This window comes from Ochrobactrum sp. 19YEA23 (assembly GCF_029909865.1).
Taxonomy (GTDB): Bacteria; Pseudomonadota; Alphaproteobacteria; order Rhizobiales; family Rhizobiaceae; genus Brucella; species Brucella gambitense.
In genome coordinates, this window is sequence record NZ_JASAMQ010000006.1 from 230,106 (window position 1) to 287,776 (window position 57,671).

Consider the following 57,671-nt stretch of genomic DNA (forward strand, 5'->3'; position numbering starts at 1 on the left):
GCCAAAATCGCCGGGCCGCCTTGCTCGCAAATCTGGCCCTGATGCATGAAGACAATCTTGTCCGCAACGCGCTTAGCAAAATCCATCTCGTGAGTGACGAGCAGCATTGTCATGCCATTTCTTGCAAGATCCTCGATGACCTTCAGCACTTCGCCGGTCAGTTCCGGGTCAAGCGCCGAGGTCACCTCATCGAACAGCATGACCTTCGGCTTCATCGCAAGTGATCGGGCAATGGCCACGCGCTGCTGTTGTCCGCCGGACAATTGTTCTGGATAGGAGTCGATCTTTTCCGCCAGACCAACCTGCCGCAGAACCGTCTCGGCTAATTCGCGCGCGGCTGGTCTTGTCAATTTCTTGACCCATCGCAGCGCCAGAGTGATGTTCTGCTCGACCGTCAGATGCGGAAACAGGTTGTAGCTCTGGAAGACAATGCCAACATCCTGCCGGAGAGCGCGCAGATTGATATCGGGATCACTGACACGATGATCGCAAACCCAGATGTCTCCGCTATTGACTGTTTCGAGCCGGTCGACACAACGAAGCGCGGTGCTTTTGCCCGAACCGCTTCGTCCAATCAGAGCAACAACCTGCCCTTTCTCAATTTCGAGATTGATACCTCTGAGCACCGGCAGCGAGCCGTAACTTTTATGAACGTCAACAAACTTAACGACGGCTGACACTGTACATCCTCTCGAATTTCCGGCTGACCGCTGAGAGCGGGAAGCAAATGCAAAAGTAGAAGAATGCAATCACGAGATAAGTCGTGAAAGGCTGGAACGTCGAAGCGTTGATCTCCTTGCCGATATAGGTCATCTCGGCCATGCCGATGATCGATGCGAGCGACGTGTTCTTGACGATCTGAACCATGAAGCCGACCGTTGGCGGCGTCGCGATGCGAACAGCCTGAGGCATGATGACGAGGAACAGCCCCTGCAATCCAGTCAGTGCCAGGCAGTCGGATGCTTCCCACTGCGTGCGTGGCACGGATTGCAGACTGCCCCGCCAGATGGCGCCAAGGAAGGCGCTGGCGAAAATCGTCATCGCAAGGCTGGCCGCAAAAAGCGACGAAACTTCAATGCCAAAGACCGGCAAACCAAAGTAAACGATGAACATCAGGATCAGAACCGGCGTACCCTGCACCAGAACGATATAACCATCGACCAGAGCAACTAGAGCCTTGTTCTTCGCTATTCCAGCCAGCGCCACGGCAAAGCCAAGCAGGCCGCCGAATATGAAGGCAATGATGGAGAGCAGAACTGTCCAAACCAATCCCTGCAGCAGAACTTCGATATGAATCCAGGAGAAATTCGTAAACATCCTGACCTCCTAAAGATTGATGCCAAGACGGCGTTTGCGTGGAAACAACGCCAACCCCAGAAGCTTGAACAGCCCCCGCATCAATAGGGAAAGGACGAGATAGATCACCAGAATGACGAGATAGACTTCGAAAGAACGAAAGGTCATCGACTGGATTCTGGACGCAGCCCCGGTCAACTCTTCAGCCGATATCTGCGATGCAACACTTGTTGCCAGCATCAACAGCACATACTGACTGACGAGAGCGGGATAGACCTTCTCAAGTGCAGGGGGTAGCATGATCCCCGCAAGCATCTGCAACCGTGACAAACCCAGCGTGTCTGCGGCTTCCAGCTGACCGGGATGAATGGCCTGCAAGCCCGCACGAATGATCTCGCTGGAATAAGCGCCGACATTGATGGTCAGGCCGATCAGCGCCGATGTTTGGGCGGAGAATTTGACGCCCATGGAAGACAGTCCAAAATAGACCAGAAACAGCTGCACGAGCAGAGGTGTATTGCGGATTGCCTCCACATAGATCGCCACGAGAATACGCAGCAACTTGTATTTGCTGATGCTGGCAACCGCACAGATCGTACCCAGCACGAAGCCAAGCACCGTGACGATCAGGGACATCTGAATCGTCGCCAATGTACCCTTGAGCAGTAGCGGCCAGTACTGGCTGAGGAAGCTGAAACTGAATTCGTAACTCATAGAGACTTCACCAGTTCGGGCGAAGAACCCTGCAAAGCACAAGCGAGTTTCCGATCCGCGCCCAACCGTTGGCAGGCGGGCTCTCCAGCTGAAACACAGCCGTGTGCAATCACGCAATCGAAGATTGCAGCGTACAATCCAGACACAAGTATTTCCTCCCAAGCTCGATGCGCTCCACCCTCGCAAGGGTCTCCTCGAAGCGACATCTGCTCAATTTCAATCAAATTAATTCTAACTTATGACATATGTCAAGATGAGGGCTGGATTTCTTTGCGATGTGGATGAAATTGTCCAACTCACCCGATATTCATCCCGGTTTTCAATCGAAGATCATTGTTTGCACGCTCGAGCATTTCCAGCAAAAGTGCGTTGCGGTTATGCGTAGGATAATGCGTAAAAACAAAAAGTTAGAGCGGTTCCACGATTCCGATTTAACCGGAACCGCTCTCAACGCAGACGACGCAAAACGAACCAGCCGGGCAATGACCGGCTGGCTTGATCTGATGACAATGCATTGAAATAGTTTAATAAAACCGCGTCTAGGATCGACCAGAGCGGTTATGGGCGACAAAGAACCGTCGCCCGTTTGCCGGTGATACCGTTCAGGCGAGCGCCGCGCTCAAATCATGGGAGAGATCGTTGATCTCCCGCAGGTCCAGCTCGGATTCCACATGTTCAAGGTGGTGTGCCATCAGATCGGCAGCCTTTGTAACGTCGCCATGCAGAATCGCTTCCACAATCTCCGCATGCTCATCGGGCCCACAGTTGAAACGGTTGGTATTGCGGTAGACAGCCGTAATGAGAGACGTGCGCGAAATGAGATCGCGCATGGTCGTAAACAGAAAATCTGACTCTGTCAGTTCGGCCAGCAACAGATGAAAACCACCCGACAGTTTGATGATATCGGTCGTGACATTGTTTTTGTTGGCGACACGTTCTTTCGCAACATGTTCGCGCAGGATCTTGATCTTGTCCTTCGACGCCGAGCGTCCGAGGCGCTCGACCACGCATCGCTCAACAGTACGACGCACAAAGAAAACGTCCCGCGCTTCTTCCACGGTCGGTTTGCAAACAAAAGCGCCGCGATTGGGAATGATCGTGACAAGCCCCTCCCGTTCAAGCGCGGCAAGCGCCTGACGGATACGCGCACGGCTGACGTGAAAAATCGCCGCCATCTGCTCTTCTTTAAGTTGCACCCCCGGACGCAGACGGCGCTCGGCAATGGATAGCCATACTTTCTCAACAATCTGCTGCGTCGAGACACCTGTCTGATCAGTCATGGTCTTGCTCCCGTTCCGATTCAGGAAGCGTGATGCGACCGAAAAAGTCAACTATTGCAACCGCAAAGCGCCTACAAAATTGTCAACAATACATCGTGATGCTTCTATTTCAGGCACATATTCCGCAGATGGCGTCGGTATTGCCTGTCTTCACGCGCGGATAGTCATAGGTGTTCACCTTCGAAGTCGCGTAGCCTGCTCCGACCAAAGCTTCGGCAAGCTTCACCGCCGCCGCGACACCGTCGATCACTGGAACGCCGGTTGCATCGCGCAGCCTGTCGCATAAGGATGTCATGCCCGCGCAGCCAAGAATAATCGCCTCTGCCCGATCTTCACGCTTGGCGAGTTCGATCTCATTGATCAAAAGCCGTTCAGCTTCCGCAGGATCTTCCTCCAGACCCAGCACCGGCAAATTGATCGCACGCACTTTCCTGCAATGACGATCCGCGCCGTAGTCACTGACCAGATCTTCGATAATCGGAACCGACCGCGGCAAGGTCGTGATGATTGAAAAGCGACGGCTAATCGTCATGGCCACCTGTACTGCGGCCTGACAAATACCCAACACCGGACCCTTTGCGATCTCGCGCGCCGCATGCAGGCCGGGATCGTCAAAGCAGGCGATCACATAGGCGTCTACACCTTGCGCTTCACCTTTTCGGATTTCCGCAAGCATGCCCGGCACCGCCAGTGCTTCGTCGGCGCCACCTTCAATGCTGACAGGCGTGTCGGCAGGATTTGAGGCTGAGACCTTGGTATTACTGTGTTTGACGAGCAGAGCACTATCAAGAGCTTGCGCTGTCATAGACGCTGTTGAGTTGGGATTGATCAGATGAATGTGCATGATAAAAATTCTCGAAGAACCGTCGTTCTGGCCTAGTTTTCCGGCTTCACGAAATCGGCGATGGGCGGTGCCTTCAAAACGAACTGGCGATCTGAAGTGATGTAATTGTCGGCATGAAGCCGGGCAATCGGTTGATAGAATTCCGGATCGACGTAGTGGCCGTTGGCATCCAGGCAATTGCGACGGACATGCATATGCACGACTTCGCCCAGTATGAGCGCGCGACGCGGATAATCGATCACCCGTTCGACACGGCACTCGAAGGTGCATGGCGCTTGCTTAGCGAAAGAGACATCGATTTTTTGGCAAGGTGTCCCTGCCAGCCCGGCCATTTCAAGCTCATCGATCTCGCTGTCGAAGCCCAATCCGCAAATCAGCATCTGTCCCGACAATGCCATGTCGACCATGCTGATTGCGAACTCGCCGGTGCGACGGATATTCGCCAGCGTGTCCTTTTCCTCACCGGAAAGACGCGGTTGAATGCCAAGAACGACAATGGCCGGGTCGTGCGAAAACACGTTGAAGAAACTCATCGGCGCTGCATTGCTGTGGCCCGCCGGTGAGCGGGTTGTCACAAGTGCAATCGGTCGTGGGCCGATGAAATTCGTCAGAAGCCTGTAACGGCTTTGAGGGTCCAGCTCTTCAAAATCGAATTCCATCACATCCCCGAGACCTGATTTATTATCTACAATAATATTTCATATTGTCGACAATTTAACAACCCGCTTTAACTTCGCCTGAAGCACTTTTCCGCAGATCTTGTCACCTTTTTCAAACGTCAAACCGATGACCAAAGCGGCGATTGCGGATCGGGCATCAGGCAGCAGCTGCTGCCTCTTCGACGAGATGACAGGCCACGCGTGTGCCATTCGACAAAGTCTGCATCTTCGGCGCTTCCTGCGCACAGCGCGCCACCGCAAACGGACAGCGCGGATGGAACGTACAGCCTGATGGCGGCTTTAACGGACTTGGAACTTCACCACTTGCCGGGGCGCGGTTGCGGTTGGGTGCTGCAATATTGGGGATCGTCTGTAGCAAGAGCTGCGTATAGGGATGCCGGGGCTGCGCGAAGAGTTCCTCCGTATCGCCCTCCTCAACAATCCGTCCCAGATACATGACCGCGATGCGGTCGGACATGTGGCGAACGACGCTCATATCATGGCTGATGAACAGATAGGTCAGACCCAGTTCATCCTGCAACCGGCGCATAAGATTGAGCACCTGTGCCTGCACCGAAACGTCCAGCGCCGAAGTCGGCTCGTCGCAAACGAGAAATTCAGGCTCGCTCGCCAAGGCGCGCGCAATTGAAATGCGCTGCCGTTGCCCACCGGAAAACTCATGCGGAAACTTTTCGCCGTCGGAGGGTGAAAGCCCGACAGTACGCAGAAGTTCTTCCACGCGCTCGGTGACTTCCGTCGCTGTCTTTCGCAGTTTCAATTCCCGCAATGGTTCAGCGATAATGTTCTTGACGCGCCAACGGGGATTGAGCGACGCATAAGGGTCCTGAAATATCATCTGCGCCGACAAAGACGCACCACTTTTGCCGGGCGCAAACCGCATTTGGCCGCTCGTCGCGCCGTGCAATCCAGTGACCAGTCGGGCCACAGTAGACTTTCCGCATCCGCTTTCGCCAACGATACTCAAGCAACCACCTGCTGGCACCGTAAAACTGATATCGTTTACGGCCTGGAGGTACTGGCGCGGCTTGCGCTCAATCACTCTGTTGAGCCATGGAGCAGAGACATCAAACGTTTTGACCAGACGCTCAACGGTCAAAGCCGCAGTTTCTTTCGATGGGGTTGTCATACAGGGCCTCCTGCATTCAGCCAGCAAGCGCTTGCGCCAAGATTGGGATTTTGACTGACAAGGTTGAGTTCAGGGCGCTCTTCAAGACAGCGGGGCACCGCCACTTTGCAACGCGGATTGAAAGCGCAACCCTTGGGAATAGCGTCAAGACGCGGCATTGAGCCATCAATCTGGTTCAGCTTTTCCACGCGCGCACCTAGCGATGGAATCGACGCCATCAAGCCCTGTGTATAGGGGTGACGCGGCTGATGCAGTACTTGCTCGACCGGCCCGATCTCGATCAGTCGCCCTGCATACATCACGGCGATGCGATCCGCGGCTTCTGCAATCACGCCCATATCGTGGGTAACGAGCATAACGGCTGTCTGCTTTTCCTTGCACAGTTTGCGCAGGAGCGAAATGATCTGGGCCTGGATCGATACATCCAAGGCAGTCGTCGGTTCGTCCGCGATCACCAATTTTGGTGATGCAGCAAGTGCAAGTGCAATCACCACGCGCTGCCGCATACCACCCGAAAACTGATGCGGATACTGGTTGACGCGATCCTCCGGCGAAGGAATACCGACATCGCGCAGCAACTGGATAGCCCGTTCACGCGCCTGAGCTTTACCAAGACCAAGATGCCGCCGGATCGTTTCAACAAGCTGCGCGCCCACCGTGAACAGCGGGTTGAGCGAGGTGAGAGGATCCTGAAAAATTGCGCCGATTTCACGCCCGCGAATTTTCTCCATAGCGCGATCGTCCAACGCGTCTATCCGGCGCTTGCCAAGCCACACTTCACCATCGGCGATATGTCCGGGCGCTTCCAGCAAGCCCTGAATGGCCAAGCCCGTCATGGACTTGCCAGCACCGGATTCACCCACAACGCCAAGGATTTCACCGGGGCGGATCGACAGGCTCACATCCGACAGAGCGGTAACCGTGCCATGACGCCCCGGAAAATCCACGCGCAGATTGCGCACTTCAATGACTGGTTCTTGCATGTCATGCATTGAAATCACCTTCTATCGGATAGCTGGAAGGAAAGATTTCCGCGACAGGAGGATGATTCCAGCTGCGCTCGGGATATTTCGCTATAAGCCCATCGAACTGGGCCTGCGCCTGAAGACGGGCTTGTTTCATGTCGAGCCCTGCAAGCTTTCGATTGATCATGGAAGCTCGGCCATCGACAAAGACCGCACGCGTGATCTTGCCCGAACCGCCGATGACGATCGTCGTGATCGGGTCAACCGTCGCGGCCATGATGGTGTCGTCAAGATCGAAGATCGCGATATCTGCCCTTGCACCTGGCGACAGATGACCGATATCAGCACGTCCAAGCGCCTTTGCGCCGCCAATCGTCGCGGCGTCAAAAAGATCGGCCGACCGCAAACGGTCCGGTGCACCATCGGCGATACGACCGGCAATAAGGCCCGTCAGCAAATTCATCAGCATGTCAGGCGGCGTGGTATCGGTGCCCATGGCAATATTGATACCCCGTTTGCGGCAAGCAGAGAACGATTTGAGGATCGAGCCACTGCGTGCCGATACGAGCGGGCAATGCACAATGGAAACGCCATTGGCCGCATAGAGGCCCAGATCTTCATCCGTGGCATTCGTCGCGTGAGGCGCAATCATCCGGTCGCTGAGCAGACCATGTTTCGCAAGCCAGACCGGAGCCGTCGAGCCGTGCAGCATCCGCACAGTATCAACTTCCATCGTGCCTTGAGCCATATGAAGACGAAACTTGCAGCCAAGATCGCGCGCCGCCGCGTCAGTGCGTTGCAACAATCCAAGCGTCGAGGTTTCGACCCGATCCGGGGCCAGCATACCACGCACCAGATCGCCGTGACGGCCATTCTGACGCTCGATATAGGCAATGGCGTCTTTCAGTCCCTGAAAGCCACGTTCTTCGTCGAAAACGGGAACGATCTTTCCCGGCTCCTCCAGAACCATACCGCCGGAACGGTAGGCAGGGCTCAGGTAAACGCGTAGTCCCAGTTCGCCGGCTGCCTCGACGGCAGCATCGAACTCGGCAACTGTTTCGCCCCATTCGCGATAGAACAGGGAAGCGATGGGGGCTGCCGTGGTGATCCCGTTCAACAGAAGCTGGCCGAACGCAAAGCGCTTTTGAAAAGCCAGCTCATCCTGACTGTACATCTCATAAGGGCCAGCCTCGACATAAGACCGTGGCCAGACGCGGCCCTTGGCCCAACCGGGATGGTTGTCGATACCAAGAATGGTGGTGTCGAGGTCAGACAAGGCATCAAGGTCGATAAGACCCGGCGAGATCAGCGCATTGCCGAAATCGATACGGCGCGCCAGTTCACCCGTGAAACCATGTCCAACAAAGACAATCTCACCATTGTCGAAAACGACTTCACCATTGCGCAAAAGCGTATGGCTGCCATCCTTGTGCCCAACCACCCAGCTGGCGGTAATCAGGGTCCGTCCATCAGGTCGCTGACCAAGCGTTAATGTATCGATAGCATTGTTCATCACGGCATCTCCACCACAGCAACGCCATTACGCGCAGTGACGCGACCGTTCTTGACCACCAGAGGGCGCGGCGCGATATCCACCACGGCGTGGGCCAGTGTTTCACCCGTCAAAAGGGTAAAGTCGGCATTGCAGCCCACATCCAGACCATAATTTTCAAGACGCATCACGTCTGCGCCGCCCTGCGACACGATATAGAGGAGATGTTCCAGATCATGATCTGAACGGACGCCATTTTTCATGCCAATGATCTTGGCGCGATCCAGCATATCGGGCTGCCCCCATGGGCCCCAGGTGTCGCGAATGCCGTCACAACCACCACCGATGCGCACTCCCGCTTCCTTCAGGCGTTTGATTGACGGCACCGTAGCCGATGGCGCGCCGGTCGTCAGAATTGCGACATCCAGAGCCGCGATCTGTTCGATCAACTGGCCAACGCGCAAGTAATCATTCATGCCGAGCGCGAAAGCATGGCTGATCGCCACCTTCCCTTCCATACCGTTGGCGCGGATACGCTCAAAGATGAGTTCCATCGTGAAAGCACCAAGATCGCCGGTCTCATGCAGATGAATATCAATCGGTACGCCGTGCTTGAGAGCGAGCGCGAACAGAATATCGAGCTGCCCTTTTGGGTCGCGATCAATACCGCATGGATCAATACCACCCAGAACTTCACAACCCTGACGCAAGGCCTCATCAAGCAATGCTTCCGTACCCGGCATGACCATCAGACCCGACTGCGGGAATGCAACGATCTCGATATCAATGATGCCTTTCAGCTTCTCGCGTGTTGCCCAGACGCCTTCGACCAATGACAATCCATGGGTGGGGTCGATATCGACATGGCTGCGGATATGCGTTGCGCCGTGAGCGGCTAGACCGATGGCGTGACGCATCGACTGGCGATGTGGATCAAGGCCGATTTCCAGCCGGTGCTCGCGTTCATAGTCGATACGCTCGCGCAGGACCGCGGCGCGATTATTGACATGCCAAGGCATGCCCCAGGTCGTCTTGTCGAGATGCGTATGCGCATCGATCAGGCCGGGCGCAATAATTGCATTGCCACCATCTTCGATGGCCATGCCCGGCTCTGCCTCGAACTGTCCGAAACCGACAATCTTCCCATCCTTGATCAAAACATCGCATGTATCGCCAGCCATAGGGCGCACATTGCGGAGCAAAAGATTGTTCATCGATATTACCTCAGTTTCGGATTGAGAGCATCGCGCAGCCAGTCGCCAAGCATATTGACGGCTACGACCAGCAGGCAGAGCTGAATGACGGGAAAAAGCACGATCCACCAGGAACCGGAGAACAGGAACTGGTTGCCGATACGGATCAAAGTCCCGAGAGATGGCTGGCTCGGCGGCATGCCGATGCCAAGGAAGGAGAGCGTGGCTTCGGTAAGGATGGCCATGCCGAAGTTAAGCGTTGCCGCCACCATGATGGGGGTCAGCGTGTTTGGCAGAATATGTCTCGCCATGATGCGGCGCGCGGGCACCCCGATCAGACGGGCGGCGGAAACATAGTCCTTGCCGGTTTCAACGATGGCCTGAGCGCGGACAGTACGGGCATATTGCACCCATGCGGAGAGCGCGATGGCCAGAATGAGAACCGCCGAGGCTCCTACCTCGCGCAGGCTGACCGGCAACATCTGTCGCACGACGGTTGAAACCAGAATGGCGACCAGAATGGTTGGGATCGACAGCGTGATATCGCCGATGCGCATCAGGAGATTATCGATGAAGCCGCCGAAATAGCCTGAGACCAAACCGGCACTCATGCCGATGACCAAGGAAAGCACAACGGAAGCGATGCCAATGACGATGGAAATGCGCGTGCCATAAAGAATGGCCGACAGCATATCGCGCCCTTGGGTGTCGGTGCCCAGCAGGAAGGGCCATTCGCCGCCCTCTTCCCAGATAGGCGGCAGCTCTGCTTTCCACATATCGAGTGCTGCGCCATCATAAGGGTTTTGCGGCGCAATGAGGGGCGCAAACAATGCCGTCAGGATCAGGATTGCGAGCAGTGCTGCGCTGATCATCGCGGTCTTGCTGTGTGTGAACGACCACCACAAGTCGCTTTTACGAACCCGCTGTACAAACGACGGGCGGGAGATGGTGGTGGTTTGCGTGGTTGGGGTGCTCATCGGCTTTGACTCCACAATCGGTTCCATGGGCAACTCAACGCGCTGTGCGCAGGCGTGGATCGATCACCGCATAGGCGATATCCACGAAAGTGTTGAGCACAACGAAGATGAAGGAAATGATGCAGAGATAGGCTGCCATGACCGGGATATCCAGGAAGGTAACGGCCTGAATGAACAACATGCCCATGCCCGGCCATTGAAACACGGTTTCGGTAATCAGCGCAAAGGCGATCAGCGAACCGACATTCATCGCCGTCATGGTCACAACCGGCATCAGACAGTTGCGAAGCGCATGACGAAAATAGATGCGCCAGCGCGGAATACCGCGGGCGCGGGCGAATTTCACATAGTCCGAACGTAGCACTTCGAGCATTTCAGCGCGAACCAGACGCATGACAAGCGTGACCTGGTAAAGCGAGAGTGCAACAGCCGGCAGCAAAATTGCGATCCGGCCGGAATGCGTCAACAATCCTGTGGACCACCAGCCAAGCTGTACAACATCACCCCGTCCAAATGCCGGGAACCAGCCAAGCGTGACTGAAAAAACCAGAATGAGCAGGATACCGACGACAAAGCTTGGCAGAGAGACACCGACAATGGAGAGAAATTGCAATCCCTCCGTATACCATTTGCCTCGTTTGATTGCCGTCAGTACACCAAGTGGAAGGCCGAGCAGCAACGAGATCAACGTGGCGACCAGAACCAGTTCCAGTGTTGCTGGAAACCGCTCAGCGATAAGGCCCAGAACATCCTGTCCATTGCGATAGGATATGCCAAAATTGCCTTGAGCGGCGTTCACCACGAACCGCGTATATTGTGTCATCAGGCCATCGTTAAGCCCCAGACGCTCACGCAGATTATTGCGGTCGGCCTGCGTCATCTGTTCGTTGGCCATCATCTCGACGGGGTCGCCCGCCAGACGAAAGATCAAAAAGGCCAGCAGGGCAACAGCCAGCATGACCATGATGGCATTGGCCAGACGCTTGATGATAAAAACCAGCATGTGAATTCCTTGGGAACAGGATGCTCCGGAGCGGTGTGCCCCGGAGCATCATGATGAGACTATTCGGCAAAATGGGTCAGCCAGTGACGCGGCTTGTTGTCTGGCAACTGTACGATATGATCAATCTTATTCGACATGACCCACGCCATTGGCTGTTGATGCAGCGGCAGCATGACAATCTCGTCCTTGACCATTTGCAGAGCCTTTGTCTGCAACGCCAGCCGCTTGCTGCGATCCATCTCCGTGGAGGCCTCAATAACCAGCTTGTCGATTTCCGGATAGCTCCAGCCACCCCAGTTAAAGACACCGGCATTATCGGTTTTGGTTTCAATCATCTGTAGCAGGATTGAATAGCTGTCGAGCATGGGTTCTGTCGCCCAGCCAATGATATAAACGTCGGCCTTGCCGCCCGTGCGTTTGGGTGCCTGTGCAGCCGTTGGTGCGATATCAAGCTGCGGCTTGAAACCGCCTCGGCTCAACATATTCACGAGCCCCTGGCACAGTTCTTCCTCGTTCACATAGGCATCAGTTGTGCAGACCAGTGTGAACGGAAAATCCGTAGCCCCAGCCTCGGCCAGAAGCTTCTTCGACAGGGCCGGATCATAGGCAAGTGTGGTATCCAGTTCCGGCGTGTAGCCCGGAATTTCCGGCGCAACCACAGCACCAGCCGAGCGCGACTTGCCGCGCATGATGCGCTTCTGTATCAGGTCGCGGTCAAGCGAATGTGCGAAAGCTTGACGCACACGCAAATCGTTGAATTTGTTTTCCGATCCGTTGTCGAGCTTCGGCTTGCGATTGAAACCCATCATGACCGTACGCAAATCGGTACGTTCCATGACCTTCAGGTCAGGCTGCGCCTGAAGACGCGGCAAATCCTGTGATGGCGCACTTTCCGTAAAATTGACTTCTCCGGAGAGGAGCGCCGCAACACGTGTCGCAGCCGAAGTGATCGGATTGAACTCGATGCGGTCAATGTTGGATTTCGACGTCTTGTCCCACCAATCCGGGTTCTTGACCAGAATGGTCTTGGAATCCGGCACGCGGCTTTCCAGCTTGAACGGACCCGTACCATTGGTGTGATAGGTTGCATAACCTTCAATCTTGGCACCAACGTCGGTGGGCTTTTCCGAATTATTGGTCTTCAGCCAACCAGCATCGAAGATGTGAATATTGGTTAGGTCGTTGAGGAGCAGCGGATAAGGGCCGCTCAACTCGATATCGATTGTGTAGTCGTCCACTTTCTTGGAGGACTTGTAGGCTGGCAAATTACCACGCAGCGGCGAAACCGGATCGCTGACGCGCTTCAGCGAAGCGAGCACATCGTCTGCATTGAAATCTGCGCCATCATGAAACTTGACGCCCTTGCGCAGATGAAAACGCCAAACCGTCTCGGAAACATTTTCCCAGGATTCAGCAAGGGCAGGCTCGATCTTCAGCTCGGCGTCGTAACGCACAAGACCTTCGTAGATGTGATTGAGGAAGGACAGCGTATAGCTGTCACCATAGGAATAAGGATCAAGCGAATAGATATCGCGCGCAGCGCCCCATTTGAGCGTTTCGGCGTGGCCGGCCAATGTCAGCCCAGCCAGCATTGTGGCCGCAAGGCCAAGTTTTCTTAACATAGATTTTGCTCCGCTTCTGGAAATTTGCGCCTCCTTTTCTGGAGGTCTGTTTTCATGCTTCGCTGCATCCATTTCGGTGCTGCGTTTCAGTGCCTGCTCACGCCATTCAGGCGGATAATACTGATCTCTCCCTTTTGAGGTGACCTGCCTCCCAGATCACGAAGGGCAGTATTGCCAGTCGACATAAAGTTGTCAACGTAATTGTAGACAATTTTTTGAGTTTCAATAACCTATTTGTCGACAACTCTGCTCTACAATTGATCAGGCGCTGCCACATTTCTGAGCAACAATCAAAGTGCGGCTTTTGAATGAGCGTTGTCGCATCTCCAGATTGTGCACCACATAAAAAAAGCGCCTCACCAAGGTGAAGCGCTTTTCGGTTTTCGCGTTGCTGGCCTTACTCGGCCATTTTTGTATGCCAGTGGCGCGGCTTGTTATCAGCCCTGAAGTCTACGCTCTTGACCTTATCCAGCATTCCCCATGCAATGGGCTGTTGGTGAAGCGGGATCAGAATTGCCTTGTCCTTGGCAACTTTCAGCGCCTGTTCTTCCAGCGCCAAACGCTTCGCCGTATCTGGCTCCTGTGCCGCCTTTTTCATCAACTCATCGAGTTCAGGATAAGACCAGCCACCATAATTCGACACGCCGGTAGAACCGCTGCGTGTAGAAAGCACCTGCGAAAGCAGCGAGTAGGCATCGAGCGTGGGTTCATTAGCCCAGCTCAGATTGAACATATCGGCCTTGCCATTGGTGCGCTTAGGCTGCTGAACGGCACGCGGTCCCATATCGATGGAAGGTTCGAAACCGCCGCGCTTCATCATATTGGCGATGCCCGAGCAGATATCTTCCTCGTTGATGCTCTCATCATTCATGCAAAGATAGTTGAAAGTCAGGCCTTTCTGGCCAGCTTCTTCAAGCAGCTTTTGGGCGAGCTTGGGATCGGCTGGCTGATAAGTGTCGAGTGCTTTCGAATAGCCTGCAATTTCCGGCGCAATCAGCGAACCGGAAGGCCGCGCCAAACCACGCATGATCTTCTTGTTGATGAGATCACGATCGATACTTGCTTCAACGGCCTGACGCACACGGACATCCAGGAATGGGTTTGGACGCCCATCCTCAAGCTTTTCCTTGCCGTTAAAGCCGATGAATACCGTACGCAGCTCGGTGCGTTTGTCGACCTTGATGCCCGGCGTCGATTCCAGACGAGGAATATCCTGAATGGGTGCTGAATCGACCAGATCAATTTCATTGGAAAGAAGTGCCGCAACGCGCGTCGCAGCCGAGGAAATCGGAATGTATTCGATGCGATCCAGATTGTGCTTTTTCTGGTCCCACCATTGATCATTGACGATCAGAACCGTCTTTGAATCGGGAACGCGGCTGTCGAGCTTGAACGGGCCCGTCCCATTGGTGTTATGCGTTGCATAATTCTCGGTCTTGGACGCGATATCGGTCGGCTTTTCGGCGTTATTGTCCTTCAGCCACTTGGCGTTGAACATGAAAATATTGGTCATGTCGTTGAGGAACAACGCCGATGGTGCCGAAACCTCGATATCGACCGTGGAATCGTCCACTTTCTTGACACCGACATAGAGCGGAATATTGCCGCGCAGAGGTGATGTTGGGTCGGAAACACGGTTCATCGAGGCCACAACGTCATCAGCCGTAAAATCTGCGCCATTGTGGAACTTCACGCCCTTGCGGAGGGTAAAACGCCAGAACTTGTTATCGACCAGCTTCCATTCGGTAGCCAGCGCGGGCTCGATCTCGAAATTAGGTCCGTAACGGATCAGACCTTCGTAAATGTGGTTCAGGAAAGCCAGATTGGATGTGGATGGAACAGAATCAGGATCGAGCGAGTAGATATCCGCGCGACTGCCCCAGCGCAGCGTAGCCGCATCGGCAGAACCGGCCAGCGTCGGCGCCGCAATGGCAGCCGCTGTCAGGGCCGATATGAAAAACCTATTTAAACGCGACATGCTTTTCCCCTCATCCATAACGATAAGATTGTTGGTCTGAATTTCGCGGCAGTATCTTAATCCATTCTTTTATTGTCAACGATATTGTCGCCAATTATGTTTAGAAACATCGACACAATAGAATGAGCCCTTCCGACGTTCAAAGACGTCGTTGCTCATATAAAAAGGGGATGACATGGCTGGATTGTTGCTGCTTCACGGAACGGTCGTAACTGTCGACCAAACACGGCGGATCATCGAGGATGGCGCTGTGGCAATCGAGAATGACAGAATTGTCGATATTGGCACCTCACTGGAATTGTCCCCTCACCATGTTGACAAGAAGAAAATCGACTGTCGTGGCAAGATGCTCATTCCGGGCCTCATCGACGCGCACGGCCACGCTGGTCACGCGCTGATCCGCAGCATTGCCGCCGACACCAATTCGCTCTGGATGCGGATCGTCACGCCGACCTATTATCATTATGTGACGCGCGACTACTGGTATGCCGACGGTCTTGTGTCCGGTCTGGAAAGGCTGCGCGCAGGCGTGACAACTTCTGCCAGCATCATCACGTCCATGCCGCGTAGTGACGATCCGGTCTTTGCGGCCAACCACGCCCGCGCCTATGCGGAAATCGGACTGCGCGAGATCATCTGCGTCGGCCCCGCAGGCTTACCATGGCCGCAGTCAGTGACACGATGGGAAAGCGGCAAGCCTGTGCGTCATGCTGTTTCATTCGAAGAAATGATTGAGGGCGCGGAAGCCACTATTGAGAGTCTCAACGGAACAGCTGACGGCCGGATCAAGGTTTTTCTGACGCCTTTCACAATCGTCCCTTCGGTCGAGCCTTCTAACGCTTCCACACCGGATTTCGCGGTCAATCTGACGGAGAACGACCGGATGCAGGCACGCAGCATTCGCGAAACCGCACGCAAATGGGGCGTGCGCATCCATTCCGATGCCTTTGCCGGACAAATTCGAATGGCGTATCAGGATAAGGAAAATGCATTGCTCGGTCCCGATGTGCATTTACAGCACTGCTGGGGCATATCCCACGAGGAGATAGAGATCCTCGCCGAAACCGGCACACACGTCACCCATGCACCGCCTGGACGCTCCACGCCGATTATGCAAATGCTCGCACGCGGCGTGTCCGTTGCGATCACATCGGATGGCGCTGCACCGAGCCGCCATTTCGATATGCTGCAAGTCGCCCGTATAGCACAATCGACACAGCATATATTGCACAACCATGACCGGTATCTTCTGCCACCCGGCAAAGTTTTCGAGATGATCACCATCGATGCGGCTCGCGCCATTGGTATGGACCACGAGATCGGTTCGCTTGAAACGGGTAAGAAAGCCGATATTGCGATTATCGACATGCGCAAGCCGCATCTGACGCCCAATTGGATGCCCGTCCACCGGCTGGTTCATCAGGTTCTTGGCAGCGATGTGGATACCGTCATCGTCGATGGCAAGATTATCATGCAGGACGGCGTGGTCCTAACTGCCGATATGCACGAGGCGCTTGCTTTCGGCGAAACCGAAGCGCGCGCATTGGTAGCCAGAGCAGGATTGGAGGCCCATATGCACAGTCCCGGCTGGGGTCAGTTGCAGCGCACTTTCGAGCAGCCGGTAATTCCACCGTCCCCGCCTGAATGCTGAAAACCGGCGGCTATTGCCAGATGGCCGATAAATGAGCTCTGGCAAAGCCAGCTTAATAGCATTCAGCTGTCCACAATATTGCTCAATGGTGACCCGAAAGCGCCGTTGAAGCCGCGATAGCGCTGGTGACTGCGATTGAGATGCGCCTGCATCGCTTCACGAGCCAATTCAGCATTTCCGGCGCTGATCGCCTCACAAATAGCGCGATGCTCGATAACCGTGTTCTGGATATAGTCGGGCGTGATAAGCGAAGGGTTGAGGTCCCGCGAAAATGCTGGCTGCGGCAGTATTTTCAGGCTCATGACACTGAAGAACTCGATAAACGCCAGATTATTCGTGGCCTCCGATATGGACCGGTGGAAAATGAAGTCCAGCTCATCCAACGCAGCTTCATTTTCGATAGACACCTCAAACTGCTTCAGCGCATCCCACATGTTTGCTTCTTGCGCCCAGGAGCGCCGCTGCGCAGCCAACCCGGCGGCATGAACCTCAAAAGCCATGCGCAATTCGAGCAGATCCATGAATGGAAGCGAGAGCCGGGCCAGGGGTTCCAGCATGGATTCGTCCGTTATTGGTGCTGTTTCCTTTCCGGGCTCGCGAATGAAAATTCCAACACCGTGCTTGGCTTCCAGCAATCCATCCGAGCGCAATGCTGCCACCGCTTCTCGGATGACCGTGCGGCTGACGCCCAACTTGTCGCCAAGCTCGGCCAGGGTCGGCAATTTATCTCCAACCTGAAGCGTACCGTCACCGATCAATGCCTTGAGGCTCTCAATCGTTCGCGAAGTCAATGTTTTCAATATGAGCCAATCCCAGTCAAAAATAATATCTTTCTAGCGTGATACGCGGTTCGGAAAAGCAATACAAGATATTATCATCGTAGATAGAGATATTATCTCTATGGATATTACCTTCCGCCTAACGACGATGACAGTCACAAACAGGCTGTCGCACCGCTTACTCCAGCCAAAAAAATCCAAACATAACAAATTCCGCTCTTATAGAAGACTAGCTAAAAAGCGTCAAATTCGCGGCCAAGTCCTTGTTTTACTGCCTTGTTTTCCGCCTCCCGCTCCCTCGACACTTAGAATGTCGTCCGAGATTCATTCTTGACAAGTGATATTATTTCGGCAAACCTGACACCATAACACAGCGCACAGTGATAATATCACTATACAAAAGCCGCGCAGTTTCAAACTTGGCGATTGCGAAATGCGTAACTAAAACAGGGGAATTCGAGATGGGAATCGTTTCTTCCAGACTGGCGGAGTTGGGCCTTGCCCTGCCCAGTGTGACGGCACCGAGCGGAACCTATGTTCCGTTCCGGCTGAGTGGAACCACGCTCTACATTTCCGGACAGGTGCCCCGTGTCGACGGCGTCGACTGCTATCTGGGGCTTGTCGGCGACACTATGGATATCGCAGAAGCGTATCAGGCCGCTCGTATCTGCGCGCTCAATCTTCTGGCGCGTGCTTCGATGGCCCTTGATGGCGATCTTGACCGCATTTCTGCCTGCCTGCAGGTGCGAGGCTTTGTGAATGCCGTGCCAAACTTCAAGAACCATCCCGCGGTGATCGATGGCGCATCCGGTCTTCTGGTCGAGGTTCTCGGCGAGAAGGGTCGACATGCCCGCACCGCATTGGGAGCAGGTTCCCTACCCCGCGGTTTCGCCGTCGAAGTCGACGCCATTTTCGAAGTTCAGTCCTGAGCGGCGATTTCCTTTCTGCCTACACATATGAAGCGAGAGATAGATGTCTGAACAAGCCATCACGATGAGCGCGGTCAATAAATGGTATGGCCAGCTTCACGTACTCAAGAATGTGAATCTGGACGTGAACAGGGGCGAACATATCGTTCTGTGCGGCCCCTCCGGCTCGGGTAAATCAACGCTTATTCGGTGTATCAATCACCTTGAAGAAATTCAGGACGGCACCATCGATGTGAATGGAACGCGCCTCGGCAATAAAGGGGCCAATGTCGATCATATCCGACGCGACGTTGGCATGGTGTTTCAGCAGTTCAATCTTTTCCCCCATATGACTGTGCTTGAAAATTGCATGCTTGCGCCACGCCGCGTGCATAAGGCTTCGACAGCCGAGGCCAAAGAAAAGGCTATGCATTTTCTCAAACGGGTACATATCGCGGAACAAGCCAATAAATATCCAGCCCAGCTTTCCGGAGGCCAGCAGCAGCGTGTGGCCATTGCACGCGCGCTTTGCATGGGGCCCAAGATCATGTTGTTCGATGAGCCCACATCGGCGCTTGATCCTGAAATGGTGAAAGAAGTTCTCGATACCATGATCTCCCTTGCTGACGACGGCATCACCATGATCTGCGTGACCCATGAAATGGGATTTGCGCGCGCCGTTGCCCACCGCGTTATTTTCATGGATCGCGGAGAGATTATCGAAAGCGCTCCTCCCGCAGAATTCTTCGGAAATCCCAAGCACGAACGCGCCAAGGCATTTCTGGGCCAGATCCTCAATCACTAACAAAACAAAGGGGAACCGAGCGAAATTACGGGAGCTTGCCAATGCAATATAGTTTCGACATGGGGCCGGTTCTGGCGGCCTGGCCACTGCTGCTGAGCGGCGCGTTACAAACCCTGAAGATATCCTCCATCTCGATGGCACTTGGGCTAATTCTCGGCATTGTCTTCATGCTGATGCGCATGAGTTCAATACGAACCGTATCCCGGACTGCATTTGCCTATATCGAACTGATCCGCAACACACCGTTTCTGGTACAGGTATTTTTCATCTTCTTCGGGATGCCATCTCTTGGCGTCACCTTGACAGCCACACAGGCGGCAATCCTCGCCATGACGCTCAATTGTGCAGCTTATGCAGCCGAAATCGTGCGCGGCGGGGTGGAGTCCATCAAGAAGGGTCAGGTGGAAGCAGGACGCGCGCTTGGTCTTCATACGCTCGACGTCTATCGCTTCATCATCTTTCGGCCGGCCATTCGTGCGGTCTACCCGGCGCTTTGCAGCCAGTTCATCCTGATGATGCTCAATTCCAGCCTCGTGGCTTCAGTTTCCGCAGAAGAACTCACCTATGTCGGTCAAATGATCGATTCCGAGACATTCCGCAGCTTCGAAGTCTATTTCGCACTCGGCGTTATCTATCTCGCGCTTTCGCAGTTCTTCTCCATAGTTCTCCAACTCATTGGCAGAACTTACTTTTCCTATCCGACGAAGTGAGGCAGACCGATGATACGCAGTTTCGGCTTTGCAGAATTCCTGTTCATTCTCGAAGGGGCTCGCTGGACAGTCATCCTGTCACTCCTCGCCTTCGTCTTCGGTGGCGCATGCGGCCTCATCGTGGCCCTTGGACGCACGAGCAACAAGAAATGGCTTCGCTATTTCATGGCGACATATATCCAGATCTTTCAGGGCACACCGCTGCTGATCCAGCTTTTCTTCGTCTATTTCGGCCTGCCACTGCTCGGCATTCGTGTTGATGTCTGGGTCGCGCTGATCATCGGTCTTTCGCTCCATACCAGTGCGTTTCTCGGCGAAATCTGGCGGGGCAGCATCGAGGCTGTATCGGCGGGGCAGGATGAAGCGGCCCGCGCGCTTGGCATTGGCTATCTCCGTCGCATGTCGGATGTCGTGCTTCCCCAGGCATTCCGCATCGGCCTGCCCGCAACCATTGGCTTTATGGTTAATCTGATCAAGGGCACAGCACTGGCGGCTTTGCTTGGACTGACCGAGTTAACGCGCTCAGGGCAGCTGATGGCGAACATTACCTTCGAGCCGCTCAAAGTCTACGGCGCTGTCGGCCTTGTCTACTTCGTGATCTGCATTCCGCTCACCTATTACAGCGCCCGTATCGAAAAGCGCCTGAATGCGTCTCGTTGAATAACAATAAAACAATCAGAGGTAAGAACATGTTCAATTCAAGTTTCGCTCGTTCCAAAGCTTCATTCGGTTTCACGATGGGCCTACTCGCAACGGTATGCATGGCCACTGCAGCTGGGGCCGCAACGCCGGAAGAAATCAAGGCCAAGGGCACCGTAACCATCGGCGTGCAGATGGATCAGTTTCCATGGGGATTCATCGATGAAAATGGCAAGAATGGCGGCTATGACGTTGATGTAGCTGACCTGATTGCCAAGGAACTGGGCGTTCAAATCAAGTTCGAGCGCATCACCGGTCAGAACCGTATTCCTCTACTCACCAATGGTATGGTCGATTTTCTTGTTCCGTCCATGACCATCACGCCAGAGCGTGCCAAGGTCATTCAGTTCGCCATTCCCTATTCATCCAACGACATCACTGTCTGGGGCAAGAACGACGTTGATATCAAGGGCAATAACGATCTGGGCAAATACATCATCGGCGTCAATCGCGGCAGCGTTTTCGAGCCGGTCCTGAAGAAAGTCGCTCCAGCCAACACGCAGATCAAGCGCTTCGATGACGATGCAACCACAGTACAAGCGCTCCTGTCCGGTCAGGTCGATGCCATTCTGGGTAGCGTGACCTATGGGCTCGTGATCGACAAGACCGGTAACAGCGGCAATTACGGTCGCAAATACAAAGTTGCAGACAATTTCCAGGCGATGGCGGTTCGCAAAGGCGACCAGGAAATGCTCGACTATCTGAATGATTTTGTCACCCGCCATACGGCGGACGGCTCGCTCGACGGCCTTTACAAGAAATGGATCGGTGTGGATCGCGCAAAGCTGCCGACTACCGTCGAAGGGGTGGATTTCACCGGCAAGAACTAAGGCAGACTAACTGGTGAACGTCTGAACGTTTCAAGTTAGCCGCAACAATACGAAGCAACAGTTTTGAGCCGACAGGCACCGCCTGCCGGAACGAGAAAACACGTGCCTGAACCGCGGCCTTCCAGCCCGGCCCCGCACTTAACGCATAGAATCTGATCTTGGGAGTTAGGCAAGACATGACGATAGATGGCAAACTGATCAGGGTTGGCGTCGACATTGGCGGAACCTTCACCGATGTGGCGATGGAAGTTGGTTCAACACTTCACTCAACCAAGGTTCTGACCGATTACGCGTTTCCTGAAAATGCGATTGTCAAAGCCATTCGCGAAGTTGCGGAGAAGGCCGGTATAGCGCTGAACCAGATCGACACAGTGATCCACGGTACTACTCTGGCGACAAATGCCCTGATCGAACGTCGTGGTGCAAAAACCGCGCTCGTCACGACCAAAGGCTTTCGCGACGTCATCGAAATGCGCACCGAAAGCCGCTTCGAACAATATGATCTCGATATTGTCCTCCCGGCGCCGCTGGTCGACCGCAGCGACCGCTTCGTCCTCGATGAACGCATGGGCGCAACAGGTGAAGTGCTCAAGCCTCTGGATGAGAGCGAGATGGAAGCGCTTTGTGATCGCATCATCGCGCAAGGCTATGAGAGTGTCGCGGTCGGCTTCATCCACTCCTACCTCAATGGCGAACATGAGCGCCGTTTCCGCGACAGGCTGCTGGCCAGGAAGCCTGACCTTTCCGTCTCGATTTCATCGGAAGTCTCGCCGCAAATGCGCGAGTTTCAGCGCTTCAATACCGTCTGCGCCAATGCCTATGTCAAACCGTTGATGGCATCCTATCTCAATCGACTGGTTGGTCGTCTTCACGATGAAGGGCTTGTTGCACCGGTCTTTATGATCCACTCGGGCGGCGGCATTATCAGCGTCGACAGCGCAATTGAGTTTCCCGTTCGCCTGCTTGAATCCGGACCGGCTGGCGGCGCGATTTTCGCGGCCCATATTGCAGCCAACCACAAGCTCGATCAGGTCGTGTCCTACGACATGGGCGGCACCACTGCAAAAATCTGCCTGATTGAACAGCAGACACCCAAAACGTCGAAGACCTTCGAAGTGGCGCGCACCTATCGCTTCAAGAAGGGCAGCGGCATGCCAATCTCCATCCCGGTCATCGAAATGGTCGAGATCGGCGCTGGCGGCGGCTCGATTGCAACCGTCGATTCCATGCGTCAGATACGCGTTGGTCCGCACAGTGCTGGCTCGGAACCGGGACCGGCTTGCTATGATCGTGGCGGTGTCAATCCAACCGTGACTGATGCAGATGTCATTCTTGGTCGCCTTGATCCGGACAGCTTTGCTGGCGGCTCGATGAAACTGTCGCGCTCGGCATCCGAAAGCGCCATGGATGCAGATATTGGCAGCAAGCTGGGTTCAGATATCGCAACTTCGGCTTATGGCCTCAGCGAAGTCGTCGATGAGAATATGAGCAACGCAGCGCGTATGCATGCGGTGGAAAATGGCAAGGAACTTTCCGAGTTCACCATGATCGCCTTTGGCGGCGCGGCCCCTGTTCACGCCGCGCGGCTTTGCGAAAAGCTTGGTGTCAACGACCTGCTGATCCCGCCTGGTGCCGGTGTAGGCTCTGCAATCGGCTTTCTGCGTGCACCTTTTGGTTTTGAATCGGTTCGCAGCGCTTATAGCCGCATCAGCCGCTTCGACGCCAACGCCGTCAATGCTGTGATAGCCGAACTGGTACAGGAAGCGACGTCTTTCGTGCGGTCGGGCGCGCCCAATGCTAACCCCTCGCTCGAATGCACGGCTTACATGCGCTATGTCGGGCAGGGATGGGAAGTTCCGGTCACCATCGAAGTTCGCGATTATACCCAAGCGGATGCCTCGCTTTTCAGCGCGCTTTTCGATGAATGCTACGAGCGTTTCTTCGGCCGCGTTATCGATGGACTGGACGTCGAAATCGTCAGCTGGTCGCTCCGCGCCAGCGCCGATGCAGCCGCACCCACCCCCGCCAAGCCCGTGACGAAACAGTCGACAGCAACCATATCAGGCCAGCGCAAAGTGTTCGACGTTCTCGAAGAACGTTTCCTCGACGCCAGTGTCGTCGACCGCAGCGACATGAAGCCGGGCGACTGGATCTCTGGTCCGGCCGTCATCACAGAACGCGAGACGTCGACCATCGTGACCTCAAGCCGCGAAGCGATCATGCAGACCGATGGTTGCCTGTTGCTGCGCGCCAAGGCTGCCTGAAGGAGTTTACCCATGTCAGTGAAACCTATTTCCGATGTTCACATGCAGATCATGTGGAACCGCCTGATCTCGGTCGTTGAAGAACAGGCCGTAACGCTCATTCGCACAGCCTTCAGTACCAGTGTGCGTGAATCCGGCGATCTATCGGCTGGTGTGTTCAATCGCGCCGGACAGATGATCGCACAGGCGGTGACCGGTACGCCCGGCCATGTGAATGCGATGGCGGAGGCCGTTGGCCATTTCATCAATGATATCGGACGCGAGAACATCTTCGAGGGTGATGTCTACATCACCAACGACCCGTGGAAGGGCACCGGCCACCTGCACGATTTCACCGTCGTCTCACCAAGCTTTCGCGACGGCGCACTGACCGGTTTCTTTGCCTGCACCGCCCATGTGGTGGATGTTGGCGGCCGTGGTTTTGGTCCCGATGCCAACGAAGTTTATGAGGAAGGCATCTTTGTGCCGATCATGAAGTTCGCGGAACGCGGGGTGGTCAACAAGGATCTCGTGAACATTCTGCGCAACAATGTTCGCGAAAGCCATCAGGTAGTAGGCGACGTCTATTCTCTCGCAGCCTGTAACGAAATCGGTCATCGTCGCCTGATGGACATGATGGATGAGTTCCGGCTCGACGATCTGGAAGGGCTGGCCGAATTCATCTTCAAACGCAGCTATGATGCCACGCTTGAAAAACTCGCAGCACTTCCGCACGGCACCTATTCCAACGTGATGCGAGTGGACGGTTACGGCGATCCTATCGATATCGCGGTACGGATCGATGTCCATGCCGATCATATACTTGCGGACTTCAACGGCACATCTGCGCCAAGCCCTAAAGGCATCAATTGTCCGCTGATCTATTCGGCTGCCTATGCGTGCTATGGCCTGAAATGCTCGATTGCACCGGAAATCCCGAACAATCATGCATCGCTTCTTCCCTTCAAGGTAATAGCGCCAAAGGATTGTATCTTGAACGCGCAGCACCCTGCTCCGGTTTCCGTGCGCCATGTGCTCGGCCATCTGGTGCCCGATGCCGTATTGGGGGCCGTCCATAAAATGCTGCCCGGTCGGGTTCCGGCGGAAGGCTCAGGCGCGCTCTGGAACCTGCACGTTAGCGCGCGACCGCTTTCCGGCGAAAAGGCCCCGAAAGATGGCGGCCAGAGAGCCGAGGTTCTTCTGTTCAACAGCGGTGGAGCCGGTGCCCGCTCCCATCTTGATGGACTAAGCGCCACCGCCTTTCCAAGCGGTGTTCATTCGATGTCGATCGAGGCGACCGAACATGTCGGCCCTGTTATTTTCTGGCGCAAGGAGCTGCGCGACGGTTCCGGCGGTGCGGGGAAATTCCGTGGCGGGCTTGGTCAGGTTGTCGAAATTGCACCGACGGACGGACATGAAATTTACTTCAATGCCATGTTTGATCGTATCAAACACCCGCCGCGCGGGCGTGAAGGCGGCGAGAATGGCGCACCGGGTGCGGTCCTGCTCGATGATGGCTCGGTGCTCAATGCCAAGGGCCGACAGCATGTCCCCGCTGGACGCAGGCTCATCCTGCAATTGCCAGGCGGCGGCGGTTATGGCGCTGCGGATGAACGATGCCCGGATGCCAAGCAGCGCGACAAAGAATTCGACTATGTCGTGAATGGCTGACACCAAACCCTGCCAGAAGCCGCCTTTAGGGCGGCTTCTCTTTTTTTCGATCAGCAGATGAGAGCATAGCAATGCAATATGAAAACAGAAGATCGGCGGGCATTCAGTCATCGCCGAGCATGGCTGTTTCGATGGCCGCCAAAAAACTGCGCGCGGAGGGCCGCGACATTATCGACCTGTCTCTGGGGGAGCCTGATTTTGAGCCGCCGCGCCATGTTATCGATGCAGCCTGCGCAGCAGTCAACGCTGGCGGCGTGCGGTACGGAGCGGCAGCCGGCACTGAAGCCCTTCGCACCGCGATTATCGCCAAGTTCAGGCGTGACAATGATCTTGATTTTTCACCGGAAGAGCTGACTGTCGCTAATGGCGCAAAGCAAATTCTGTTCGATGCTTTCCTCGCGACGCTCGAACCGGGCGACGAAGTGATCATCCCCACACCTTGCTGGGTTTCTTACGGCGATATCGTTTCCTTGCATGGCGGCACGCCGATCTATGTTGAATGCGGGCCGCAACACGATTTCAAGCTGACGGTTCAACAACTGGAAGAGGCCGTAACGCCACGCACCCGATGGCTGATGCTGAACTCACCATCCAATCCCACGGGCGCGATTTACAGCGCTGCGGAATATCGTGCACTCGCAACGGCGTTGGAACAACACCCGCGCGTTCTCATCCTTTCCGATGAGATCTATGAGCACATCTTGCTGCACGATCATCCTTTCGTTTCCTTCGGAAGCATATGCCCGCAATTGCGTGATCGGACCCTCATCGTCAACGGCGTCTCGAAAGCCTATGCAATGACGGGCTGGCGGGTTGGTTACGCGGCTGGCCCAAAGGCGCTCATTGCCGGGATCAACAAAATGCAATCGCAAAGCGTCACGTCTGTTTGCAGCATTGCACAGGCGGCCGCGAAAGCCGCGCTCGACGGAGACCAGAGTTGTGTGCAGGAAGCGGCAGAGACTTTTCGTCGCCGCGCCAATCTTGTCGCGACCTATCTTTCAGAAATACCCAACATCGATTTTCGCCAGCCGGACGGCGCGTTTTATGCCTTCAACGGTGTCAGCAAGCTGATTGGCAAAACAACGCCAGCAGGCGTGGCGTTGAAAAGCGACACTGATGTTGCAGGATATCTGCTCAATGATTTTGGTGTGTCCAGCGTGCCGGGTATCGCCTTTGGCGCGCCCGGCTTCATTCGCTTGTCGATTGCCGCCTCGGAAGCAGAACTGACCAAGGCTTGTGAACGCCTGAAAGAAATGGCCGCGTCTCTTTAAACGCAGCCTATGTTGCATTTCGTAAAGAAACCGCGGGTTAACAACCCGCGGTTTTTCCCACTGGTCGCTCAAGCTGCTTGCTTGCGGCTATATTTACCGATGAGCGCTTCGAGAAGGCCTTCTTCCTCTCCGGTCAGATCGCAAAGCGGAGAACGAACTTTTCCGGCCTTGAAACCCTGAAGACGCACGCCTGCCTTGATGGCAGCCACGGCATAACCCTTCTGGCGGTTGCGAATGGCCATAAACGGATAGAAGAACTCGTTGAGAATGCGCTCGCACGCGGCACGTTCACCAGCCCTCAGCGCACGGTAGAATTCCACCGCCAAGCCCGGAACGAAGTTGAAAACCGCAGAAGAATAGGTCGTAAACCCTGCGCCCAGATAGGCTTCGGCGAAGAGTTCCGCCGTCGGCATTCCGCCGAGATAGGTCAGACGATCACCCATCTTGGCTGTAATCTGGCGGACAAGCCCGATATCGCCCACGCCATCCTTGAAACCGACGAGATTAGGGCACTCATCACACAAGCGCGCCAGCGTGTCGGCCTGAAGGACAGCATTATCACGATTATAGACCATCACGCCGATGCCAATCGACTGGCAAATGCGCTTGACGTGTTCGTAAAGACCTTGCTGGGGAGCATCAATCAGATAATGCGGCAGAAGCAATATGCCGTCCGCGCCAGCCTTTTCAGCCGACTTTGCAATCTCAATCGCCATGTCGGTGCCATAGCCGCAGCCTGAAACAATCGCGGTGCCGCTATTGCCAACAGCCTCCTTTGCCGCTGTCACAATGGTCGGAATCTCACTCGGGCGCAAAGAAAAGAACTCGCCAGTGCCGCCAGCGGCGAACAAGACCGGTGCGTCGAAGCCCGAAAGCCATTCGACATGGGCTTTATAGCTTTCAGGTGCAAATTGCTCCTCGGCATCGAAGTGCGTTACCGGGAAGGAGAGAAGTCCTGCTCCAAGCTTTTCCTTGATCTGATGCGGTTCCATATGTTGACCCCTTTTTTGATGTCTGCATATGACCTAGCGCGATCAGATAATACATGTCAACAACTTATATTATAAGTTTGAGCGAACTTGTCTGAGAATACTGCGATACCGCATCTGGCTTCCCTTCAAATGCCGTCGCATCGCCGACCGCGCAGCTTCTTCATCACCATTTGAAATGGCATCAACGATCTGGGAATGCTCTTCATGGATACGCGCAATGTAGTCGGCCGAATTCGTATCCGATTGGGAATGCAAAGCCGCACGCGGAATGACGCCGCTACCGATCATCGTCAGAAACTCTCGAAAACGAGGGTTGTTGGCCGCATCAGCAATCGCCAGATGCAATGCAAAATCAGCTTCGGCTGTCGGTAGACCTGCCTCGAGACAGCTCAGCACCTGCCGATGACAGTTGATGATTGCCTCTTCCTGCTGGGGAGAACGGCGCAGCGCAGCAAGCCCTGCGGCTTCCACTTCCACCCCCGTGCGCAGCTCAAGCAGCTCTATAACCGAGGAAACCCGGTCATAATCGAGGTTATGGAACGGCATAGTTTCAGCCGACTGCCCCTCCAGCACAAAAACGCCAGCCCCCTGACGCGCTTCTACGAGGCCATCGGCACGAAGGGCTGCAACAGCCTCGCGAATAACCGTGCGGCTAACACCATAAGATTCCGTCAGCTTCGCTTCGCTGGGTAGTTTCATTCCGGGCTTAAACGCGCCTGACTGAATAAGCTTTTTCAGTTCACCACTGACTTTGACAACAAGATTGCCTGTGGGGCGAATGGTTGCTTCATCGTTCTTTGTCACCATCGCCACCATCCTGCGCACCCGTTTCCTGCAACTCTTTGGTATCAGGCCAACGGGGCGCTCACAAGTCATGCAATGACAGTCATCGGAGGTCTTACCCGGATTTATCCTATTTGTATGATGAGTTTGACACATCTAACGAATGCGCCGATCTGTGTGAAACAGATCGGCGCATTCGTTTCAAAGGGCAGTATTGGCTCTTAGGCCAGAACTAAACCTGATTATTTCTTGGACTTGTATTCCTTCTGATAGACTTCGTCAGCCATCGTCCGCAATGCACGCCCGATGGCGGCGTATTCATACTCGTTGAGATTGGCGAGCGATGCACGGCCAGCGGGTTGCTGCGTGCCAAAGCCTGTACCCGGCAAGAGAACGATGCCGGTTTCATCCGCAATACGGAACAAGAGCTCGGTCGGCGATATGTTCTTTTTGACCCAGGCGGCAAAATCATCGCCATAAAGACGGCGTGCGATCTCCTCCAGATCGAGCAAGGTGTAGTAGTCGACCTCGTTGCTGTCGGTTTGCGGCGACAATCCAAGCTCGCGATAAAGTGCAGCCTCGCGATTACGGATGAGTTTCTTCAGCTCTGCCTTGTAAGCATCCTTTTCATCCATGAGACCGAACAGAGAAAACAGAACCATCTGGACCTGCTGCGGCGTGGAAAGGCCCGCAGTGTGATTGAGCGCGACTGTGCGGCTGTCCGCGACAAGACGGTCGATGAACTTCAGCTTTGATACATTGGGCACCAGCGATGAATAGCGCTGATCCAGTTCCTTTCTCGCCGAGCCCGGCAAGTCCTTCAGTTTTGCATCCAGAACGTTATCTTTCTGCATGGCAATCGCACCAAGACGCCAGCCAGTCGCGCCGAAATATTTCGAGAACGAGTAAACCAGCATCGTGTTGTATGGGCAGATCGCGAAGATCGATTTGAAGTCGTCGGCGAATGTTCCGTACACATCATCGGTAAGGATAATGAGGTCGGGGCGCTTTTCCTTGACGATTTTAGCGATCTGGTCCAGTCCGCGTTGATCAACCTTGACTGATGGCGGGTTGCTCGGATTGATCAGAAAGAAGACCTTGACCGATTTGTCGAGCAGCTTGTTCAGCTCGGCCTCTGGATATTGCCAACCCTGCTTCGGATCTGCATTGATATGCACTTCTTTCAGCCGGTAATTGTTCAATTCCGGGATTTCGATATAGGGCGTGAAAGCAGGCATGCCGATAGCAACCGTGTCGCCTTCCGCCAGAATTTTGTTCTGTTTCAGCGTATCGAAAATATAAGTCATTGCGGCCGTTCCGCCTTCGACCGCGAACAGATCGATTTTATCAGAGCTCATATAGCCGCCGATCATTTCGCGAACGAGATAGTGCTTCACGATCTCTTCGCTGATTTTCAGCATGCGCGGCGGAACCGGATAGTTACAGCCGAGAATACCTTCCACCATTTCATGAAGATATTCAGACGGCGAAAGCCCCAGTTGATCGCGCACATAAGAGAGCGACCGTCCTAGAAACTGGACGCCAGGCTGATCGCTATTGTCGGAAATAAAGCGCTGGAATCGGCCCTCAATACCTTCAATCTTCGGGAGTCCGCCGACACCCGTTGAGAGGTAAGAGTAGGATAGCTCTGCTTCTGCAACCGCAAACAGCCCAAGACGCAGGAATGCCCGGCGTGGCAATGTGGCCAGGAAGTTCGGGTTGCCACGGCCCGCATTCAACATGGCATGGTTTGCTTTGCTGGAAGCAAGTTCGATAAGCGCATCCTTCAGCTCAAACGGGCTCAGCTTTGCATATTTGCTATATTCATTTTTCGCCATGATCTATTCCTCAGGAAAACGCGACTACCAGTGGCCCGAGCAAGGTCAGGAACACGTTGGCAAGTGCATAGGTGATTGCGAATGGGGTGGTAGGAATGGAGTTACCGGCTTTGTCCAGTATCTCGCCAAAGGCCGGGTTTGCGCTGCGCGAGCCAGAGAGCGCACCCGCAAAGACGGCTACGTTGTCATATTTGAGAACATAGCGGCCGAACAGCATTGTGATGATGAGTGGGAGAATAGTCACCACAACGCCAATCAGGAAAATCGACAGACCGCTGCTGACGATCGTCTGAACGGCTTGCAGCCCCGACTGTAGACCGACGACTGCCACAAAACCGGCAAGGCCGAGATCGCGCAGAAGCGTGGAAGCCGCAGTTGGCATATTGCCGATAGCCATGTTGCGGCTGCGATACCAGCCAAACAACAGACCGGACAAAAGGGCGCCACCCCCGCTTCCCAGCGTCAGCGGAATGGAGCCCAGCCGGATCACGGCAAGACCGATCAACAGACCGACGGCAATCCCCAAACCATGGAAGACAAAATCCGTCTTGTCGCTGACGACGATAACCGGCCCAATGGAGCTTGCAACGCGCTGCAAATCCTGATCCGTTCCGTAAAGCGAAACGACATCACCTGCAGCTATGACGGTATCAGGCTTCAATGGAAGCGGCTTATCAGCTCGTTTGACGCCAATCACGTAAATGCCGTGACGGAGTTCCGAGCTGATATGCTGCTTAATATCTGCGACCGACTTTCCGACAAATTCCGGAGCGGTGATCGTCACATCGCGGATGGCCACGATAACATCCATGCCATCCGATGATTGCAGCTCGGAACCAACTTCATTGCCCAAGGTAACAACGCCGGTGCGACGTCCGACAATGAGCACAATGTCATTGGCCTCCAGCTTCAAATCCGGTGAAACGCCGATGATCTTGTTTGCGCGTTTGACACGCTCGATCGTGATGGAATTGTCGATGGAGGTCTTGGCCTCGATTTCAGCGACCGATTTTCCGGCAGCCTTGTCCACCTGATAAATACGCCCGACGAGATCAGGCGCAGCTTCCTGTTCATTAGGACCGAGCAATCGAATACCGGCCAATAGCTCCGCTTCCGCCTTGATGGCATCGTCGCGTATGGTTCTTCCCATGAATTTCGGCAGCAAATTGACGCAAACGAGGATCGCGCCAAAAGACCCGAAAATATAGGTAACCGCGTAACCGACCGCGACATTGGCCTGTAATCGCTGAACTTCGTCAGCGGCAAGGCCAAGTTTCGAAATCGCCGAGCTGGCAGTGCCTATGATGGCTGACTGTGTCAGTCCTCCGGCGGCAATGCCAGCCGCAAGACCCTTGTCGAGGCCGAACATACGCGCCAGGACAACGACCGTCACCAATCCGCTGATGGCCAGCACTGCGGCCATTGCAATTTCGCGAAGAGATTGACGTCCAAGCGACCGAAAGAATTGCGGACCGCTTTCAAAACCGACGGCATAAATGAAAAGAGCGAAGAGCACTGCCTTCACCCCATTATCTATGTGAACGCCCACCTGGCTGATCACAACCGCCACGAGCAGCGAGCCAGCAACGCCGCCCAGCTGAAATTTCCCAAAATGTATTTTTCCCAGCGCGTAACCGCCAGCCAGAGATAGAAACAACGCTATCTCCGGCGCCTGCTCAAATACGGACTGAAGCCACTGCATACCGCCCTCCAAGCCACAATCGGACAGATAAGGAGAGTAGGGCGCAGTTGCTTTAAGGCAAGAAAAGTCACCAAGAAAAATTAGAGTGCTATAAAATAAGCATTCGCCGTGGCTGATCCTGATACTTTCGCGAGACTAAGGGCAAAACGTTTCGCAAGCTCATCATCAGAATAACGCGCCCTGCCCCGAAATGAAGCAGTTGCACTATTTTTTGCATTACAACCGGCAAGGTCGATGCTGCTCATAGCCGCCAAGGCTACTCACATGCTTATACATAGCCACGATAGCTACTCGTTTATCTCCGGCACGACCAGCTTGGTCAGCTTGTGCAGGGAATCCTGCCAGCCCAGATAGCAGGCCTCTGCAGGAATAATATCCGGCACACCCTCCTGTGTGATTGTGACGTCAGTCCCGACAGACACAGCTTTCAAAACAACCGTGACCTTCATCTCGCCCGGCAGGTTCGGATCGTCGAATTTGTCCGTGTAGACAAGACGTTCACCGGGCTCCAGCTCGAGATACGCACCGCCAAAGCTGTGGCCACGGCCCGTCGTGAAATTGCGAAACGACATTTTGTGGCTGCCGCCAATCTTCGCATCCAGTTCATGAACAGTGCAAAGATATCCATAGGGTGGCAACCAGCTTGCTATTGCGTCTGGCTCGATAAATGCCCGGAAAATCTTTTCAGGCTTAGCAGCAATGACACGATGCAGACGAATTGTACTCGGCATGTTTTCCTCCCATTTCTTGTTTACTACCGTTCGTAGATGACGACATTCCCGTGTCCATCATCCGCTACAGGAACCACATCGAGTCCATCCAGCCCGGCAGACAGGCATTCGCCGCTCTCGGCATTGAACGTCGCGTCATGCGCCGTGCAGAGGAGACGTGCACCATCAGCTGAAAGTATCGCGTCTGATCGGTAGTTCAAGGGGAGATACTGGTGCGGACAAGCGTTGACAAACCCGCGCACGACACCGTTGCGCCGGATGAGAAGAAGCGGGAACTCCTTCCCGTCACCACGCAAGACCATACATTTTGTATGCCCGTCGGCTATGTCCGCCGACGCGCATAAAACAGTGCCATTCTGAGGTGCTCCGGAATATGAGCGCCACGCATCACTCATGCACGATTGCCAGCCAGTTGGCCGCTCTTAGCTGCCGGCTGCACATTGCCCAGGACCCCGCGCTGGATCTGATCTTCTTCGATGGACTCGAACAGGGCCTTGAAATTGCCTTCGCCAAAGCCGTCATCGCCCTTTCTTTGAATGAACTCAAAGAAGATCGGCCCGATAACGGTTTTTGAGAAAATCTGTAGAAGAATGCGTGTCTCGCCACCGCCAAGAACGCCTTCGCCATCAATAAGAATGCCACGCTTTTTCAGTTTATCGAGCGGCTCATTGTGGTCTTTGACACGCGCCTTCGACTTTTCATAATAAATGTCCGGAGGACCGGGCATGAATTCCAGCCCCTGCTCCGCAATCGCATCCGTGCCGCCATAAATATCATTGCTGGCGATGGCTATATGCTGGATACCCTCGCCCTTATACTCACGAAGATATTCCTCGATCTGGCTATGATCATCCGCACTTTCATTGATCGGAATGCGGATTTTTCCATCAGGAGACGTCAATGCGCGGCTGGTCAGCCCGGTCATTTTCCCGGCGATGTCGAAATAGCGGATCTCACGGAAATTGAATGTGTCGTGGTAGAATTTGTACCAGGTGTTCATATTCCCGCGCACCACATTATGCGTGAGGTGGTCGAGATAGTAAAAGCCAAAGCCTTTCGGCTTCGGATCGACCTCGCCAAGCCATTCAAACTCCGCTGAATAGCACGAACCGTCATCGCCATAAGTGTCCACGAAATAAAGCAGCGAGCCACCGATGCCGATGACAGCGGGAACATCGAGTGACTTGCCGTCGCCGCGATATTCTTCGGCGCCAAGCTCCACTGCGCGCTGCAGCGCATGGTCTGCATCCACCACACGCCATGCCATTGCAGGCGCGCAAGGACCATGGTCTGCAACAAATGCAGCGGCATGGCTGTTTGGCTCACGGTTCAGAAGATAATTGATGTCGCCCTGACGGTAGAGAACAATGTCCTTCTTGCGGTGCTTGGCGACTGGATGAAAACCCATCTGCCGGAAGAGGATATCGAGTTTTTCAGGCTCGGGATGCGCGAATTCAACAAACTCGAAACCATCCGTCCCTGCGGGGTTTGCGTCGTTGATTTCCGCTTTCGGCGCGTCGTGCGGATATGGTCCCATTTTGAATCCTCCTTATCGTGATTGGAATAGATTCTACGAGACGAATTACGCGAAGGGCTTGCAATGTTGTGCATTATTGTGGAAGATTTGCATGAATTGTGAGACATAGGGATATTCAATGCACGAAATTACCCTCGATTCCTTTGATCGTGCAATTCTGCAAACATTGCAGCGGGACGCGTCATTGACCAATGCCGAGCTTTCCGAACTCGTCAATCTGTCACAATCCCAATGCTCACGTCGCCGCACAAGGCTGGAGCAGGAAGGCATTATTCAAGGCTATTCTGCCCGTCTCAACGCCACCAAACTGGGTTATGGACTGCGGGCTATCACACGCATCAATCTGTCGACGCACAATGAACGCACCGATGAATCTTTTGTCAGCTTTCTCGCAAGACATGAAGAAGTGCGCGAAGCCTATTCGGTTTCTGGCGATGCGGATTATGTTCTGATCATCGTTGCCAAAGATCTGGCCGCCTTTGCTGATTTCATTCACCTCGTGCTGCTGCCGCATCCGCAGGTTGCCCGGGTACAGTCCGAAATCGCCTTACGCACAATGAAATCAGAGAGCGGTCTACCCATCGGTTAGACAAACCACACAGGCTGGGACCGGAAATAGGCTGCTAGGCTTCACTTTCTATTCGCGTCAGCAAATCAAGCAGCAGAGGACGTAACCGACGGATTTCTTCGCGGTGGGTCAGGCTAAGTTCGGCCAGTATGTGGTCGGCTTCGTCGGTCAGGCCGAGTAGAGTTTGCCTTTTATCGTCCGCTCCGGGCAACCGCCTGAGAAGGCCCAAAGCTTCAAGACGCGCAATCAATCCGCTGGCGCTGTGCGGCTTCAAAACCAGGCGCTCCGCAACATAACCGACAGTGGCCTTGCCATCCGTTGATGCACGAATGGCCAAAAGAGCCTGATGCTGCTGCGGTGTCAGATGATACTCGGCAGCCTTGGTTTCGCTGAAAGCCATAAAATTTCGCAATGAATAGCGGAAATCCGCCAGCACCGCATAATCGCTATCAGTCATTTTTCTCGAAGCCATTTTTACCTTCTTGAATTATATCGTAATACGATATATCTCGCTTCCGATCTCATCAAGCCCGGAGCGATTATGTCCACGCCTTCAGCCATACCAAATCTTCCAAGGTTGCGCGACCATACGACCGACCGCCGTATGTTGATGCTCGCGCTCGCGGCTGTTGTGGTTGGCACAGGTGGCGCGTTCGGGGCGTGGCTGCTGCTAAAACTCATCGCCCTTTCGACCAATCTTTTCTGGTTCGGACGATTTTCATTCGTAAATTCTGAAATCATCGACAATCAACTAGGCTGGCTGGCGCTTATTATTCCCGTTATCGGCAGCCTCATTATTGGATTGATGGCGCGATATGGTTCGGAAAAAATCCGTGGGCACGGAATCCCGGAAGCCATTGAAGCAATCCTGTTTGGTGAAAGCCGTCTGTCGCTCAAGGTTGCGGTGCTGAAACCGCTATCTTCTGCAATCTCCATTGGCAGCGGCGGCCCTTTCGGTGCCGAGGGACCGATCATCATGACGGGCGGCGCCATTGGCTCCTTGTTTGCCCAGCTTTTTGAACTGAGTGCAGCGGAGCGGAAAACCCTGCTTGTCTCTGGCGCCACTGCAGGCATGACTGCGATATTCGGCACGCCTATGGCGGCCATCCTGCTTGCATTGGAAGTATTGCTTTTCGAATGGAAGCCGCGCAGTTTCATACCCGTTGTCGTCGCTGTTCTGGTCTCAACTGCCTGGCGGCCTTTTCTGATCAGTTCAGGCCCGCTTTTCCCCTTTATGAGCCTCGACGTTAGCGGCGGAATGCCTCTTTTGTTTGCGCTGCTGCTTGGCGCTATTGTCGGCATCCAGAGCGTGCTGCTCTCCACCGGCCTTTATCGCATCGAAGATATGTTCCACCGGCTGCCGGTTCACTGGATGTGGTGGCCAGCTCTTGGAGCGATCGCGGTTGGCGTCGGTGGGCTTATTGATCCACATGTCCTTGGTGCAGGCTATGCCAGCATTCAGCAATTGCTGGATGGCTCAATGACTCTGAAGGCAATCGCATTGCTGCTGGTGGTCAAGGCCGCGGTCTGGCTGATCGCGCTTGGGTCGGGCACTTCCGGCGGCGTCCTTGCTCCGCTTCTTCTGCTCGGAGGCGCTCTGGGCGCTTTGATTGGTCAGTTCTTGCCCGGCGGCGCAGGTTTCTGGGCGATGATCGGCATGGCCGGTATATTGAGCGGCGCGATGAGAGCACCACTGACAAGTGCGATCTTCGCAGTTGAACTCACTGGCCATTTTGCCGCGCTGCCCGAGACAATTGCCGCTTCGGCCTCGGCCTATGCCGTCAGCGTGCTCATTCTCAATCGTTCAATTCTGACGGAGAAAATTGCACGTCGGGGACGGCATATATTGCAGGAATATTCGGTGGACCCGTTTGCGTTCCTGCAGGCCTCTCACGTGATGACGCCCAGCCCCGAATGCCTGTCGGGCAAGCAGTCGATTGACGATACAATTGCATTCTTCACCAAAGACGCACGCCACAGAGCCTATCCCGTTCTGGACGATGACGGGCGCTTGCTCGGTCTTGTTTCAAGATCGGAAGTTCTGCAATGGCAGGTTTCCGGCGCTCCTGTGGCCGCATCCCTTGCCGAAACGCTCTCCGACGCCTCGCAACCAACAGCCTTTACATCAACGCCGCTGGGCGAGGTGGCCGATCTCATGGTCATGAGCGGTATTCCACGCATTCCTATACTCGACCCGCAATCACACAAGGTCGTTGGTCTGGTCTCGCGTCAGGACCTGCTCAAAGCGCGTATTCAACACAGCAATGTCGAGATGGTTCGGAAACGCTGAGGACGCGAAACAGGCAAACACTACCTATAAATTTCGGGCTTGTAGCGACTGCCCAAACGATAGCGATCACCAGCATAGATCAGCTTGTTGACGGTCGCGACTGTATCTCTGGTCCATGTGCGGCGGTCGAGATGAAGACACGCCGCATTGACCTCGATTTGCAACAAAGCCGCAATCGTTGCATCTGCAGTAACCGCTGAGATCACCTGTTCGACTTCCGTCATCGGTGTGCTCTTTTGCAGATAATCATAGGTCGTCATAATGCGGAAATCCTGCAGCTCATAGTCCTGCACCAGTTGCGTATTGACGAAACGTTCCTCCAACTGCACAGGCACATTGTTTTCGAAATGCACAATGATTGAATGCGCGACAGGTATTGGGCTTTGCAGTTCAAAAGCGTTCAACAGTGCGGCGTCCGGCTGCACAACATCGAGCGCCACCACCTGAGCGCGATGCGTGCCGCCGCGTGCGACGATCTCATTGGCAATATTCACCACTTCGATCAATGTCGTTTCGGGCTTTGGTGGCGACACAAACGTCCCAACACCTTGAATGCGCTTCAATATGCCTTGGTCGGTGAGTTCGCGCAGCGCGCGATTGACCGTCATGCGTGAGATACCTAACGCATCGACAAGCTCATGTTCTGAAGGCAGGCGGAAATTGCCTGGCCAGCGACCGGACCTGATGTTTTCCAGAACCTGGGCTTTGACCTTCTCGTAAAGCGGCCCCGCTGTTTCGGGCAGCTCCATCGCTGAAGCGTGGTCAGTATCCGACTTGCCGCCAGAGCCCATGATAAACTACGCTCCTATCCGTATGATCGTTTTCAGACCCTCGGCTTGCCCTGCAAGCAAGCGGTCGTAAGCCTCTGGTACGTCATCGAGCGAAATTTCTCGATCAATCAATTCGACAAGCGATGCTTCCAGTTCTGGGAGCAATGCTGCGATTTCCGCAAGCTCGTCCTGATAGGCGTGGCAGCCGATCAGACTGATTTCACGCTCGACCAGAACATTCGGATCAAGCTCAATCTTGCCGTGCGAAATCCCGACAAGCGCCAGAGAACCACCACCCGACAGAACATCGATTATCGCATTCAAAACGGCGATATTGCCCGTCGCATCGATTGCATAACGCAGAGTCTTTCCTGATAGAGCTGCTTCCAGCGCTGTTTTGTTGAGCTGAACACTGGTCGCGCCGGTAACCCGTGCAACCAGTTGTGCCCGCTGTTCATTACGGTCGCAGACCAGCACTTGCCCATCGTGCAACCTCGATAATAATAAAGCAACAAGCCCGCCAATCGGCCCGCAACCGACAACGAGAACCGCCTCGCCCAACGGCACGCGCTGCTTGCGAATGGCATGTAACGCGACCGAAAGCGGCTCTCCCATCGCGGCAACAACAGGGTTGATGTTTGCGGCATAAGGGACAAGCAACCGGGAAGGCAGCGCAGTCTCCTCGGCAAAGCCGCCATCGCAGACTTCACCGATAAATCCGAGAGTGGAACAGACATTGTGCCGACCGCTCTTGCAAGCCGGGCACTCGCCGCACCAATATCTGGAATCGGCAATCACCGTATCGCCCGGCTTGAACCCGCTGACACCGGCACCAATCTCGGTCACGACACCGGCAAATTCATGTCCCGCGACCGATGGCGAGCGACTGATCCACTGTCCGGTGGCGAAATTGTGCAGGTCGGAACCGCAAATTCCAGCCGCTGACACTTTCAGTCGGACCCAGCCCGGCTCAAGCGCCGCTGGCGGGTCGATAGTCTCGACCCGCAAATCCTTGGCCGCATAAAGCCTGACCGCTTTCATGGAACTCACCTTGCTCAGAGATAGTCTTTACGGATTTCCGAAACGGCATTTTCATGAGAAGAAAAGCCCTCATAACGGGCAAGCGTGCGGGCATGCTTGGCGAATTCCGGATAGGCGGAAGCCGTCACATAGCCGATGGAAGAGCGCTTCACGAAATCGGTCACTGAAAGCGGGCCATAGGTCCGAGCCCAGCGGCTGGTCGGCAGCACGGCATTCGGGCCAAGGCCGAAATTGCCGATGACGACCGGCGTATGCGGCCCCATGAGAATTTCAGCCGCCTCGGTAATGTGGCCAAGATGCGCAAACGGATCGGTCGAAAGAAGCTCCAGATGTTCCGGCGCATATTCGTTGATGAAGCGATAGCTTTCCTCGATTGACGACGTCAGAACGATGCCGCCATATTTGCCGGTCAGCACAGTCTTGGAGAAGCCGACGCGCTGTTCCGTCATGCGTGCCCAATGATCGGGCAGAGCGGCAAGTGCTTCCTCAACCACACGACGGCTATGCGTAACAAGCCATGCAGATGAATCCGGGCCGTGTTCGGCTTCGATCAAAAGGTCAAGCGCGGCAAGACCGCCCTTGACGGTATCATCAGCAAAAATCACCGCTTCGGATGGGCCTGCAGGCAATCCCGGATCGATGACGCCACCAAGAAGCCGCTTTGCAGCGACAACCCACGGGCTGCCCGGACCAACGATCTTGAGTGCACGCTTCACGGTCTCTGTACCGTAAGCAACCGCTGCAACGGCTTGCGCGCCGCCCACTTTGTAGACCGTTTCCACACCGGCAAGACGTGCCGCAACAAGCGTGGCGGCATCAACCGAGCCATCCGGTGTTGGCGGGGTCACAATGGCCAGTTCCGGCACACCGGCGACGACAGCGGGAACGGCTGTCATCATGGTGACAGACGGAAAAGCGCCCTTGCCGCGCGGAATATAAAGCGCCACGGAGCGGATTGGCGTAAAGCGGTCACCCGCAAAGGCGCCGGGACGCATTTCCTTCAGCCACATCGCTTCCGGCTTCTGCTCTTCGTGAAAGTGACGGATATTGTCGATGCCAAACTGAATGGCTTCGATGACGTCTTTTTCAACCTTGTCGAACGCCGCGTCAAACTCCGCCTCGGTTGCCTTGATATTGGCCGGATCAACTTCAGCCTTGTCCAGATCGCGCGCAAACCGCACCAGTGCGGCGTCGCCTTCCGTACGCACCGCTTCAATGATCGGCTTCACTTTCTCGACAAAGCCGGAAAGATCGGTTTCCGAACGCTTCAGAAGCTCCGCGCGTCCAGCATCGTCGAGCTTTGCCAGTTCGTGAAAGGTAACATCGGACATAGTCGGCTCCTTGCTTGCCGCGATGGGGACGCAGCTGGTCATTTCGATTTGAGGAAAATGTCGAGCCCGACCAGCCGGTCGAGCAGGAAAATGGCAAACGCAGCGCAGGCGATGAAAACAACGGAGATCGCTGCAAGATCGGGTGTGATGATGGACCGGATCGAATTGTAAATCTGCACCGGCAAGGTGACGATACGGGCATCAACCAGCAACAGGCTCACCAAAAACTCGTTGAGTGCCAGAATGAACATCAGCAATGAGCCGCTGATCACACCCGGCACCACCACGGGCAGTGTGACAAAGAAGAATGTCGATATAGGCCCTGCCCCGCAATTGGCGGCGGCCAGTTCAAGATCGGCGTCGAGATTGGCAGCACTTGCTGTCACCGCCCAGATCATGAATGGGAGATTGATGACGCAGGCTGCAATCCCCACCGGCCAGAGCTGACCGAGAATACCCGCATGCCCGAAGATCAGCATCAAACCGATGCCCGAACCGATCAGCGGGATCGTAAAAGGGAGAAGCAGATAGATCTGGATCGTCTTTTCAAAACGAACCGCATATTTGGCCAGAGCAATACCGGCGAGCGTCCCGATCGGAATGGCCGCGATGGTGCAGATGAAGGAGACGTAGAGCGAACGCAGGAATGCGTCCCACAGATCACTCGTCCCGACGATCTTTTGATACCACTTCAGTGAAAACCCTTCCGGCGGAAAGGTGATCATATTACCGGAGGTAAACGAGGCTCCGAGAACCACGATGGTCGGGGCCGAAAGCAGGATCAGCACGGCAATGACAAAGGTCCAGATAACGACGGATTTGGACAATGGAGCGGTCATTTGCGCGCCCTCCCCATGGCAAGCGTTCCCGCCCCGAACAGAGTAAACACAATCCCGACAAGGATGGAGCCGACACCGACCAAAAGCAGCGCCAATGTCGCCCCCAATCCCTGATCTGACGTGCGGAAGAACTGGTCATAGATCGCGTTGGCGATAAAGTCCTGAGAGCCGCCGCCGAGAATTGCCGGAATGGCAAAGTCGGTGAGCGAAAGCGTCATGACCACCAGCCCCGCACCGATCAGGCCCGGGCGTGCCATGGGCAGCACAACATGCGCAAATGTACGCAACCAGTTCGCACCGAGCGAACTTGCCGCAGCTTCCATTTCTTCTGGTATGGCCGTCAGTGCCGGCGCCAGCATCAGAACTGCGAATGGCAGCATATATTGCACAAGGCCGAACAGAACCGCGGGGTAGTTATAGAGCAGGCGCAGGGGCGCGATGCCGACGAGACCGAGCGCCTCGTTCACCATGCCCTGATTACCCAGAATGATAAGCCATCCATAGGCGCGCACGACCTGCCCGATGAAAAACGGCAGAAAAAGCGCAATCAGCAGAAATTTGCGCAGCGCGGCCGAAGGCGTTCTGACCATCAGATACGCATAAGGAAATGCCAGAACGAGTGTGAAAAAGGTCACGACGAGCGATCCCAGAAGACTGCGCCAGGCGACCGTCGCAAAAAGGGATTCCGTCAGGGCCCGCTTGTAGTTTGCAAGCGTATAATAGTCCGACATCAGGAATGTCGACGTATCGAGCGTGCGCAGGCTGGCATCTGCGATCTGGATTAGCCCCAGCACCAACAAGCCAACCAGAACAATTGCCGGAAGCAGCATCAGATAGGGCACAGCACGGTTGAACCGCGCGGGCCATAAAAAGGCTGCGATTGCTTCCAGCGCGTCCATGATGCGCCATGTCATGGGATAGGCAGTGCGTGCCGCTCGCATGTTTCAATTCCTGAATATTTGCCGTGAGATATCGGGCATCGGGATCGCCCTGTTGGGGCGACCCTTGTTGTTCACGAGGCTGGCTCAGCCCTGCATAATTGCCTTGAACTTGGAGAACCACTCGCTCTCGTTCTCAACCTGTACCTTGGCCGAGATGCGGATGAGATGTTTGAAATCCTCTTCCGTCGTCGGATAAGCCGGGTCGTTCACCAGATCGGCCGGCGGGGTCAAACCCGGAACCACACCCGGCAAGCCGAGACCATCGAGCCAGACTTGCTGTGCATCCTTGGTCAAGGCGAAATTGACATATTCCTTGGCCCAGTAAAGTTCGTTCTCTGGCAGACCCTTTGGAACCCAAAGACCATCCGTGTCGAACTTTGCACCCTCTTCTGGAACGGTCCAGTCGATCTTGACGCCGTTCTTCTGCGCTTCGCGTGCATTGGTCGAGATGGTGCAGGCCAGATCGATTTCACCCTTCTGGAACCAGGTGGTGAAATCCGGATCTTCACCGAGAAGCGGCTGCTGCTGCTTCACCTTTGTAATGAAATCCCAGGCTGGCTGCATATTGGCCGGAATGTCTTCAAGCTTGCCGCCACCGGCAACCTGCGCCGGGAAGTGGAAACCGATGCCATCATTGTAAAGCGCGATGCGTCCCTTGAACTTCGGATCAAGCAGGGCATGCCACGACTTCGGTGGGCCGTCCGGGAACGCTTCCGGGCGATAGGCCAGCACATAGACATAGCCATAGGTATTGACGATCGGATAGCCGTCGAGGCCGACCGGCTTGGCAAGATCGGTAGTGTTCTTCAAGTTCGGCAGATCGGCCAGATCTTCCGTCACACCGCGCAATGCCGACTTGGTCGCATTGGTCGTCGTATCCCAGTTGACATGGATCGGCGGAATGCGCTTCTGCGCCACCGCAGCCCAAAGCTTCGGCTGGATCTCGTTGTCTTCAGTCAGATCGTGGCGAATTGAAATGCCGGTCTTCGCGGTGAAGGGATCGGAAACGCCCGCTTTCAGCGCGTCGACCCAGCTGCCACCCCAGGCGCGAACAATCAGTTCCTTTGGCTTCGCAGGCTCTTCTGCAAAGGCGCGGGACAGGCCGAGTGAAGTCGTTCCGGCTGCAGCAGCAAGAGCGCCCGCACTTTGCAGGAAGCGACGGCGGTCGAGTATCAAAAATGGCTTCTTCAGAGCGCTCATTATGTTCTCTCCTCTAGGGTTTTGTCTCTAGTCAGGTGTTCAGTTCATGCTGCAAAAACGATTAGATCGCGGGCATTCCAGCCAATGGGAACAGTCGCGCCTTCTTCAAACTGGCTGTGTCCAACCGGATCGTGATCGAACACGCGCATCAACGCGTTGCCCAACGCGGGCACGCGCAATTCGTAAACAATGCGCTCGCCTTCAAAAATCGCATCAGTCACCACACCTTCAAGCTTCGTATCAAGCCCTGCACCGCTCTCGGCATTGGAACCAATGCGGATCTGTTCGGCGCGAATGGCACAAGAAACGGTATCGCCTGCCGCAACGGGCTTACGACCATCGACAGCGACACCAGCAAGTTTCGGCCCTGCATCAATCTGCACAACGCTGCCATCCATGGCGGCAGCTTTACCGGTGATGAAGTTGGTGACGCCGATGAAGTTTGCGACAAAAGCATTGGACGGGTTACGATAGGTTTCCGACGGCCTTGCCATTTGTTGTATTTCGCCGCCATCCATAACGATGATCTCATCCGACACAACCAGTGCTTCCCGCTGATCGTGGGTGACGTTGATGGTCGTGACGCCCAGTTCGCGCTGGATGCGGCGAAATTCAAGCTGCATTTCTTCACGAAGCTTGCGGTCGAGTGCGGCCAGCGGTTCGTCAAGCAGCAGAAGATCAGGTTCAAATACAAGGGCGCGCGCAATGGCGACACGCTGCTGCTGACCGCCGGAAAGTTCGTGGACACGTCGGCTACCCAATCCGCCAAGACGAACCAGATCGAGATAGCGCTCAACCCGTTCGGGAATGGTACGAGCATCAAAACGGCGCATCTTGAGTGGGAAGGCGACATTCTCCGCCGCTGTCATATGCGGAAACAAGGCGAGTTTCTGGAACACCATGCCGATCGAACGCTTGTGCGACGGGACTGCGCTGACAGCCTGACCATTAATGAAGATCTCGCCGACACTCGGGCGTTGGAAGCCTGCGATAAGTCGCAGCAAAGTCGTTTTTCCCGAGCCGGACGGCCCGAGAATAGTCAGGAAACGCCCCTGTTCGAGGTCAAATGAAGCCGATCGGACGGCATGAAAGCCGTTATAGATCATGCTGACGTTCTTGGCCGAGACGGCAACCGGTCCGATCTTCGCAGCAGAGCCTGTTCCGTTTTCGGTGGTTTTCATCAATGTTTCCCGTTTCATTCGAAGGCGTTTAAAAACGCCAGATAGAATTGTCTCAAATCGTGTTTCGATACTCCGAAACACTTAAATCGATGCCAGATAGCCGCCGTCGATTGGAATAATCTGCCCCGTCACATAAGCCGAAGCTTTGCTCGCCAGAAAAACGACGGCTCCGGCGACATCTTCCATCCGGCCAAACCGACCTTGCGGAATCTTGTCCAGCATGGATTTTTGCCACTCGTCATTCTCATAAAAGATGTCCGTCATCGACGTACGGAAATAGCCGGGTGCGATACCGTTGACCCGAATGCCATGCGGCGCCCATTCCGTTGCGAGTGCATGCGTCATACCCATAAGGCCGGATTTCGACGAGCCATAAGGCGCTGCCGTCGGCACGCCGACATAGGAGGTGAGTGAACAAAGATTGATGATTGCGCCACCGTTTTTGGCATCCGTCATGTGACGCGCGGCAGCCTGAGCACAAAAGAAAGCGCCCTTCAGATTGGTCGAGACAATGCGATCCCACAGCTCTTCGTCAACGTCGAGCGAGGGCCGTATTTCTTCATAACCGGCATTGTTAACGAGAATATCCAGACCGCCCAGTTTTGCAGCAGCTTGCGCAGCCACGTCAGCACAGGCAGCAACGTCGCGCACATCCAGCGAGAGCGGCACGCAAGCGCGCCCAAGAGCGGCAATACGAGAAGCCGTTTCGGTCAGATCGTCGGACTTGCGCGCTGTTATGGAAACATCAGCTCCTGCCGATGCAAGTGCTTCGGCAATAGCCTGTCCCAGCCCCCGGCTTGCACCGGTGACCAGCGCTTTACGCCCGCTAAGGTCGAAAAGCGATAAAACCTGCATCATGTTCCCCTATGGACCTTGCCTGAACAAAACATCGCCAGAACTTCTAATCATTCTGCGAGTAATGTTTAGCAATTTTTTATGGTCTCCCCGACATAAAGCCATCTTTTTCGGAACTTGTCTATACATATATATACAAAATAGGAGTTTAGTCTTAGAACTCTCTTTATGAAGGACGCGCCACATCCAAGAGCGCGCCGTCAGAGGAGAACGCAAATGACCAAAAATGAAGCATCGCTCGGCAGTCTGATTCGTCCAGAAATACGGGCGCTTAGCCCCTATAATGCGGGACTCACCATGGCCGAAGTTGAAGGGCGATATCACCCGGCTCAGATCGCAAAGCTCGGTTCGAACGAAAACCCATTAGGCCCATCCCCAAAAATCGAAGAGCTTTTTGCATCCGTGCATGATCTGCTGCGACTCTATCCAGATCCCTCCGGTCGCACTTTGGCGCTGGAGATAGCACGAGAATTTCAGTGGCCCGAAGATCAGGTCATTCTGGGCAATGGGTCAGAAGATCTCATTGGGGTGATCTGCCGCTCTGTCCTTCGCGCCAGCGATCGCGTCGTAACACTTTATCCCTCCTTCCCTTTGCATGAAGACTATTCAACCTTGATGGGCGCAACCGTCGAACGGGTTGAAGTCAAGCAATCACTGGAGGTGGATATCGACGCATTAGTGGCGGCCGTCGCGAAAGGCCCGCGCCTTGTCATGTTCGCAAATCCGCTCAATCCGGTAGGCAGCTGGCTTGATCCAGACGCACTGCAACGGGTTATAAAAGCCGTCTCGCCAGACACCTTGCTTGTACTGGATGAAGCCTATGCGGAATATGCCGCTGGCGATGACTATCCGTCAGCCATCGACCTGTTACGTAATACCGATCTCAACTGGGTAGTGCTGCGGACTTTTTCCAAGGCTTACGGTCTGGCAGGCGCGCGCCTCGGCTTTGGCCTTACAAGCAGCAGCGTCTTGCGCGGATATCTCGACCGCGCCCGCACGCCCTTCAATGCCAATGCGATTGCGCAGGCGACAGGGTTGATCGCTCGTCGCGACACCGAACATCTTGCTACAGGCGTAGCACTTGCCTTGCGTGAACGGGATCGGGTGGCTGAGTTTCTCACGACGCGAAAAATCCGGTTCGCCCCGTCGAAAGGCAACTTTCTGTTCATCGACGTAAAGGCGGATTCCGTCTCTTTTGCAGAGAAGCTCTTGCGAGACGGCGTTATTGTCAAACCTTGGAAGCAACAAGGTTATACGACTTTCATCCGCGTCAGCATCGGCAGCCCGGAAGAGAACAACCATTTCATGCGTTCGTTTGATCGGATAGTTGATCTCAGTTGATTTGACTGCGGCTGTCAGCTCTATTGCAATGGACCACAGCAGCCGCTCTCTACTCATTCACCCGGGAGAAAAACATGAATATTGGAATGCTGATCGACGGACAGGACGTTGCCGCTTTAGATAAAGCGACATTCAACCGCCTCGATCCGGTTACTGGAAAAGAGGCCACAACCGCCCCGGCTGCCAAACTGGCTGATATCGATCTGGCGGTAAAATCCGCCTCTACCGCCTTCGCCACATGGTCGGAGACGGGCCCAAGCGAGCGCCGCACCATTTTGCTGCGGGCTGCCGATATTCTCGACGCGCGGCTTGAAGACTTTGTCGCTTGCGGAATTGAGGAAACCGGCGCAACCGCACCCTGGATCGGTTTCAATGTCGGGCTCGCCGCAAAGATCCTGCGTGAATGCGCTGCTGCGACGACGCAGATCAAGGGCGAAATCATTCCATCCGACAAACCCGGCACGCTCTCCATGGCGATGCGTGAGCCGGTTGGCGTCATGGTCGGCATGGCGCCCTGGAATGCGCCGGTGATCCTGGCTGTCCGCGCCTTCGCAATGCCGATTGCCTGCGGCAATACGGTGGTGCTCAAAGCTTCCGAGATGTGCCCTCGCCTGCATCGGATGCTTGGCGATGTCATGCTGGATGCTGGCTTGCCCATTGGCGTTCTGAACGTCGTCAGTCACAGCGCAGCCGACGCGCCGGAAGTTGTGTCGGGGCTGGTTTCACATCCGCTCGTCAAGCGGATCAACTTTACCGGCTCGACACGCGTGGGCAAGATCATCGCCCTTGAAGCAGCGAAACACCTCAAGCCTGTTCTCCTTGAACTCGGCGGCAAGGCTCCATTAGTGGTGTTGGATGACGCCGATCTGGACGGCGCGGTCAACGCGGCGATCTTCGGCGCTTTCATGAATCAAGGTCAGATCTGCATGTCGACCGAACGCATTATCATTGACGAAAAAATCGCCGATGAATTTGTGAAACGCTTTACGGCGCGCGCATCCGCCTTGCCTGTCGGCAACCCGCGCGAAAGGGTCGCTCTTGGTGCTGTCGTCGCGCAAGGCACAGTCGACCGGGTACTGGAACTTGTCGAGGACGCGAAAAGCGCCGGTGCCAGTGTGACAACCGGTGGAACAGCGAACGGCACGATCATGCCCGCAACTATCGTCGACAAGGTCACCCCCGCCATGCGCCTGTTCCGGGAGGAATCCTTCGGTCCGGTTGTTTGCGTCATACGCGCCAACGGCGACAGTCACGCCATAGAACTGGCAAACGATACTGAATACGGATTATCCTCAGCCGTGTTCAGCCAGAACATCGACCGCGCCTTGAAAGCGGCGCGCAAAATTGATGCCGGCATTTGCCACATCAACGGACCAACGGTTGGAGACGAGCCGCAAATGCCATTCGGCGGCGTGAAGGAGAGCGGTTACGGGCGTTTCGGCGGATCGGCTGGCATAGACTCTTTCACCAATCTGCGCTGGATCACAATCGAAGATCCGCAGCAACATTATCCGTTCTGATCGAGCGGCGGATCGGCATTTAGTCTTAAAGCAAAACAGGCGACCTGAACTCAGGCCGCCTGCATGTAAAGTTTTATGCTTTGCCGAGACGCTTGCGCAATTCGGCATTCTCGGCTCGGAGTTTTGCAGCCAGTTCCTTGCGCAGCTTCAAATTTTCAGCTTCCAGCGCCACAAGCGCCTTCAGATCGTCGCCCTCAGATGACTTCACAGTCACAGGTGCCGCCGTCTTTCCAGCAGCGTTTTTCCAGTTGTAGTAAGTCTGTTCACTGATGTCAGTCTGTTGCAACGCAGCTTTCAGCGTGGTTTCACCGCTCTTCAATGCCTTTGCGACAGAAGCGAGAATGGAAGCACGTTCAGCCGGAGAATATCTCTTTCTCGTGGCAGCTACCGGTGCGGCGACGGCTGTAGCAACCTTGGTTACCTTTGCGGCTGGCTTTGCCACCACTGGCTTGGGTTCTGCCTTCTTGCGCGGCGCGCGCGTTTTCGGCTTGGCGGCTAGAGCCTTCTTCACGAAGTAAGGCGCGAGATTGGCGCGAACACGATCCAGAACCGTCTCACCAGTCAGATCAGGCTCGAAAGTCTTGCCGGTGATCTGTTCGTAGGCCTGAATATAGACCTTCGAAGTCTGTTCGATCAGATCAAACGGAATTTCCGGAATCGGATCCTTGTAAGGATCGCAACGCTCCGTGACCCAGGCCCGCACGAAATCCTTGTCAAAGCTTGCTGGGCGGCTGCCCGAAGCAAAGCTCGCTTCGTAGCTGTCGGCAATCCAGTAACGGCTTGAATCCGGTGTATGGATTTCATCGGCAAGAATGATGCGGCCGTTAGCGTCTGTTCCAAACTCGTATTTGGTATCGACAAGGATCAGTCCGCGCTCAGCCGCACGCGCCTGTCCGCGCTCGAAAAGCGCCAGCGCATAACGCGACACGGTTTCCCACTGTTCTGCAGTCAGCAGGCCTTGTTCAAGAATTTCCTCACCGGACAGCGGCTCATCATGGCCGCCATCGAAAGCCTTGCTCGTCGGCGTGATGATCGGATGCGGCAGCTTCTCATTGTCCCTCAGACCATCCGGCAATGTGACGCCATACATCTGGCGCTCGCCCTTGCGGTATTTCGTGAGGATCGAGGTGCTGGTCGTTCCTGCGAGATAGCCGCGGACAACCACCTCAACCGGCAGAATATTCAATCGTGTGCCGATGACGACATTCGGATCCGGATAGGCCAGAACATGGTTCGGGCAGATATCAGCCGTTTCCTCGAACCAGTAAGACGCCGTCTGCGTCAAAACCTGACCTTTGAACGGGATCGACGTCAGGATAACATCGAATGCGCTCAAACGGTCGGTCGAGATGATGATGCGGCTGCCATCGGGCAGATCGTAATTCTCGCGAACCTTGCCGTTGTAGCGGTTCGGCAGTTCAGGGATATCGGCGCTAGGGAGAATGCGCAAAGTGCTCATTGGCAGAGGCTTCCGCTGTTGGTTCCGTCTGCCCTTCCGCTTAAACGCGCAAGTGGCCGCCCGTCAAGGATGAAGTCACCCCGATGTAACCAACTCAGCACTTTGCTCCCGGCTGCGCTTGATCGCCCTGCATACGCTCACCCCAGTCACGCATACTGATCAATATGGGTGCCAGAGAGTGGCCAAGGTCCGTCAGCTCATATTCCACCTTTGGCGGCACTTCCGGAAAAACAGTGCGGCTGATGATGCCGTCCGCTTCGAGTTCCCGAAGTTGCAAAGTCAGCATCCGTGGCGTGGCTGCCGGAACAAGTCTGCATAGCGCGTTGAAGCGCAGCTTTCCTTTCAGCAGATGGAAGAGGATAACCGGCTTCCACACGCCGCCAATAACCGAAAGCGTTGCTTCTACCGCACAGCCTGTTTTGCTGACGTTTCGCCGTTTACCGCGCGCCCTGACACTATCATCCATGATACTACATGCCAAATTTGTACGTACTTTTTCGAAGGTCAATATAGGCTTATTTGTTCTGGCATTAAAGGAGACAATGCCGTGCAAAGTTACATTCTGACCGGAAACGAAAATCCACGCCTGAAGCTGGTTGAAAAGCAGGATCGCAAGCCGGGTCGCGGAGAGATTGCAGTCGATTTGCGTGCTGCATCGTTGAACTATCGCGATCTTATTGTCGCAAAGCGCACCAAGGACAGTATCCCCTTGTCTGATGGAGCGGGCGTCATATCGTCTATCGGAGAAGGCGTAACTGATTACGCCATTGGTGATCGTGTGGTCATCGGCTTCATGCCTGAATGGGTGGAAGGTCCATTTTCTGAGGCGAAGAAGGCTGCAAGCCTTGGCGGCAATACGGTCGATGGCGTGTTGAGCGAACGCATCGTCGTACCGGCAACCGGTGTCGTGCGGATACCGGACACGATGACATTTGAAGAAGCTTCAACGCTTCCCTGCGCCGGTGTCACGGCATGGTCAGCGCTTTTTGGAAGAAGGCCAATCCAGCCCGGCGAGACAGTCTTGCTCCTTGGCACGGGAGGCGTGTCGATTTTCGCCTTGCAACTTGCCAAAATGGCGGGCGCTCGCGTCATCATTACATCGAGTTCCGACGAAAAGCTGGAGCGGGCTGAAAAGCTCGGTGCTGACCACCTTATAAACTATCAAACACATCCCGATTGGGAAAATGAAGTGCTGCGGCTCACCGATAATGTGGGCGTTGATCTGGCCGTCGATCCGGCAGGTCCGGCCACGCTGAACAAGACCCTCAAGGCGACGCGCTTTGATGGACGTATATCGCTTATGGGCGTACTGACAGGGTTTAACGGACCCATCGAAACCGCCGCTATTTTGGAAAAGCGGATTACCCTGCAGGGCATTTATGTCGGCCCGGTTTCAACGCTTGCATCCCTTGTCCGCACCGGCGTCAAGCCGCAAATCGACAAGGTCTATCCGTTCAGCCAAGCCGAGGACGCCTATAATGCTCTCCAAGGCGCCGGACATTTCGGGAAACTGGTCGTCAAGATCGGACAGTAAAGCCGCGGCCATTTAGGCCTGAATGGTCCGGGAACGATATTCGCCACTATGCGAAGTATTCCGCATAGTGGCGAACTCTGTTTCGACTACTTCGCCGCAGCTTTGGCTCCAGCCTGCAAATCCGACAGATTGGCCACGATCCCCGCCGCTTCGGTTTGCAAAACATCCTTGGCATTTTTGCGGGTCTTCTCAATAGCAATATCTGCGCTCAGGCTCCGCTCATTGGACTGAAGACCATCATCGGGACTGCTGCTCAAACCATCATCGGACTTCTTGCGCGACTTCAGACGGTTTTCTTCCGCCGTCATTTCGTTGCGGCGTTCCGTTTCATTGAGAGAGAGTTCGGTCTTTTCGCGCTGCGTCTTCAATACAGCGATATCTTCCACAAACTGCTGGAATTCAGGATCATCCTTGACGCGGGCATCATGAAGGCTCTGCAACTGGGGCAACAAGGACTTGATATCGCCAAGGCGCTTGTATTTTGCCGGCTTCACTTCACTCCACGGCAAGGCATTGTCGAAGCTCGACTCGCCAACGGTCTTGAGATCGAAAAGCCCGGGCAGGCTGATATCCGGCGTCACACCACGCAGCTGCGTCGTGCCTCCGTTCACACGGAAGAACTGGGCGATCGTCAGTTTCAGCTCACCGAATTTTGGTTCGGGATTATGCGCGACCTCGTCAAGATTGACCACCGTTTGCACGGTGCCTTTACCGAAGCTCGGTTCGCCGATAATCACGCCCCGGCCATAATCCTGGATCGCTGCGGCAAAGATTTCGGATGCGGATGCCGAACCGCGATTGATCAGCACGCCGAGCGGCCCTTGCCATGCGGGGGTCGGAAGATCGTCGCTTTCAACCTTGACCTTGCCGTTAGCGTTACGCTGCTGGACCACAGGTCCCTTTCCAACGAAAAGACCGGTCAGCTCAATGGCTTCCGACAGCGAGCCGCCGCCATTGTTACGAAGATCGAACAGGATGCCGTCGACCTTGTCCTCTTTCAGCTCGGTGATAAGCTTGGCGACATCGCGGCTGGCACTGCGATAATCCTTGTCACCTTTTCTCCGCGCTTCGATATCCTCATAGAAAGCGGGCAACGTGATAACGCCGATTTTGCGGGTACCATTGCCGTCTTTGACATCGAGAACCGATTTCTGCGCAGCCTGCTTTTCAAGGCTGATCTTGTCGCGGACCAGACTGATGATCTGATGCTTCGCGTCCGGACCGGCATTGGCTGGCAAGATATCCAGACGCACCGTTGAACCCTTGGCGCCACGGATCAACTGCACGACTTCATCAAGGCGCTGGCCGACCACTTCTTTCATTGGCCCGTTTTCATCTTGACCAACGCCCGTGATGCGATCGCCGACAGCGATCTTTCCTGACACCTGAGCCGGTCCGCCGGCAACAAGCTCGCGGATCGTGATATAATCGTCCCTCTCCTGCAGCACCGCGCCGATACCAACTAGAGAAAGCTTCATCGATATATCGAACTCGGCAGATGCACTTGCACCGAAATAATCCGTATGGGGATCAACCGAGGTCGTATAGGCCGCCATGAACATCTGGAAAACGTCGTCGCTTTTGTATTTGTAAATACGTTCCAGCGAGTTCTGATAGCGCTTTTCCAGCGTATCGCGGATGGAGGCATCATCTTTGCCTGCCAGCTTCAGGCGCAGCCAGTCATTCTTGACGCGCTTGCGCCAAAGATCCTTGCTTTCCTCGTCTGTCGCGGGCCATGGCGCCTTGTCGCGCATAAGCGGATAGGTTTCCTGCTCACTGAAATCAAACTTCGTGTTGAGCAGACTGCGCGCATAGGTCATGCGGTCGGTAATGCGCTTTTCATACAGGTTGAAGATCGAAAACGGGATGCTCAGATTTTCCTGCTTGATCGCGTCGTCAATCTTGGACTTGTCGGCCATGAAACCGTCAACGTCCGATTTGAGGAAGATCAGCCGATCCGGGTCCAGCGATTTGATAAACCGGTCCATGATCTTGGCCGACAGAGCATCGTTGAGCGGCACAGGCTTATAATGGAAACGCGTCAGGAATTCTGCGGTCAGGTGCGCAGCCTCGACCTGCTGCGGTTGCGGTTCGAGCGCTGGCGGTGAACCAGCCTCAAAGGCAAGTGCAGGAGAGACGGTTGCCAGAAAGAGGCAAAGGGAACCAAATTTTAGACGTTTCAAGAGTTGGCCTGTTGTTCAGCGCGAAAATGTTCAGTGACAATCTATGTGGAGCAATTATGGTTTTTTGGCAACCGGACTTCGGTTGCTCAGGTCGCGCAACCGAAGTCTTGCAAGTGAAAAGCGGTCCCGGCGCTTTCAAAATGCATATGTAATCACTGTTTATTCTGGTGTTATCTTGCACTGGGTGACGGTCACGACGCAGTCTTCAGTAAATCAGCAGATTGCGTTCATATTTCTGTGAGGCGGACATCGGGCCGGACATCAGCGTATTCGCGTTACAAACGAACGTCGATCAGCATTGGTCCGTCTTTGGACAAGGCCGATTTCAGCGCTGCTGCGAGGGCAGCATTGTCTGAAACCGATACGGCATCGACACCAAAACCCCGGGCCAGAGAAACCCAGTCAAGCTCTGGCCTGTCGAGGCTCATCATATCCCGCGCTGTCTCACCGGGCTTTGCGCCAACTTTGACATATTCACCGAGCAGGATCGCATAGGACCGGTTGTTGAGGAGAAGCGTTGTGATCGGCAAGTTTTCGCGCGCCTGTGTCCACAGGCCTTGCAATGTATAGGCTGCGGAACCGTCTGCTTGCAGAGTGATCACACGCCGATCGGCGCCCATCGCCTGGGCGCCGATAGCTGCACCCGTAGCGAGTGGAATGCCGCCACCGATAGCGCCCCCAGTGACAGCCAGCCAATCGCATGGCGCAGCCAAGGGCATAACCGCCTCAAATCCACCGCCCGAAGTCAAAGCCTCGTTGATAACGATTGCACCTTCCGGCAACTGCGAGGCCACAATCCGGGCCAGGGTTTCGGGCGTAATCGGGCCCGATTGAGGACTACGCAACTCTTCACTTTGAACGGGTACATCTATCGGGCTGGCTTCGATGCGAGAAGCCAGCGCCGCAAGCGCACCATGGGCATCTTCGCCCGGCGTGCACAATGTCAGGACTTCTGCATCTTCTCGATGCGTGAGGCTGGGCAGTCCCGGATAGCGGAAAAATCCGACCGGCGGCGGGCATCCCACCAGAACAACAATGTCAAAAGGCTCCAGCGTACGAACAGCATCTGCAACTGAATAAGGTACCGCTGGCAGGTTCAGGCGTCCCCGTCCTTTGGGTTGTCGCGCAATCATCGGACTTCCCATCAATGTTGCGCCGCTCTTGACGGATATTCCATGAAGAACTGGATGTAGATCAGCGGCTAGCCCTGCCGTGCCGAGCAGTAACAGCGCCTTCTTTCCTGAACCAAGCGCTTTGGCCACCTTATTGACGGCCTCGTCATCGAATGGCTCGGGATTTCCGGCTGTATAATCCCGGGCGATCACACCGCCTTGGCTCCAGGATACATCCGCTGGAAGCACGAGCGAAGCGATTTTGCCATTATCGGACGATGCGGCAGCCAATCCCGCCAGTGCATCCTCACCAATCTTCGCCGGATCAGTCCCAAAGCGAACCCATTGCGACGTACCGCCAACAAGTGCCTCGACATTCGCCGTCAGCGGGCTGTCATAGGCGACGTGATCCATCGCGTGATCGCCGACAATGTTCAGCATTCCGCTGCCCGCGCGTTTTGCGTTATGGATATTGGCAATGCCATTGGCATAGCCGGGTCCACAATGAAGAAGCGTGACTGCTGGCCTCTGGGTCACACGATAATAGCCGTCGGCCATTCCGGTAACCGTATTCTCCTGCAGCCCCAGCACACACCGGATACCCGGAATGGTATCGAGCGCGGCAACAAAGTGCATTTCACTGGTACCGGGATTGGCAAAACACGTATCGACTTTCCCTTCAACGAGGGTGTGCACAAGAGCTTCGGCTCCGGTTAGGCTATTATCGGTCATGTTTCCTCCAACCCCAGATTACAGTATCCCGCCACAAGCGTGGGGCTTAGGTCAAGCCCCAACTGCCTCAACTATGAGTGCGTCCACGGCGACGGCACTATCAGGCCCCACCATCAATGGATTAACGTCCAGTTCAAGCAGGGTCTCTTGATGCGCGTCGGCATAGTTGGCGATTGCCATGATTGCATCCACAACCGCTTCGAAATCAGCCTTTGGCCGCCCGCGGAAACCGTCGAGCAGACTGAAGCTCTTCAGATTTTGCAGAGCGGATCTTACTTCATCCCGTTTGACCGGGAGAAGCAAGGTAGCCGCATCCTTGAGCAGCTCCACCAGAATTCCACCTGCACCAATCACCAGAACCTGACCGAATAGCGGATCCCGCTTGACGCCGACAATCAGTTCGGCAAGGAGCGCGGACTGCATCGGCTCAAGCAGGAAGTTTTCAAGCCTGATTGACGGATCGTGACGTTCAACCGACGCGACCATCTTCTCGGCAGCGATCATCGCGTCAGCGCGCGACTTGATGTTCAATGCAACGCCGCCAACCTCGGTCTTATGTGCCAGCTTTTCATGCAGCACTTTCAACACGACCGGCTTTTCGAAATGTTCGGGGAGAGCGCTTATCTCTGGAAGGGAAACGACACGTCCCGCCGGTATGGGCAACCCAAAGGCGCTCAGCCGCCGTTTGGATTCTGCCTCATGCACAACCCGAGCATCGGCATCCAAAGACCTCTTTCTGGCTCGCGGCGGCACCAAATTTCTCTCGCATCCGGTCGCAACGTCGTTTGCGATCATTCCGCAATATCCGGCCCACAATGCAATAACGCGAGCCGCGTCATGCAAGCCGTTCAAAGGCACAATTCCCTGCTCGATGAGCATGGCGGCATCTTCCGGAGGAATGCTCTCAGTATTGACCGATGCGTGAAAGACCGGCTTGCCGGTTGCACGTCCCGCGGAAGCCAAAGCGCGATCCATTGCCTGATGAGCTGTTTTGTCTTTGTAGGGTGATCCGACAGGCGGATAATCGATCACGAGAATTCCGGCATCGACTTCACCCTCGAGCATCGTTGTAAACATCGGAGTGAGCAACGGCTCGCTGCCCCAGTAACCGGCTGTAAAGTCGAGCGGATTGGAAACATGCCCGAAATCCGGCAACATCGGCTTGATCGTATCGACCTGATGTTTGTCCGGCTGAGGCAGTTTCAAGCCTGAGAACGAGCAATAGTCAGCGGCCAGTCCGTTGTCGCCGCCCGAACTTGAGAACACCGCAACCCGATCGCCGCCCAAAGGTTCGCTGATCGAAGCGAGTTTCATCATCTCCAGAAATTGCGGAACGGTATCGGTTTCCAACACGCCGAGTTTTTTGAACAGTGCTTCGTAATATTCATTTTGCCCTGCCAGCGAGCTGGTATGGCTAGCCGCCATAACTGCGCCCAACTCCGACCGGCCAGACCTGTAGACAATCACCGGGATTTTCTTAGACCGTGCACGCAGGCAGGCCCGTGAAAAGGCTTCCACATCGCGGATACCCTCCATAAACAGGCCAAGACAGGTGACATTGGGATCATCAATCAGGCAGTCAATATAGTCTTCAAAGCCGAGGACAGCCTGATTACCCGCGCTGATAAGGTAGGAATAAGGGACCGAACGGCTGTTGGACACCAGATGCCCCGTGACATTGCCGCTTTGCGAGATGACGGCCGCGCCGCGGCCGCCTTTGAGCTGCGGATAAAGAGCTGGCCAAATGCTGCCGTGATTGACGTAGTTGACAAGGCCATAACAATTGGGACCGACCACAGCCATATCGCCGGACGCTTCAATGAACGCCTCATGGCGTGCCATGCCCGCTTCGCCGATCTCGGAGAATCCGGAGGCATAGCAAACGACGCCCCCGGCCTTAAGCGCTTTCAGTTGCCGCAACGCGACAATCGTGGCGTCGGCATTCACAGCCAGAAAGACCGCATCGGGAGAGACCGGCAGATCGGCAATCGATGCAACACATGGATATCCGGCAATCTCGTTGCGCTTTGGATTGACCACATAAACTTCGCCTGCAAAATCCTGCTCGCGCAAGGTTTTCAGAGTCGATTCAACCTGACCACCTCCAATGAAGGCCATGGTCTTTGGCGCCAGCAATCGCCTGAAATTTTCTCGCAACGCTGGGCGCACGAATCCATCCTGCGCAAGCGCATGGGTCTTTAGCATTCTTTCCTCCCGTGAACGCTCCCTATCGCCTCCGCGACGAGTCAGTGACCGTCGGATTGGTTGGGATAGGTATTAAATCTCTTTGGCAAAGGCGCTGATGTTGGGAACTCATCCACCCCGAAGTCTGGCCTCAACGGGTAGTCCTCCGGCTTCTCGCCGAACAGACCGCAAAGCCATCTGCGAAGAATGATGCAGCATTCTTCATCCGTGTAGGTCTGTTCCATCACACGACCAAGCCACAAGCCATCC

The 57,671-nt window shown here is 55.0% G+C and carries 51 protein-coding genes and 1 pseudogene (2 of these 52 cut by a window edge); 14 read left to right on the plus strand and 38 right to left on the minus strand.

Features of this window, described 5'->3' with window-relative positions:
* The 14 genes from QBD01_RS16705 to QBD01_RS16770 form a co-directional block, all read right to left on the minus strand.
* Positions 1–680, minus strand: the 5' portion of a protein-coding gene (locus QBD01_RS16705; RefSeq protein WP_280993746.1) for an amino acid ABC transporter ATP-binding protein. Its footprint begins 49 nt before the window's first position; 680 of the gene's 729 nt are visible here — the first part of the coding sequence; its start codon is at positions 678–680; its stop codon lies beyond the left edge, outside the window.
* The gene (locus QBD01_RS16710) at positions 664–1,317 is read right to left on the minus strand and encodes an amino acid ABC transporter permease (RefSeq protein ID WP_280993747.1); all 654 of its coding nucleotides are present in this window, start codon (positions 1,315–1,317) and stop codon (positions 664–666) included. Before QBD01_RS16710 ends, QBD01_RS16705 begins: the two co-directional genes overlap by 17 nt.
* A gap of 9 nt (positions 1,318–1,326) precedes the next feature.
* Entirely contained in the window at positions 1,327–2,010 is a 684-nt protein-coding gene (locus QBD01_RS16715) for an amino acid ABC transporter permease (RefSeq protein WP_280993748.1), read from the minus strand.
* A 602-nt stretch (positions 2,011–2,612) separates the two neighbouring features.
* Positions 2,613–3,290 (minus strand): GntR family transcriptional regulator, encoded by a 678-nt coding sequence (locus QBD01_RS16720; RefSeq protein ID WP_182521497.1) that lies wholly within the window; start codon positions 3,288–3,290, stop codon positions 2,613–2,615.
* A 109-nt stretch (positions 3,291–3,399) separates the two neighbouring features.
* Entirely contained in the window at positions 3,400–4,134 is a 735-nt protein-coding gene (locus QBD01_RS16725; protein WP_280993749.1) for an aspartate/glutamate racemase family protein, read from the minus strand.
* Between the two features lie 32 nt (positions 4,135–4,166).
* Positions 4,167–4,793, minus strand: coding sequence for a flavin reductase family protein (locus tag QBD01_RS16730; RefSeq protein WP_280993750.1), 627 nt, complete (start codon positions 4,791–4,793; stop codon positions 4,167–4,169).
* A gap of 157 nt (positions 4,794–4,950) precedes the next feature.
* On the minus strand, positions 4,951–5,940 hold the full coding sequence (locus QBD01_RS16735; RefSeq protein WP_280993751.1) for an oligopeptide/dipeptide ABC transporter ATP-binding protein: 990 nt from the start codon (positions 5,938–5,940) through the stop codon (positions 4,951–4,953).
* A complete protein-coding gene (locus tag QBD01_RS16740) occupies positions 5,937–6,932 on the minus strand; it encodes an ABC transporter ATP-binding protein (protein WP_280993752.1) in 996 nt (331 codons plus the stop codon). The genes QBD01_RS16735 and QBD01_RS16740 overlap by 4 nt, the downstream gene beginning before the upstream one ends.
* Complete coding sequence (locus tag QBD01_RS16745; RefSeq protein WP_280993753.1) at positions 6,925–8,418, minus strand: amidohydrolase family protein; 1,494 nt, start codon at positions 8,416–8,418, stop codon at positions 6,925–6,927. The genes QBD01_RS16740 and QBD01_RS16745 overlap by 8 nt, the downstream gene beginning before the upstream one ends.
* Positions 8,418–9,611, minus strand: coding sequence for an amidohydrolase family protein (locus tag QBD01_RS16750; protein WP_280993754.1), 1,194 nt, complete (start codon positions 9,609–9,611; stop codon positions 8,418–8,420). Before QBD01_RS16750 ends, QBD01_RS16745 begins: the two co-directional genes overlap by 1 nt.
* Before the next feature lie 5 nt (positions 9,612–9,616).
* Positions 9,617–10,567, minus strand: coding sequence for an ABC transporter permease (locus QBD01_RS16755; RefSeq protein WP_280993755.1), 951 nt, complete (start codon positions 10,565–10,567; stop codon positions 9,617–9,619).
* Between the two features lie 34 nt (positions 10,568–10,601).
* Positions 10,602–11,570 (minus strand): ABC transporter permease, encoded by a 969-nt coding sequence (locus QBD01_RS16760; protein ID WP_280993756.1) that lies wholly within the window; start codon positions 11,568–11,570, stop codon positions 10,602–10,604.
* 59 nt (positions 11,571–11,629) lie between these two features.
* Entirely contained in the window at positions 11,630–13,192 is a 1,563-nt protein-coding gene (locus tag QBD01_RS16765; RefSeq protein ID WP_280993757.1) for an ABC transporter substrate-binding protein, read from the minus strand.
* Positions 13,193–13,589: 397 nt separating this feature from the next.
* Positions 13,590–15,170 (minus strand): ABC transporter substrate-binding protein, encoded by a 1,581-nt coding sequence (locus tag QBD01_RS16770; RefSeq protein ID WP_280993758.1) that lies wholly within the window; start codon positions 15,168–15,170, stop codon positions 13,590–13,592.
* Between the two features lie 175 nt (positions 15,171–15,345).
* Between QBD01_RS16770 and QBD01_RS16775 the strand changes: the two genes are divergently transcribed.
* Entirely contained in the window at positions 15,346–16,821 is a 1,476-nt protein-coding gene (locus tag QBD01_RS16775; RefSeq protein ID WP_280993759.1) for an amidohydrolase family protein, read from the plus strand.
* 62 nt (positions 16,822–16,883) lie between these two features.
* On the opposite strand, the gene QBD01_RS16780 is transcribed toward QBD01_RS16775, so the two are convergent.
* The gene (locus tag QBD01_RS16780; protein WP_280993760.1) at positions 16,884–17,621 is read right to left on the minus strand and encodes a FadR/GntR family transcriptional regulator; all 738 of its coding nucleotides are present in this window, start codon (positions 17,619–17,621) and stop codon (positions 16,884–16,886) included.
* 440 nt (positions 17,622–18,061) lie between these two features.
* On the opposite strand from QBD01_RS16780, the gene QBD01_RS16785 reads away from it, so the two are divergent.
* The 8 genes from QBD01_RS16785 (at position 18,062) to QBD01_RS16820 (ending at position 26,737) form a co-directional block, all read left to right on the plus strand.
* Positions 18,062–18,529, plus strand: coding sequence for a RidA family protein (locus QBD01_RS16785; protein WP_280993761.1), 468 nt, complete (start codon positions 18,062–18,064; stop codon positions 18,527–18,529).
* 43 nt (positions 18,530–18,572) lie between these two features.
* Positions 18,573–19,313 (plus strand): amino acid ABC transporter ATP-binding protein, encoded by a 741-nt coding sequence (locus QBD01_RS16790; RefSeq protein WP_182521510.1) that lies wholly within the window; start codon positions 18,573–18,575, stop codon positions 19,311–19,313.
* A 41-nt stretch (positions 19,314–19,354) separates the two neighbouring features.
* Positions 19,355–20,023 (plus strand): amino acid ABC transporter permease, encoded by a 669-nt coding sequence (locus tag QBD01_RS16795; RefSeq protein ID WP_280993762.1) that lies wholly within the window; start codon positions 19,355–19,357, stop codon positions 20,021–20,023.
* A gap of 9 nt (positions 20,024–20,032) precedes the next feature.
* Positions 20,033–20,683, plus strand: a complete 651-nt coding sequence (locus QBD01_RS16800) for an amino acid ABC transporter permease (protein ID WP_280993763.1) — start codon at positions 20,033–20,035, stop codon at positions 20,681–20,683.
* Positions 20,684–20,784: 101 nt separating this feature from the next.
* A complete protein-coding gene (locus tag QBD01_RS16805; RefSeq protein ID WP_280993764.1) occupies positions 20,785–21,552 on the plus strand; it encodes a transporter substrate-binding domain-containing protein in 768 nt (255 codons plus the stop codon).
* Positions 21,553–21,728: 176 nt separating this feature from the next.
* The gene (locus QBD01_RS16810; protein WP_280993765.1) at positions 21,729–23,816 is read left to right on the plus strand and encodes a hydantoinase/oxoprolinase family protein; all 2,088 of its coding nucleotides are present in this window, start codon (positions 21,729–21,731) and stop codon (positions 23,814–23,816) included.
* A gap of 12 nt (positions 23,817–23,828) precedes the next feature.
* Positions 23,829–25,466: a hydantoinase B/oxoprolinase family protein gene (locus QBD01_RS16815; protein WP_280993766.1), complete on the plus strand. Its 1,638-nt coding sequence runs from the start codon at positions 23,829–23,831 to the stop codon at positions 25,464–25,466.
* Between the two features lie 71 nt (positions 25,467–25,537).
* The gene (locus QBD01_RS16820; RefSeq protein ID WP_280993767.1) at positions 25,538–26,737 is read left to right on the plus strand and encodes a pyridoxal phosphate-dependent aminotransferase; all 1,200 of its coding nucleotides are present in this window, start codon (positions 25,538–25,540) and stop codon (positions 26,735–26,737) included.
* Positions 26,738–26,805: 68 nt separating this feature from the next.
* Here QBD01_RS16820 and kdgD read toward each other — a convergent pair whose 3' ends face one another.
* The 7 genes from kdgD to hppD form a co-directional block, all read right to left on the minus strand.
* Complete coding sequence (gene kdgD, locus QBD01_RS16825) at positions 26,806–27,729, minus strand: 5-dehydro-4-deoxyglucarate dehydratase (protein WP_280993768.1); 924 nt, start codon at positions 27,727–27,729, stop codon at positions 26,806–26,808.
* Positions 27,730–27,798: 69 nt separating this feature from the next.
* Complete coding sequence (locus QBD01_RS16830) at positions 27,799–28,536, minus strand: FadR/GntR family transcriptional regulator (RefSeq protein WP_280993769.1); 738 nt, start codon at positions 28,534–28,536, stop codon at positions 27,799–27,801.
* 218 nt (positions 28,537–28,754) lie between these two features.
* Positions 28,755–30,350 (minus strand): bifunctional aspartate transaminase/aspartate 4-decarboxylase, encoded by a 1,596-nt coding sequence (locus tag QBD01_RS16835; protein WP_280993770.1) that lies wholly within the window; start codon positions 30,348–30,350, stop codon positions 28,755–28,757.
* A 10-nt stretch (positions 30,351–30,360) separates the two neighbouring features.
* Positions 30,361–32,052: an aspartate-alanine antiporter gene (aspT, locus tag QBD01_RS16840; protein ID WP_280993771.1), complete on the minus strand. Its 1,692-nt coding sequence runs from the start codon at positions 32,050–32,052 to the stop codon at positions 30,361–30,363.
* 287 nt (positions 32,053–32,339) lie between these two features.
* Positions 32,340–32,783, minus strand: coding sequence for an SRPBCC family protein (locus QBD01_RS16845; RefSeq protein ID WP_280993772.1), 444 nt, complete (start codon positions 32,781–32,783; stop codon positions 32,340–32,342).
* Positions 32,784–32,806: 23 nt separating this feature from the next.
* Positions 32,807–33,178, minus strand: coding sequence for a Rieske 2Fe-2S domain-containing protein (locus tag QBD01_RS16850; protein WP_280993773.1), 372 nt, complete (start codon positions 33,176–33,178; stop codon positions 32,807–32,809).
* On the minus strand, positions 33,175–34,320 hold the full coding sequence (hppD, locus tag QBD01_RS16855) for a 4-hydroxyphenylpyruvate dioxygenase (RefSeq protein ID WP_280993774.1): 1,146 nt from the start codon (positions 34,318–34,320) through the stop codon (positions 33,175–33,177). The genes QBD01_RS16850 and hppD overlap by 4 nt, the downstream gene beginning before the upstream one ends.
* 118 nt (positions 34,321–34,438) lie before the next feature.
* Between hppD and QBD01_RS16860 the strand changes: the two genes are divergently transcribed.
* On the plus strand, positions 34,439–34,909 hold the full coding sequence (locus tag QBD01_RS16860) for an Lrp/AsnC family transcriptional regulator (protein ID WP_182521523.1): 471 nt from the start codon (positions 34,439–34,441) through the stop codon (positions 34,907–34,909).
* A gap of 34 nt (positions 34,910–34,943) precedes the next feature.
* Here QBD01_RS16860 and QBD01_RS16865 read toward each other — a convergent pair whose 3' ends face one another.
* Entirely contained in the window at positions 34,944–35,360 is a 417-nt protein-coding gene (locus QBD01_RS16865) for a MarR family transcriptional regulator (RefSeq protein WP_280993775.1), read from the minus strand.
* A gap of 69 nt (positions 35,361–35,429) precedes the next feature.
* On the opposite strand from QBD01_RS16865, the gene QBD01_RS16870 reads away from it, so the two are divergent.
* Positions 35,430–37,178 carry a chloride channel protein gene (locus QBD01_RS16870; protein WP_280993776.1) on the plus strand — a complete coding sequence of 583 codons (1,749 nt, stop codon included), beginning with the start codon at positions 35,430–35,432 and terminating at the stop codon, positions 37,176–37,178.
* Between the two features lie 20 nt (positions 37,179–37,198).
* Here the strand turns inward: QBD01_RS16870 and hutC are convergent, their stop codons facing one another.
* The 8 genes from hutC to QBD01_RS16910 form a co-directional block, all read right to left on the minus strand.
* The gene (gene hutC, locus QBD01_RS16875) at positions 37,199–37,969 is read right to left on the minus strand and encodes a histidine utilization repressor (RefSeq protein WP_280993777.1); all 771 of its coding nucleotides are present in this window, start codon (positions 37,967–37,969) and stop codon (positions 37,199–37,201) included.
* Between the two features lie 6 nt (positions 37,970–37,975).
* Complete coding sequence (locus QBD01_RS16880; RefSeq protein ID WP_280993778.1) at positions 37,976–38,989, minus strand: alcohol dehydrogenase catalytic domain-containing protein; 1,014 nt, start codon at positions 38,987–38,989, stop codon at positions 37,976–37,978.
* A 14-nt stretch (positions 38,990–39,003) separates the two neighbouring features.
* A complete protein-coding gene (gene hisD / locus QBD01_RS16885) occupies positions 39,004–40,320 on the minus strand; it encodes a histidinol dehydrogenase (RefSeq protein WP_280993779.1) in 1,317 nt (438 codons plus the stop codon).
* A 38-nt stretch (positions 40,321–40,358) separates the two neighbouring features.
* On the minus strand, positions 40,359–41,159 hold the full coding sequence (locus tag QBD01_RS16890; protein WP_280993780.1) for an ABC transporter permease: 801 nt from the start codon (positions 41,157–41,159) through the stop codon (positions 40,359–40,361).
* On the minus strand, positions 41,156–42,100 hold the full coding sequence (locus QBD01_RS16895) for an ABC transporter permease (RefSeq protein ID WP_182521528.1): 945 nt from the start codon (positions 42,098–42,100) through the stop codon (positions 41,156–41,158). The genes QBD01_RS16890 and QBD01_RS16895 overlap by 4 nt, the downstream gene beginning before the upstream one ends.
* An 84-nt stretch (positions 42,101–42,184) precedes the next feature.
* Entirely contained in the window at positions 42,185–43,300 is a 1,116-nt protein-coding gene (locus QBD01_RS16900) for a PotD/PotF family extracellular solute-binding protein (protein WP_280993781.1), read from the minus strand.
* A 44-nt stretch (positions 43,301–43,344) separates the two neighbouring features.
* The gene (locus QBD01_RS16905) at positions 43,345–44,481 is read right to left on the minus strand and encodes an ABC transporter ATP-binding protein (protein WP_280993782.1); all 1,137 of its coding nucleotides are present in this window, start codon (positions 44,479–44,481) and stop codon (positions 43,345–43,347) included.
* Between the two features lie 81 nt (positions 44,482–44,562).
* Positions 44,563–45,336: a glucose 1-dehydrogenase gene (locus QBD01_RS16910; protein WP_280993852.1), complete on the minus strand. Its 774-nt coding sequence runs from the start codon at positions 45,334–45,336 to the stop codon at positions 44,563–44,565.
* Positions 45,337–45,552: 216 nt separating this feature from the next.
* On the opposite strand from QBD01_RS16910, the gene QBD01_RS16915 reads away from it, so the two are divergent.
* The gene (locus tag QBD01_RS16915) at positions 45,553–46,677 is read left to right on the plus strand and encodes a histidinol-phosphate transaminase (protein ID WP_280993783.1); all 1,125 of its coding nucleotides are present in this window, start codon (positions 45,553–45,555) and stop codon (positions 46,675–46,677) included.
* A gap of 74 nt (positions 46,678–46,751) precedes the next feature.
* Complete coding sequence (locus tag QBD01_RS16920; RefSeq protein WP_280993784.1) at positions 46,752–48,197, plus strand: aldehyde dehydrogenase; 1,446 nt, start codon at positions 46,752–46,754, stop codon at positions 48,195–48,197.
* 73 nt (positions 48,198–48,270) lie between these two features.
* Here the strand turns inward: QBD01_RS16920 and QBD01_RS16925 are convergent, their stop codons facing one another.
* The 3 genes and pseudogenes from QBD01_RS16925 to QBD01_RS16935 form a co-directional block, all read right to left on the minus strand.
* The gene (locus tag QBD01_RS16925) at positions 48,271–48,708 is read right to left on the minus strand and encodes a transposase (protein WP_280993853.1); all 438 of its coding nucleotides are present in this window, start codon (positions 48,706–48,708) and stop codon (positions 48,271–48,273) included.
* Positions 48,709–49,647: pseudogene (locus QBD01_RS16930) on the minus strand (phosphoribosylaminoimidazolesuccinocarboxamide synthase); the annotation flags it as partial.
* A 103-nt stretch (positions 49,648–49,750) separates the two neighbouring features.
* Entirely contained in the window at positions 49,751–50,209 is a 459-nt protein-coding gene (locus QBD01_RS16935; RefSeq protein ID WP_392391428.1) for a winged helix-turn-helix transcriptional regulator, read from the minus strand.
* Between QBD01_RS16935 and QBD01_RS16940 the strand changes: the two genes are divergently transcribed.
* Positions 50,204–51,190, plus strand: a complete 987-nt coding sequence (locus tag QBD01_RS16940) for an NAD(P)-dependent alcohol dehydrogenase (RefSeq protein WP_280993785.1) — start codon at positions 50,204–50,206, stop codon at positions 51,188–51,190. The genes QBD01_RS16935 and QBD01_RS16940 overlap by 6 nt on opposite strands.
* Before the next feature lie 86 nt (positions 51,191–51,276).
* Here QBD01_RS16940 and QBD01_RS16945 read toward each other — a convergent pair whose 3' ends face one another.
* From QBD01_RS16945 to QBD01_RS16960, 4 genes are all read right to left on the minus strand, one after another.
* Positions 51,277–53,373 (minus strand): carboxy terminal-processing peptidase, encoded by a 2,097-nt coding sequence (locus tag QBD01_RS16945; protein WP_280993786.1) that lies wholly within the window; start codon positions 53,371–53,373, stop codon positions 51,277–51,279.
* 275 nt (positions 53,374–53,648) lie between these two features.
* Positions 53,649–55,217 (minus strand): acetolactate synthase large subunit, encoded by a 1,569-nt coding sequence (locus QBD01_RS16950; protein ID WP_280993787.1) that lies wholly within the window; start codon positions 55,215–55,217, stop codon positions 53,649–53,651.
* A gap of 51 nt (positions 55,218–55,268) precedes the next feature.
* The gene (locus QBD01_RS16955; protein ID WP_280993788.1) at positions 55,269–57,422 is read right to left on the minus strand and encodes an acetate--CoA ligase family protein; all 2,154 of its coding nucleotides are present in this window, start codon (positions 57,420–57,422) and stop codon (positions 55,269–55,271) included.
* Between the two features lie 41 nt (positions 57,423–57,463).
* Positions 57,464–57,671, minus strand: partial view of a TetR/AcrR family transcriptional regulator gene (locus QBD01_RS16960; RefSeq protein ID WP_280993789.1) — the 3' end only. Its footprint extends 494 nt past the window's final position; only the last 208 of its 702 coding nucleotides appear in the window; its start codon lies off the right edge, out of view; its stop codon occupies positions 57,464–57,466.

Excerpts from the sequence above, each read along its gene's own strand:
- QBD01_RS16850 (WP_280993773.1), bottom strand. The coding sequence starts at position 33,178 with ATGAGTGATGCGTGGCGCTCATATTCCGGAGCACCTCAGAATGGCACT.
- QBD01_RS16755 (WP_280993755.1), bottom strand. The coding sequence starts at position 10,567 with ATGAGCACCCCAACCACGCAAACCACCACCATCTCCCGCCCGTCGTTT.
- QBD01_RS16830 (WP_280993769.1), bottom strand. The coding sequence starts at position 28,536 with ATGGTGACAAAGAACGATGAAGCAACCATTCGCCCCACAGGCAATCTT.
- hppD (WP_280993774.1), bottom strand. The coding sequence starts at position 34,320 with ATGGGACCATATCCGCACGACGCGCCGAAAGCGGAAATCAACGACGCA.
- QBD01_RS16915 (WP_280993783.1), top strand. The coding sequence starts at position 45,553 with ATGACCAAAAATGAAGCATCGCTCGGCAGTCTGATTCGTCCAGAAATA.
- QBD01_RS16880 (WP_280993778.1), bottom strand. The coding sequence starts at position 38,989 with ATGAAAGCGGTCAGGCTTTATGCGGCCAAGGATTTGCGGGTCGAGACT.
- QBD01_RS16950 (WP_280993787.1), bottom strand. The coding sequence starts at position 55,217 with ATGACCGATAATAGCCTAACCGGAGCCGAAGCTCTTGTGCACACCCTC.
- kdgD (WP_280993768.1), bottom strand. The coding sequence starts at position 27,729 with ATGGAACCGCATCAGATCAAGGAAAAGCTTGGAGCAGGACTTCTCTCC.
- aspT (WP_280993771.1), bottom strand. The coding sequence starts at position 32,052 with ATGCAGTGGCTTCAGTCCGTATTTGAGCAGGCGCCGGAGATAGCGTTG.
- QBD01_RS16760 (WP_280993756.1), bottom strand. The coding sequence starts at position 11,570 with ATGCTGGTTTTTATCATCAAGCGTCTGGCCAATGCCATCATGGTCATG.
- QBD01_RS16800 (WP_280993763.1), top strand. The coding sequence starts at position 20,033 with ATGATACGCAGTTTCGGCTTTGCAGAATTCCTGTTCATTCTCGAAGGG.
- QBD01_RS16820 (WP_280993767.1), top strand. The coding sequence starts at position 25,538 with ATGCAATATGAAAACAGAAGATCGGCGGGCATTCAGTCATCGCCGAGC.
- QBD01_RS16775 (WP_280993759.1), top strand. The coding sequence starts at position 15,346 with ATGGCTGGATTGTTGCTGCTTCACGGAACGGTCGTAACTGTCGACCAA.
- QBD01_RS16810 (WP_280993765.1), top strand. The coding sequence starts at position 21,729 with ATGACGATAGATGGCAAACTGATCAGGGTTGGCGTCGACATTGGCGGA.
- QBD01_RS16955 (WP_280993788.1), bottom strand. The coding sequence starts at position 57,422 with ATGCTAAAGACCCATGCGCTTGCGCAGGATGGATTCGTGCGCCCAGCG.
- QBD01_RS16785 (WP_280993761.1), top strand. The coding sequence starts at position 18,062 with ATGGGAATCGTTTCTTCCAGACTGGCGGAGTTGGGCCTTGCCCTGCCC.
- QBD01_RS16835 (WP_280993770.1), bottom strand. The coding sequence starts at position 30,350 with ATGGCGAAAAATGAATATAGCAAATATGCAAAGCTGAGCCCGTTTGAG.
- QBD01_RS16740 (WP_280993752.1), bottom strand. The coding sequence starts at position 6,932 with ATGCATGACATGCAAGAACCAGTCATTGAAGTGCGCAATCTGCGCGTG.
- QBD01_RS16735 (WP_280993751.1), bottom strand. The coding sequence starts at position 5,940 with ATGACAACCCCATCGAAAGAAACTGCGGCTTTGACCGTTGAGCGTCTG.
- QBD01_RS16905 (WP_280993782.1), bottom strand. The coding sequence starts at position 44,481 with ATGAAAACCACCGAAAACGGAACAGGCTCTGCTGCGAAGATCGGACCG.
- QBD01_RS16865 (WP_280993775.1), bottom strand. The coding sequence starts at position 35,360 with ATGGCTTCGAGAAAAATGACTGATAGCGATTATGCGGTGCTGGCGGAT.
- hutC (WP_280993777.1), bottom strand. The coding sequence starts at position 37,969 with ATGGGCTCTGGCGGCAAGTCGGATACTGACCACGCTTCAGCGATGGAG.
- QBD01_RS16725 (WP_280993749.1), bottom strand. The coding sequence starts at position 4,134 with ATGCACATTCATCTGATCAATCCCAACTCAACAGCGTCTATGACAGCG.
- hisD (WP_280993779.1), bottom strand. The coding sequence starts at position 40,320 with ATGTCCGATGTTACCTTTCACGAACTGGCAAAGCTCGACGATGCTGGA.
- QBD01_RS16750 (WP_280993754.1), bottom strand. The coding sequence starts at position 9,611 with ATGAACAATCTTTTGCTCCGCAATGTGCGCCCTATGGCTGGCGATACA.
- QBD01_RS16895 (WP_182521528.1), bottom strand. The coding sequence starts at position 42,100 with ATGCGAGCGGCACGCACTGCCTATCCCATGACATGGCGCATCATGGAC.
- QBD01_RS16870 (WP_280993776.1), top strand. The coding sequence starts at position 35,430 with ATGTCCACGCCTTCAGCCATACCAAATCTTCCAAGGTTGCGCGACCAT.
- QBD01_RS16890 (WP_280993780.1), bottom strand. The coding sequence starts at position 41,159 with ATGACCGCTCCATTGTCCAAATCCGTCGTTATCTGGACCTTTGTCATT.
- QBD01_RS16710 (WP_280993747.1), bottom strand. The coding sequence starts at position 1,317 with ATGTTTACGAATTTCTCCTGGATTCATATCGAAGTTCTGCTGCAGGGA.
- QBD01_RS16790 (WP_182521510.1), top strand. The coding sequence starts at position 18,573 with ATGTCTGAACAAGCCATCACGATGAGCGCGGTCAATAAATGGTATGGC.
- QBD01_RS16920 (WP_280993784.1), top strand. The coding sequence starts at position 46,752 with ATGAATATTGGAATGCTGATCGACGGACAGGACGTTGCCGCTTTAGAT.
- QBD01_RS16715 (WP_280993748.1), bottom strand. The coding sequence starts at position 2,010 with ATGAGTTACGAATTCAGTTTCAGCTTCCTCAGCCAGTACTGGCCGCTA.
- QBD01_RS16815 (WP_280993766.1), top strand. The coding sequence starts at position 23,829 with ATGTCAGTGAAACCTATTTCCGATGTTCACATGCAGATCATGTGGAAC.
- QBD01_RS16720 (WP_182521497.1), bottom strand. The coding sequence starts at position 3,290 with ATGACTGATCAGACAGGTGTCTCGACGCAGCAGATTGTTGAGAAAGTA.
- QBD01_RS16795 (WP_280993762.1), top strand. The coding sequence starts at position 19,355 with ATGCAATATAGTTTCGACATGGGGCCGGTTCTGGCGGCCTGGCCACTG.
- QBD01_RS16910 (WP_280993852.1), bottom strand. The coding sequence starts at position 45,336 with ATGCAGGTTTTATCGCTTTTCGACCTTAGCGGGCGTAAAGCGCTGGTC.
- QBD01_RS16765 (WP_280993757.1), bottom strand. The coding sequence starts at position 13,192 with ATGTTAAGAAAACTTGGCCTTGCGGCCACAATGCTGGCTGGGCTGACA.
- QBD01_RS16845 (WP_280993772.1), bottom strand. The coding sequence starts at position 32,783 with ATGCCGAGTACAATTCGTCTGCATCGTGTCATTGCTGCTAAGCCTGAA.
- QBD01_RS16745 (WP_280993753.1), bottom strand. The coding sequence starts at position 8,418 with ATGAACAATGCTATCGATACATTAACGCTTGGTCAGCGACCTGATGGA.
- QBD01_RS16730 (WP_280993750.1), bottom strand. The coding sequence starts at position 4,793 with ATGGAATTCGATTTTGAAGAGCTGGACCCTCAAAGCCGTTACAGGCTT.
- QBD01_RS16770 (WP_280993758.1), bottom strand. The coding sequence starts at position 15,170 with ATGTCGCGTTTAAATAGGTTTTTCATATCGGCCCTGACAGCGGCTGCC.
- QBD01_RS16805 (WP_280993764.1), top strand. The coding sequence starts at position 20,785 with ATGGCCACTGCAGCTGGGGCCGCAACGCCGGAAGAAATCAAGGCCAAG.
- QBD01_RS16860 (WP_182521523.1), top strand. The coding sequence starts at position 34,439 with ATGCACGAAATTACCCTCGATTCCTTTGATCGTGCAATTCTGCAAACA.
- QBD01_RS16900 (WP_280993781.1), bottom strand. The coding sequence starts at position 43,300 with ATGAGCGCTCTGAAGAAGCCATTTTTGATACTCGACCGCCGTCGCTTC.